Annotated in this window: 43 protein-coding genes (2 of these 43 only partly in view); 38 read left to right on the forward strand and 5 right to left on the reverse strand. The window is 41.0% G+C overall.

Features of this window, described 5'->3' with window-relative positions; translation table 11 throughout:
* The 21 genes from R2Q78_RS08445 to R2Q78_RS08545 form a co-directional block, all read left to right on the forward strand.
* Positions 1–697 carry the 3' portion of a UDP-2,3-diacylglucosamine diphosphatase gene (locus R2Q78_RS08445; protein ID WP_316791574.1) on the forward strand. Its footprint begins 155 nt before the window's first position, so the window shows 697 of its 852 coding nt (coding positions 156–852); its start codon lies off the left edge, out of view; it ends in the stop codon at positions 695–697.
* A 59-nt stretch (positions 698–756) separates the two neighbouring features.
* On the forward strand, positions 757–1743 hold the full coding sequence (locus R2Q78_RS08450) for a glycosyltransferase family protein (protein ID WP_316790764.1): 987 nt from the start codon (positions 757–759) through the stop codon (positions 1741–1743).
* A 101-nt stretch (positions 1744–1844) separates the two neighbouring features.
* Positions 1845–2753, forward strand: a complete 909-nt coding sequence (locus tag R2Q78_RS08455; RefSeq protein ID WP_316790766.1) for a DUF6427 family protein — start codon at positions 1845–1847, stop codon at positions 2751–2753.
* A 74-nt stretch (positions 2754–2827) separates the two neighbouring features.
* Positions 2828–3583, forward strand: a complete 756-nt coding sequence (locus R2Q78_RS08460) for a type III pantothenate kinase (RefSeq protein ID WP_316790767.1) — start codon at positions 2828–2830, stop codon at positions 3581–3583.
* Positions 3567–4865: a hypothetical protein gene (locus R2Q78_RS08465; protein WP_316790769.1), complete on the forward strand. Its 1299-nt coding sequence runs from the start codon at positions 3567–3569 to the stop codon at positions 4863–4865. The genes R2Q78_RS08460 and R2Q78_RS08465 overlap by 17 nt, the downstream gene beginning before the upstream one ends.
* On the forward strand, positions 4865–5434 hold the full coding sequence (lptC, locus tag R2Q78_RS08470) for an LPS export ABC transporter periplasmic protein LptC (RefSeq protein ID WP_316790771.1): 570 nt from the start codon (positions 4865–4867) through the stop codon (positions 5432–5434). Before R2Q78_RS08465 ends, lptC begins: the two co-directional genes overlap by 1 nt.
* Before the next feature lie 123 nt (positions 5435–5557).
* Positions 5558–7654 (forward strand): peptidylprolyl isomerase, encoded by a 2097-nt coding sequence (locus R2Q78_RS08475; protein ID WP_316790773.1) that lies wholly within the window; start codon positions 5558–5560, stop codon positions 7652–7654.
* Positions 7655–7741: 87 nt separating this feature from the next.
* Positions 7742–8257, forward strand: coding sequence for a DUF2480 family protein (locus R2Q78_RS08480; RefSeq protein WP_316790775.1), 516 nt, complete (start codon positions 7742–7744; stop codon positions 8255–8257).
* A gap of 30 nt (positions 8258–8287) precedes the next feature.
* Positions 8288–9067, forward strand: a complete 780-nt coding sequence (locus R2Q78_RS08485; protein ID WP_316790777.1) for a DUF3108 domain-containing protein — start codon at positions 8288–8290, stop codon at positions 9065–9067.
* On the forward strand, positions 9067–9636 hold the full coding sequence (locus R2Q78_RS08490; protein WP_316790779.1) for a DUF3109 family protein: 570 nt from the start codon (positions 9067–9069) through the stop codon (positions 9634–9636). The genes R2Q78_RS08485 and R2Q78_RS08490 overlap by 1 nt, the downstream gene beginning before the upstream one ends.
* Before the next feature lie 65 nt (positions 9637–9701).
* Positions 9702–10562 carry a glucose-1-phosphate thymidylyltransferase RfbA gene (gene rfbA / locus R2Q78_RS08495; RefSeq protein ID WP_316790781.1) on the forward strand — a complete coding sequence of 287 codons (861 nt, stop codon included), beginning with the start codon at positions 9702–9704 and terminating at the stop codon, positions 10560–10562.
* Positions 10563–10686: 124 nt separating this feature from the next.
* Positions 10687–13047, forward strand: coding sequence for a PDZ domain-containing protein (locus R2Q78_RS08500; RefSeq protein WP_316790783.1), 2361 nt, complete (start codon positions 10687–10689; stop codon positions 13045–13047).
* A gap of 21 nt (positions 13048–13068) precedes the next feature.
* Positions 13069–15207: an alpha-L-fucosidase gene (locus R2Q78_RS08505; protein ID WP_316790785.1), complete on the forward strand. Its 2139-nt coding sequence runs from the start codon at positions 13069–13071 to the stop codon at positions 15205–15207.
* Complete coding sequence (locus R2Q78_RS08510; RefSeq protein WP_316790787.1) at positions 15185–15472, forward strand: hypothetical protein; 288 nt, start codon at positions 15185–15187, stop codon at positions 15470–15472. The genes R2Q78_RS08505 and R2Q78_RS08510 overlap by 23 nt, the downstream gene beginning before the upstream one ends.
* Before the next feature lie 121 nt (positions 15473–15593).
* Complete coding sequence (gene fucP, locus R2Q78_RS08515) at positions 15594–16847, forward strand: L-fucose:H+ symporter permease (protein WP_316790789.1); 1254 nt, start codon at positions 15594–15596, stop codon at positions 16845–16847.
* A gap of 1 nt (position 16848) precedes the next feature.
* On the forward strand, positions 16849–17193 hold the full coding sequence (locus tag R2Q78_RS08520; RefSeq protein ID WP_316790791.1) for an L-rhamnose mutarotase: 345 nt from the start codon (positions 16849–16851) through the stop codon (positions 17191–17193).
* Positions 17183–18841 carry an altronate dehydratase family protein gene (locus R2Q78_RS08525; protein WP_316790793.1) on the forward strand — a complete coding sequence of 553 codons (1659 nt, stop codon included), beginning with the start codon at positions 17183–17185 and terminating at the stop codon, positions 18839–18841. The genes R2Q78_RS08520 and R2Q78_RS08525 overlap by 11 nt, the downstream gene beginning before the upstream one ends.
* A gap of 14 nt (positions 18842–18855) precedes the next feature.
* On the forward strand, positions 18856–19620 hold the full coding sequence (locus tag R2Q78_RS08530) for an SDR family oxidoreductase (RefSeq protein WP_316790794.1): 765 nt from the start codon (positions 18856–18858) through the stop codon (positions 19618–19620).
* A gap of 30 nt (positions 19621–19650) precedes the next feature.
* Positions 19651–20508 (forward strand): fumarylacetoacetate hydrolase family protein, encoded by an 858-nt coding sequence (locus R2Q78_RS08535; RefSeq protein ID WP_316790796.1) that lies wholly within the window; start codon positions 19651–19653, stop codon positions 20506–20508.
* Entirely contained in the window at positions 20495–21331 is an 837-nt protein-coding gene (locus R2Q78_RS08540; protein ID WP_316790799.1) for an amidohydrolase family protein, read from the forward strand. The genes R2Q78_RS08535 and R2Q78_RS08540 overlap by 14 nt, the downstream gene beginning before the upstream one ends.
* 6 nt (positions 21332–21337) lie before the next feature.
* The gene (locus tag R2Q78_RS08545) at positions 21338–22126 is read left to right on the forward strand and encodes an SDR family oxidoreductase (protein ID WP_316790801.1); all 789 of its coding nucleotides are present in this window, start codon (positions 21338–21340) and stop codon (positions 22124–22126) included.
* Positions 22127–22512: 386 nt separating this feature from the next.
* On the opposite strand, the gene R2Q78_RS08550 is transcribed toward R2Q78_RS08545, so the two are convergent.
* Positions 22513–22938, reverse strand: coding sequence for a lipocalin family protein (locus R2Q78_RS08550; RefSeq protein ID WP_316790803.1), 426 nt, complete (start codon positions 22936–22938; stop codon positions 22513–22515).
* Between the two features lie 88 nt (positions 22939–23026).
* Positions 23027–24802 (reverse strand): aminopeptidase P family protein, encoded by a 1776-nt coding sequence (locus R2Q78_RS08555; protein WP_316790806.1) that lies wholly within the window; start codon positions 24800–24802, stop codon positions 23027–23029.
* 144 nt (positions 24803–24946) lie between these two features.
* On the opposite strand from R2Q78_RS08555, the gene R2Q78_RS08560 reads away from it, so the two are divergent.
* Entirely contained in the window at positions 24947–27211 is a 2265-nt protein-coding gene (locus R2Q78_RS08560; protein WP_316790808.1) for a glycosyl hydrolase family 95 catalytic domain-containing protein, read from the forward strand.
* Positions 27212–27236: 25 nt separating this feature from the next.
* Here R2Q78_RS08560 and R2Q78_RS08565 read toward each other — a convergent pair whose 3' ends face one another.
* The 3 genes from R2Q78_RS08565 to R2Q78_RS08575 form a co-directional block, all read right to left on the reverse strand.
* A complete protein-coding gene (locus tag R2Q78_RS08565; protein WP_316790810.1) occupies positions 27237–28130 on the reverse strand; it encodes a type IX secretion system membrane protein PorP/SprF in 894 nt (297 codons plus the stop codon).
* Between the two features lie 22 nt (positions 28131–28152).
* Complete coding sequence (locus R2Q78_RS08570) at positions 28153–37557, reverse strand: MBG domain-containing protein (protein ID WP_316790812.1); 9405 nt, start codon at positions 37555–37557, stop codon at positions 28153–28155.
* A 501-nt stretch (positions 37558–38058) separates the two neighbouring features.
* On the reverse strand, positions 38059–38727 hold the full coding sequence (locus tag R2Q78_RS08575) for a helix-turn-helix transcriptional regulator (RefSeq protein WP_316790814.1): 669 nt from the start codon (positions 38725–38727) through the stop codon (positions 38059–38061).
* Positions 38728–39347: 620 nt separating this feature from the next.
* On the opposite strand from R2Q78_RS08575, the gene R2Q78_RS08580 reads away from it, so the two are divergent.
* From R2Q78_RS08580 to R2Q78_RS08655, 16 genes are all read left to right on the forward strand, one after another.
* A complete protein-coding gene (locus R2Q78_RS08580; RefSeq protein WP_316790816.1) occupies positions 39348–40046 on the forward strand; it encodes a hypothetical protein in 699 nt (232 codons plus the stop codon).
* A gap of 54 nt (positions 40047–40100) precedes the next feature.
* The gene (gmd, locus tag R2Q78_RS08585) at positions 40101–41237 is read left to right on the forward strand and encodes a GDP-mannose 4,6-dehydratase (RefSeq protein WP_316790818.1); all 1137 of its coding nucleotides are present in this window, start codon (positions 40101–40103) and stop codon (positions 41235–41237) included.
* Between the two features lie 29 nt (positions 41238–41266).
* Entirely contained in the window at positions 41267–43774 is a 2508-nt protein-coding gene (locus R2Q78_RS08590) for an SLBB domain-containing protein (RefSeq protein WP_316790820.1), read from the forward strand.
* Positions 43775–43792: 18 nt separating this feature from the next.
* A complete protein-coding gene (locus R2Q78_RS08595) occupies positions 43793–44878 on the forward strand; it encodes a lipopolysaccharide biosynthesis protein (RefSeq protein WP_316790822.1) in 1086 nt (361 codons plus the stop codon).
* Between the two features lie 5 nt (positions 44879–44883).
* The gene (locus R2Q78_RS08600; protein WP_316790824.1) at positions 44884–46350 is read left to right on the forward strand and encodes a lipopolysaccharide biosynthesis protein; all 1467 of its coding nucleotides are present in this window, start codon (positions 44884–44886) and stop codon (positions 46348–46350) included.
* Positions 46340–47599, forward strand: coding sequence for an O-antigen ligase family protein (locus tag R2Q78_RS08605; protein ID WP_316790826.1), 1260 nt, complete (start codon positions 46340–46342; stop codon positions 47597–47599). Before R2Q78_RS08600 ends, R2Q78_RS08605 begins: the two co-directional genes overlap by 11 nt.
* Before the next feature lie 4 nt (positions 47600–47603).
* Positions 47604–48416 (forward strand): glycosyltransferase family 2 protein, encoded by an 813-nt coding sequence (locus tag R2Q78_RS08610; RefSeq protein WP_316790828.1) that lies wholly within the window; start codon positions 47604–47606, stop codon positions 48414–48416.
* A gap of 14 nt (positions 48417–48430) precedes the next feature.
* Positions 48431–49366: an AAC(3) family N-acetyltransferase gene (locus R2Q78_RS08615; RefSeq protein WP_316790830.1), complete on the forward strand. Its 936-nt coding sequence runs from the start codon at positions 48431–48433 to the stop codon at positions 49364–49366.
* A gap of 3 nt (positions 49367–49369) precedes the next feature.
* Positions 49370–50482 carry a hypothetical protein gene (locus R2Q78_RS08620; protein WP_316790832.1) on the forward strand — a complete coding sequence of 371 codons (1113 nt, stop codon included), beginning with the start codon at positions 49370–49372 and terminating at the stop codon, positions 50480–50482.
* The gene (locus R2Q78_RS08625; protein WP_316790834.1) at positions 50479–50718 is read left to right on the forward strand and encodes an acyl carrier protein; all 240 of its coding nucleotides are present in this window, start codon (positions 50479–50481) and stop codon (positions 50716–50718) included. The genes R2Q78_RS08620 and R2Q78_RS08625 overlap by 4 nt, the downstream gene beginning before the upstream one ends.
* Before the next feature lie 25 nt (positions 50719–50743).
* Positions 50744–51748: a ketoacyl-ACP synthase III gene (locus R2Q78_RS08630; RefSeq protein ID WP_316790836.1), complete on the forward strand. Its 1005-nt coding sequence runs from the start codon at positions 50744–50746 to the stop codon at positions 51746–51748.
* 75 nt (positions 51749–51823) lie between these two features.
* On the forward strand, positions 51824–52972 hold the full coding sequence (locus R2Q78_RS08635) for a glycosyltransferase family 4 protein (protein WP_316790837.1): 1149 nt from the start codon (positions 51824–51826) through the stop codon (positions 52970–52972).
* Between the two features lie 72 nt (positions 52973–53044).
* A complete protein-coding gene (locus tag R2Q78_RS08640) occupies positions 53045–54634 on the forward strand; it encodes a gliding motility protein RemB (protein WP_316790840.1) in 1590 nt (529 codons plus the stop codon).
* 52 nt (positions 54635–54686) lie between these two features.
* Positions 54687–56351: a capsule assembly Wzi family protein gene (locus R2Q78_RS08645; protein ID WP_316790842.1), complete on the forward strand. Its 1665-nt coding sequence runs from the start codon at positions 54687–54689 to the stop codon at positions 56349–56351.
* A 26-nt stretch (positions 56352–56377) separates the two neighbouring features.
* The gene (locus R2Q78_RS08650) at positions 56378–57412 is read left to right on the forward strand and encodes a polysaccharide biosynthesis protein (RefSeq protein ID WP_316790843.1); all 1035 of its coding nucleotides are present in this window, start codon (positions 56378–56380) and stop codon (positions 57410–57412) included.
* 1 nt (position 57413) lies between these two features.
* Positions 57414–57671, forward strand: partial view of a WxcM-like domain-containing protein gene (locus R2Q78_RS08655; protein ID WP_316790845.1) — the 5' portion only. It continues 168 nt past the right edge of the window; 258 of the gene's 426 nt are visible here — the first part of the coding sequence; its start codon is at positions 57414–57416; its stop codon lies off the right edge, out of view.

Below are 57671 nucleotides of genomic sequence, written 5' to 3' on the forward strand. Positions count from 1 at the left end.
ACGGTATTGGCCGGAAACCCACATGAAGGTGGTTCGCAAGCTCATGAAATTTGTGGTGGAAGGTGTGCCGGTCTATTACCTTACTGGTAACCATGACGAACTGCTCAGAAAATTTGCAGACATGCACATGGGAGCATTTCACCTGCAGAATAAACTTATTCTGGAAATTGACGGCAAAAAAGCCTGGTTTTTTCATGGAGATGTGTTCGATGTAACGATGCAGCATTCAAAATGGCTGGCGAAACTGGGCGCTGTAGGATACGATACGCTGATCTTGATCAACAGTTTAGCAAATTGGCTTTTAACCGCTATCGGGCGGGAGAAAATGAGTTTTTCAAAGCGGATCAAAGCGAAGTTCAAAGACGCCGTAAAGTTTATCAATAAATTTGAGGATACGGCTGCAGAACTTGCCGTGGAAAAGGGATATGGCTATGTAATATGTGGACACATCCATCAGCCGGAAATGCGGACGATAACCACAGAAGAAGGGTCGGTCGTTTATTTAAATAGTGGCGATTGGGTGGAAAACTTAACGGCACTGGAATACTATGACCAGTCATGGAAAATATTCAAATACGATCAGAAAGACTTTGAGAAAGATGAGGTAGAAGAAGGAATTTTATCTGATAGTGAAGACCTTCACAGCAAGCTTGATATCAATACGCTGCTACAAAAGATCAAATTAGAAATGCTTTAGCACATAAATCTGTATGAGCTTCCAAGTTATTTAATGAAAATTACAGATATTCGGTGCGGATGAAGATACTATATGCCATTCAAGGTACGGGAAACGGTCACATTAGCCGGGCAAGGGAAATTGTACCCTTGTTGCAACAACACGGTGAGGTTGATCTGCTGATCAGTGGTACCCAGGCTGATGTGAAGCTGACCCAGGAAGTCAAATACCAGTTACATGGTTTTAGCTTTATTTTTGGGAAAAAGGGCGGAGTGAACCATTACGAAACATGGAAGACGATGAACCTGCCGCGTTTTGTAAAGGACATGAGGAGTATACCACTGAGGGAGTATAACCTCATATTGAATGATTTTGAACCAGTAACCGCTTGGGCCTGCAAAAGACAACGGATAGAAAGTGTGGGGCTTAGTCATCAGGCGTCATTTCAATCAGCTAAAGTCCCGAAGCCAAGGAGCATTGACTGGGCGCAATTGGTGATGAAATATTATGCTCCGGCGAGTCATTATGTTGGCTTTCATTTCGACAGGTACGACGATTTCATATATACTCCCGTGATTCGTGCGGAAATCAGGAAGATGATTGTTTCCAATCTGGGGCATTATACTGTTTACCTTCCGGCAATTGACGATAAATTTCTGGTGCCTGTATTGAAACAGATTCCCCACATCAGATGGGAAGTATTTTCAAAACACACAAAAGAAGCTTATAAAGACAGCAATGTGGCAGTTTATCCGGTCAACAATGAGTTGTTTAATAAAAGTCTGGCGTCTTGTGAAGGGTTATTTACAGGCGGAGGCTTCGAGGGGCCTGCAGAGGCACTACATATGGGCAAGAAACTGTTGGTAGCACCCATGAAATTTCAATATGAGCAGCAATGCAATGCTTTTGCATTGAAACAATTTGGCTTGCCGGTGATATGGGGCAGCAATAAAAACTGGTTGCCAATTATCAAAGAATGGGTGGCGAAGCCTCAGGAACATCAGTTTTTCTTTCCCGATGAAACAGCAGCCGTAATTGATAAAGTTGTAAGGCAGTTTGCCAGATAATTTCCTTTACTTTGCCTTTGTATACAGGCATGATTAATCAATTTAGAAATTTAAACCCTATAAACCTGCTGATCCTATTCGCATATACTTTTTTTATGCGTATGGCTATATTTGCGGATCTCCCTTCCGTATTACAGTTTGAGTTTTTAGAGCCGTATACTAAGTTTTTCATTCAGATTCCTATTCAAAATACATTTTCACCTGCCGGTAATGTTTTCTTTGCAGGAGTGATCATTTACATCCAGGCCATTTTGTTCAACAGGGTCGTAAATAATCATGGATTGCTGAGTAAGCCAGGGTATTTGCCGGCGCTGCTATACATTACTTCGGCAAGTTTGTTCATGCCATTTTTGATCCTGAGCCCTACACTGATCTGTAATTTTTTACTGATCTGGATGATGGATAAGTTTTTGAAAATAGGTAAGTCGCCAAATGCAATCATGATCATGTTTGACATCGGGATGATCATTGCCGTCGGTACACTGATTTATTTTCCATTCATCGTAATGCTGGCCATGCTGTGGTTTACATTGCTCCTGTACCGGTCTTTTGAGTGGAGAGAATGGGTTTCCGGACTGGTTGGTTTTCTGATCATCTTCTTTTTTGTAGGTGTTTATTATTACTGGAATGATAATCTTTCCATGTTTTATAAGATATGGCTGCCACTGGCAAATAAATTTCCTTCAGTTTTTAAAATTAATTACAATGACTACCTGGTTCTGGTGCCTGTTTTTGTCATGATTGTGCTGGCTACGTTACAGCTGAGGGAGAATTTCTTCAGAAGCTTTATCAGCACCAGAAAAGCATTTCAGATGCTATTTTTTATGTTCATCATCAGCATTGTCAGTTTTTATACCAAGCCCGACTTCAGGCTCTATCATTTCTTGTTGTGTGTTCCTCCGGGTTCGGTACTTTTATCCTATTACTTTTCAAATGCTAAAAAGCGTTGGTTTTACGAAAGCTTATTCCTGATATTGGTTTTTGCCATACAGTACTTTTTGTTTGTTTAACTTTTTTTAACAATTTGAAAGCTCGAAACTTGCTAAAGATTAATAGCTTTGTGGGATGAAGTTGAGAATCGCTAATGCATAATCTTGTTCTGGATATTGGCAATACTAATGGTAAACTTGCTGTTTTCAATAACAGGGAGTTGATTCATTACCAAAGTTTAAGACAAATCACGACATCTGCACTGGCCAACTTAATTGAACAATATAATGTAAGCAACTCTACCATTTCGAGTGTAGCTGATGAATTTTCGGAAATAATTGATGTCCTAAAAAAGCGAACGAATTATGTAGAATTCTCAACTGTATTTAATCCAGGGATCAAGAATTACTATAAGACATTATCTACTTTGGGATTAGACAGATGGGCTAAAGTTGTTGCAGCTCACCATTATTATCCTAAGTTAAACTGTTTTATAATTGACGCGGGAACATGTATCACTTATGATTTGCTAACCGAAGAAAGTGAGTATTTCGGGGGCAGTATTAGTTTGGGTGTCCATATGCGTTTTAAGGCATTGAATCATTATACAGGGCGTTTGCCTTTGGTGAAATGGGATAAAGAAGATGGGGAAATACCTGATGGAACTGATACTGAGTCGGCCATAAAAAACGGGGTGTTACAGGGAGTAATTAACGAGATTGAAGGGTTTATAGCCAATCAGAATAAAAGAAATAAGGCCATTAGGGTATTAATAACGGGTGGTGACGCTGCTTTTTTGCTAGTGCAATTAAAAAAGAGCATCTTTGCGCCTCAAATTATACACGATCCTTATTTGGTATTAAAAGGATTAAACGAAGTCATTGCATTTGAATATGTACAAAAAGATTAATTATATAGCAGCAGTATTAATATTGCTAACGACTATTTCTGTTAAAGCACAGGTTACCACGCAGTCACCTTACTCAAAATATGGTCTTGGAAATGTGAGAGGATCGTTACTTCCTCAGTTCAGAGCCATGGGGGGGATTTCCACTGGTGTTTATAAACCGAGTATTTATAGCAATATAAACATCCAAAATCCGGCTTCTTATACTGGAATTACGATGACTACGCTAGACATGGGCATGTCAGCAGGTTTTACCGAAGTAAAGAAAAATGGAATCGGTGAAACCAGTTTCAACTCGACTTTAAGTCATGTTGCGATGGCATTTCCTTTAAAATCAGGTAAATCTGCGCTCAGTATAGGTATATTGCCGTATACTGAACTTGGCTATGAATTCTCTTCTATTGAGAAATATAGCGCTACTGACACGAACACTTATAATGCGTTGTATTCAGGAGAAGGCGGTCTAACAAAAGCCTATTTCGGTATTGGTCAGCAGTTTGGTGATCATTTTCGAATAGGGGCCAATGTGGAATATCTTTTTGGAAATCTTCAGGAAAACAGGTCAATAGAACTTCAGGCTTCACCATCGATCAATAACAGGAGACAAAATAAAAACAGCATAGGCGGTATTGGATTTTCTTACGGGTTACAGTATGATATTCCGCTGAGCAGCAAAAGCAGGATTACCCTGGGATACTCAGGATCTTCTCCTTCAAAAATCAATTCTACCAAAACTTTTGTTGTGACACAATATTTCAGAGATGCAGTGGGTGAGGAACAAGCAGCATTTGATACGGTACTGGTTAATGAAAACAGCGCTGCAAAATTGAAACTCCCTTTAATTCATAATTTCGGATTTTCGATCCAGAAAGACAATAAATGGATGTTTGGCGCTGATTACAGAATGGGGCAATGGTCTAAATTAAATATTGACAACACCAACCAGGGGTTACAGGATAGCTGGGGTTTTTCAGCTGGTGCGCAAATCACTCCTGATATTGGTTCTATCGGCAGTTACTTTAAACGCGTTGATTATCGTTTTGGTTTTCAGTACGATAAAACCTATATCCAGTTGAACGAGCAGGATGTGAAACAAATGGCCGTTACGCTTGGTTTTGGATTCCCTTTGGCTCCAAACAGGTACTCTTTTTATAAGATGAACTTTACCACTGAGCTCGGAAGAAGAGGAAAGTCGACCAATGGATTGATTCAGGAAAGCTATATTAATTTTCACTTAGGATTTACTTTAAACGACCGTTGGTTTACACGATTTAAATTCGATTAATGAATTCCCGTGGTATAATATATTGCAGTGTTATACTTTGCCTGATCCAGCTTTGCTTAAGCTCCTGTGCTGAAGATGATCTGAAAAAAGCCGCGCGTTTGTCTAAAAAAGTTGCCCTGAATGTCGACCGGACGATCAAGGTGGATGTCATTTATAGTGATTCTGCGAAGGTAAAGGCACAGGGATTTGCTCCGGTGCTGGATAAGGTAACACCTGCAAATGGTGCTGTTTACCAGGAAATGCCAAAAGGCGTAAAGATCAATTTCATTGATGAGCAGATGAAAATCAAGGGTTCAATTACCTCTGATTATGCCATTATGAGAGACACAGAGAAGACCGCTACTTTCAGGCGCAATGTAATTGTGGTAAACGAAAAACTGACCTTCAATACAGAAGAACTGGTTTGGGACCAGAATAAAAAGATGTTCTTTTCCCCCAGTGGTGTGATTACGAAGGCCGATGGTACGGTACTGAATGCAGTTAATTTTAGTGCTACGGAAGACTTCAGTCTGATCAACTGGTCTAATGGAAATGGTGAGACCTATATTCCGGAAGGTTTCGGCAACTAGGATGTCTGAGCACCGTTATTTCCTTAATTTTTAAATACTTATTCAAATACAATTTAATATTTTCTTTTTTTAGCAAAAGTTGTATCTTGCGCCCTCTTAAAAAAAATTATAAATAAGAATATTATGGGATTAATGACATTTTTGCGGAATCGCGCAGGCTATATCCTGGTTGGGGCCATCGGTTTTGCAATTGTTGCATTTTTAGTTGGTGACGCAATTCAGGCAGGTAAGCCTTTTTGGGCGGCATCTCAAAAGGTTGTAGGTTCAATTGACGGGCAAGATATCAACATAGACGAGTTTAGCGGTAAAGTTGAGCAGAGTCTAGCTCAATACAAACAACAATATGGCGGTGCTGGCAATTCGCAGATGCAGGCTATGGCAGTTGATAATGTATGGCAAGGCGAAATTGCCAATGTTCTGCTTGGAAAAGAGTATAACCGTTTAGGTTTAACTGTTTCTTCTGACGAACTGAATGACCTGATCCAGGGAAGTAACCCAAGTCCGCTTATCGTGCAGTACTTTGGTAACCCTCAGACAGGAGAAGTTGATCGTGCACAGGTAATCAGAACTTTTAAAGACGGATATAAAGATCCAAGAGTAGCACCTCAGTTGAAATCTCTTGAAGTTGAAATTGAGAAACAGGCATTGCAGCAAAAATATGCTAAACTGGTTAACAATTCAGTTTACGTAACTACACTTGAGGCTAATGATGAATACATCAACCGTAATAAACTGGCTAATTTCAAATATGTAACACTTCCATATTCATCAATTCAGGATGCGAGTGTTAAGCCTACTGAATCAGATTATTCGGATTACTATAATGCAAATAAAAAACGTTTCGAGAATCCTACCGAGACACGTACGTTTGAATATGTTTCTTTTAGCGTAAATCCTACTGCAGCAGATTCTGCAGCTGTTAAAGCCCAGGTTGAAAAGCTGGCGGCAGATTTCAGAACTTCGGCAAACGATTCTTTATTTGCAGCGAACAACTCTGATGTTAAAGTACCTTATACTTACATCACTAAAGGCAAACTTGATCCTGCTGTTGACTCAGTAGTGTTTAATTTACCTGCAGGTAGTTTTTACGGTCCTAAGTTTTCAGGAAACTCTTATAAGCTCGTAAAAGTGATCAATACCCGCTTTTCTCCTGATTCAGTTAAGGCAAGTCATATCTTAATCGACCCAAGTAAATTGGGCGGTGTTGATAAAGCTAAAAAACTGGCTGATTCATTGAAAGGTCTGATCGAGAAAGGCGCAAGTTTTGCAACGCTGGCTCAGCAGTATAGTGTTGACGGATCTAAAGATAAAGGTGGTGAACTGGGAACTTTCACAAGAGGGCAAATGGTTGCTGAATTTGAAAACGCAGCATTTGACGGAAGCGTTGGAGACCTGAAAGTAGTTCAATCTCAATTTGGGGTTCACCTGATCAAAATAGAAAAACAAATAGGTTCTTCTAAAGTAGCCAAACTGGCTTATATTGAGAAAAACCTAAGCTCAAGTAATAAAACTAAAGATGCTGCTTATAAAAAAGCAAGCAGCTTCCTTAATGAAGCAAAATCAGGTAACTTCTCTGAGCTGGCTCAGAAAAAAGGTTATACTGTAGGTGTTGCTGATAAGATCACTCCAACTCAGGGCTTTGCTCCAGGCTTGGATAATCCACGTCAGTTGATCCGCGATGCTTATTCAGCAGATAAAGGTGATATTCTTGATGAGGTTTATTCAATGGACAACGGTTTTGTTGTTGCCCGTGTGACTGACATCAAGCCTGAAGGTACATTGCCTCTTGAAGCAGTTAAGAAAGACATCGAACCAATGGTTAGGACTGCTGTTAAAGCAAAAATGCTTAAAGAGAAATTGGATAACGCTTTAAAAGGTGCTGCATCGATTGATCAGGTAGCTCAAAAAGTAGGTCAGGTAGCAGCTCCTGTTACCAACATGGTATTTGCCAATCCGATCATTCCTGGTTTAGCTCAGGAAAACAAACTGGTAGGTTCTGTATTCGGTTCACAGCCGGGTAAGCTTTCTAAAGCTGTAGATGGAGAAAGCGGAGTATTTGCTTTTGTAATAGATGGATTTACTAATCCGGCTCCATTGGCAAACACTTACAAGCAAAAAGAAGCAATGATGCAAGTATCTGGTCAGCGTTCTTTAGGATCAGCTTTCCAGGCATTAAAAGATAAAAGCAAGATAAAAGACAATAGGGTGAAATTCTATTAATCTTATTTTACGTAATTTTGTAACCGGAAGTAATTGTTGCTTCCGGTTTTTTTATTTTTAGGAACCCATAGTTTTCAGTATAGCATCATGGACATTCAGGAGAATTTTGTTAATAAAGTAGCAGCTAGTGGTTTGATCACGCTTAACCTCGAAGAATATCTTCATCAGGGAGAGAGGTTGGTGTACGACATCAAGGATAATCTTTTTCATGGGCTAATGCTAAGGGAAAAGGATTTCAGGGAGTTCATCAAGACGCATGACTGGTCGGCCTATGCGGATAAAAATGTGGCTATTACCTGTACCGCTGATGCAATTGTGCCTACATGGGCTTATATGTTGCTGGCAAACAAGATGAAACCTTTTGCCAATGAAATCGTATTTGGCAGTCTGGAAACATTGGAAACCGTGCTATTCACAAAAGCACTGTCTAAAATAGACCTTAAGACATTTGAAAACGAGCGGGTAGTGGTAAAAGGCTGCGCTGATATCGAACTTCCTGTTTCTGCCTACGTTGAAATTACAAGTTTACTTACACCTGTTGTTAAAAGCATTATGTATGGAGAGCCTTGCTCTACAGTTCCCATTTATAAGCGTAAGGATTAATTTTGGATTGTTTTTTGTTTTAGCTTAGGTATGAGAAAGTTGTTTTTGTTTTTTGTTGCTGCATTCCTAAGTTATAAAGGTGTTGCCCAGGAGTTACCTTTCGTAAAAGATCCGGTATTTCAAGCTGGAGAAGTGTTGACCTACAAGTTGAAATATGGCTTTATCACGGCAGCTGAAGGCACACTGAAAGTGCTGGAATCTGACCTTAAATTTGATGGCAGTCCGACTTATCGCTTGAGTGTTGACGGACAGACCTCAGGTACCTTTGATGTATTTTATAAAATAAGGGATCATTACGATTCCTATATAGATAAGAAAGATTTAAAGCCTTATTTCTATCAGGAAAACATCAGAGAAGGAAGTTACAGGAGACAGGATAAAGCAAGGTTTAGTCAGGATGAGCAAAAGGTAGTTGCTACAAAGGGAACTTTTAAAACGCCGACAAAGCAAACATTTGACCTGGTATCTTCCTATTATTTTGCAAGAAGCCTGGATATTTCAAAAATGAAAGCCGGTGATTTTGTAAAGCTGAATTACTTTTTAGGAGATGAGATTAGCCAGCTGGAAATTCAGTTTGTAGGCAGGGAAACGATTAAAACTAAGCTGGGTGCAATAAAGTGTTTGAAATTTAGCCCTTCTATAAAGCCAGGAAGGATTTTCCGTAAGGATAGTAAATTATACTTATGGGTTACTGATGATGGTAATAGAGTACCTGTAAAGGCTCAGGTGGAAATATTGGTGGGCTCTGTGATAATGGAAATTAAATCAGCCGATGGACTTAAACATCCTTTGGCCATAGTAAATAAGTAATGATAGAAGTACAAAATACTTTGGTGCATGAAGACCTGATCAGGGAAAATTTCGTGTGCAATCTGAATAAATGCAAGGGGATATGTTGCGTGGAAGGCGATGCAGGTGCTCCCCTCGATGTTGCCGAGACAGCAATTTTAGCGGAGATTTATCCAAAAATACAACACCTGTTAGAGCCTAAAGGCATTGCCGCAATTGAACAGTATGGTACTTCTGTAGTAGATGCAGACGGCGATCTGACTACACCTTGTGTAGACGGACATAAAGAATGTGCCTATGTTACTTTTGAAAATGGCATTACGAAATGCGGAATAGAGAAAGGCTATGAGCAGGGGCTTGTAGATTGGCAAAAGCCCATTTCCTGTCATCTGTACCCTATCAGGGTTACGCAGTATCCGGAATTTGAAGTGTTGAATTATGATCGCTGGCATATTTGTAGCGATGCCTGTTCTTTTGGCCGTGAATTAAAAGTTCCGGTATATCAATTTCTGAAAGGACCACTGATCAGAAAATATGGGGCAGAATGGTTTAAAGAACTAGAAGAAAACGTATCTTCAAGTCAGGATTAAGATTTCTGAGCTTAAAGCACAATAAATCTGTAAATGACATTTTAAATAAATTAACCATATAACTCTTGAAAGGAATAATTTTAGCAGGTGGAAGTGGCACAAGGTTGCATCCTTTGACCCTGGTGATGAGCAAGCAAATGATGCCGGTTTATGATAAGCCGATGATCTATTATCCCTTGTCGACGCTGATGCTTGCCGGAATCCGGGAGATACTGATTATTTCTACACCTCATGATTTACCAAACTTTGAAAAGTTGTTGGGTGATGGGAGCAGATTAGGCTGTAAGTTTTCTTATGCAGTACAGGAACAGCCAAATGGCCTTGCCCAGGCATTTGTTATAGGTGCTGATTTTATTGGCGATGACAAGGTCGCATTAGTGCTTGGCGATAACATTTTCTACGGTGATGGAATGTCCAGGTTATTGCAATCGAGTGCCGATCCGGATGGTGGGGTAGTCTTTGCATATCGCGTTTCCGATCCCGAAAGATATGGAGTTGTAGAGTTTAACGACGAGAATCAGGCAGTATCTATTGAAGAGAAGCCCCTTCATCCAAAGTCTGATTATGCAGTTCCAGGTCTTTATTTCTATGACAATTCAGTGGTAGAGATCGCTAAGAACATCAAGCCTTCAGCACGGGGTGAATATGAAATTACTGATGTAAACAAAGTATACCTGGAACAAGGTAAATTGAAAGTAGGTGTATTGAGCAGGGGTACCGCCTGGCTGGATACAGGTACTTTTGCATCGTTGATGCAGGCCGGTCAGTTTGTCCACGTTATCGAAGAACGCCAGGGCTTAAAAATCGGATGTATAGAAGAGGTAGCCTACAGAATGGGCTTTATCGATAAAGAACAGCTGAAGTCCGTTGCCGAACCATTGGTTAAAAGTGGCTATGGTGCTTATCTGCTAAAAATACTCAAGTAACTTACATTCAGATCATTTGTAAGAGATCAGTTATTTAACTGCCAAAATTGCTTATTGTTTTGGCAATTGAAGTAAATTTTGCTTGGTCTAATTTGCTTTCTTTGAATATACCAAATCCAGACCAATGAAAACACTATTCTCCTTCATTTTAGCTGTTTTGCTGTTTCAAGCCAGTGATGGCATTGCTCACGATATTTATGTTTCCGTTAAGGGAAATGATCGTGCAAAAGGAAGTAAGAGCCTTCCATATGCCAGCATAAAAAGAGCACAGCAGGAGGCCCGTAAAATGAAAGGGAAAGTTACGGTGTACTTGCTTGAAGGAACTTATTACTTGTCTGAAACCATAGTTTTTACCCCAGCTGATTCAAGGAAAGCAGGAGAAGAACTGGTATTTAAAGCCTATCCCGGAAATAAGGTAATCATTAGCGGTGCTGTTACCTTAAAATTAAACTGGGAGTCTTATAAGGGTGCTATTGTGATGGCTAGTGTCAATAAGGATATTCCCTTTGATCAGCTTTATGTAGATCATCAACAGCAAAGAATGGCGAGGTATCCTAATTACAACCCTTCCATCAGATTTTATGGTGGCTTTGCTGCTGATGCGCTGAGTCCTGAACGAATCTCTAAATGGAAAAATCCGGCAGGAGGATTTATTCATGCTTTACATAAAGCAGAGTGGGGTGGGTATCATTATGAAATAAAAGGCAAAGACGAAGCAGGTAAATTGAGACTCGAAGGAGGCTTTCAAAATAACCGGCAGATGGGGATGCACGATAAGTATCGATTTGTAGAAAATATTTTTGAAGAGCTGGACACCGCAGGCGAATGGTTTTTTGATAAAGCTGAAAAGAAAATCTATTATTACCCCACCCAAGCCAAAGCAGCCCTGGAAAAGGCCAGCATAGAAGTGCCACAGCTGAAGCATCTTTTTGAATTTAAGGGATCTGCAGTCAGTCCGGTAAAAAACATCAGTATTGAAGGATTTGAACTGGCGCACACGGTCAGGACTTTTATGGAGACTAAAGAGCCTTTATTACGAAGTGACTGGACGATTTACCGTGGGGGTGCTGTTTTTATGGAAGGTACTGAGCGCTGTCAGGTCAGATCTTGTTATTTCAATACAGTAGGAGGCAATGCCATATTTTTAAGTAATTATAATAAAAACAGCACCATTTCAGGTTGCCATATCGCCTACGCAGGAGCCAGTGGTGTTTGTTTTGTTGGAGATCCAAATGCGGTACGTTCAGGAAGTTTTGAGTACAATAAGTTCGTGCCTCTGGAGCAAATAGATACCGTAAGAGGACCGAAGACAAACAATTATCCTCAGAATTGCAAGGTTGAGAATACGCTGATGTATGGACTGGGACAGGTAGAAAAGCAGGTTGCCGGTGTGCAGATTTCTATGTCTATGGACATTACTGTCAGCCACAATACAATTTATGACGTGCCAAGGGCGGGTATCAATATCAGTGAAGGTACATGGGGCGGACATGTGATCGCATACAATGACGTTTTCAATACCGTTTTAGAGACTGGCGACCATGGTGCTTTTAACTCCTGGGGAAGAGACCGTTACTGGCATCCTAAGGTATCGGTAATGAATGAAATTGCTAAGAACCACCCATCACTGATCACAGCTGATGTCATCAAAACCATTACCATTCACGACAATCGTTTTCATTGTAACCATGGCTGGGATATAGATCTTGATGATGGATCCAGCAACTACCATATTTATAACAATGTTTGCCTGAATGGTGGATTAAAACTCCGTGAAGGATTTTACAGGACTGTTGAAAATAACATCATCCTTAACAATTCCTTCCATCCGCATGTCTGGTTTGCAAATAGCGGAGATGTTTTTAAGCACAATATCGTCATGCGCAATTATTACCCAATTGGGATCAATCACTGGGGTAAGGAAATCGATTATAACTTATTCCCGGATAGTGCAGCATTAAAGAAAGCACGGCTTGCAGGCACAGACCAGCATTCTGACTATGGCGATGCGATGTTTATAAATCCTCAAGTTGGAGATTACCGTGTAAAGCCAGGTTCAAAAGCTTTGGCTGTAGGTTTCAGGAATTTCCCTACAAATCAATTTGGGGTAAGCAGTCCGCAGCTTGCTAAAATTGCGAAGAAAGCCCCGCTGCCTTTGTTGGCCAGACCAGTTCAGGTTAGTAAGGATCAGATCGTGCAATGGCTTGGCGTCCGCATCAAGAACCTTGAAACACTTGGTGAACGCTCGGCGACTGGAATGTCTTCTGAGAAAGGGGTACTTGTGCTGAGTGTAGATGCAAATAGTCCATGGGCAGGTATATTGAAACCTAACGATGTGATACTGGCTTTCAGGCAAAAAGAAGTAAATAAAATGACTGACCTGCTTGATGAACAAGACCGGGTTAAATCCAATCAAAGCATTGAACTTAGTATATTTAGAAATCAGAATACTCAAAAGGTAAAACTGGATAAACCAATAAAATAACCGGAACTAGGGTTTTAAACCATGAAACAGAAACAAACTATTTTATTCGCCTTATTGATTTTTGCGAATCTCTTCGCTTTTGCACAACATGATCCAAAGGCACTTAAGGATTGGCAGGCACAGAAGTACTCCATGTTTATTCATTATGGGATATATTCCGTATTGGGAGGCGTCTGGGAAGGCAAGCCGGTATCAAAAGGCTTAAGTGAACAAATACAGGCTCATGCGGGAATTTATAGTGATACTTATGCTAACGTTGCTAAAAGGTTTAACCCCGAAAAATGGAATGCTGATTCTATCGTGTCTCTCGCTAAAAAGGCAGGCATGAGGTCCATAGTGATCACTTCAAAACACCATGATGGTTTTTGTATGTTTAAGACCAGCACTACCGATTTCAATGTGGTAGACGCTACACCTTTCAAGAGGGATGTGCTGAAGGAATTGTCTGAGGCCTGTAAGCGTGGCGGACTACGTTTTGGCTTGTATTTTTCCTTGATTGACTGGCATTTTCCTCAGGCCTCTCCAATCTCAAGTCACAATTCAGACCTCATCACTCCTGAGCATGTGGAGTATAATAAGAGACAGATTACAGAACTTTTGAGTAACTACGGACCTGTTTCTGAGCTTTGGTTTGATATGGGTTCACAGCGTGAGAAGGATAGCCGTGAACTCAGAGACCTGGTGCATAAATTACAACCTGACTGTATGATCGGAAGCCGGATTGGAAATGACATGGGTGATTTCAATGTGATGGGCGATAATCAGGAGCCAGACTATGCAATCGGAGTGCCATGGCAGTCTCCTGCATCCTTCTTTGATGAAACCTGGGGTTACCGTTCATGGCAGGAAAGGGGCAGTGAAGAAGAAAAGCAAAAAGAGAAACTGACCAGTTTGATTCGTGTGGTTAGCCGTGGCGGAAATTACCTGTTGAACATTGGCCCTAAAGGCGACGGTTCTGTCGTGCCTTTTGAAAGGGATATTCTACTCAATATTGGCAAGTGGCTGGAGAAGAATAAGGAGGCAATCTACGGAACGGATGCCGACCCTTTTCACATTTCATTTAAATGGGGCAGCCTGACCAGCAGGCCGAATAAAATTTACTTACACCTGCTTTCATCGCCAGAGAATGGTACAATTACTTTACCCGGTCTTACCGGAAAGATAAAAGGCGCAAGTGTCTTAGGCGAAAATAAAAAAGTTAAGTATACTCAAAATGCAGCAGGTGTAACCATTACGGTTCGCGCAGACCTGGATATTGCTAAAGAATTTAAAGTGATCGCTATAGAGTTTACAAATGGCTATAAAGTGCCCCCTGCGAATATTATCGTGAAAAACGCTGGCATTTTAACGCTCAACAGTCATAACGCTTTTAAGCATTATAGCAATTCAGGGATCGATTACAACAACCGCTATCAAAGTACTGTAAAGGAATCATGGACTTTGAGCCCGGTGGCAAGCGGGACTATAACACCTAAAGTCTATTTTACAGAGAACGAAAAGGGCAAAGAGATTGATTTGGAAATCAATGGTAAAGTCAGTACCGTGGCATTGAGCGGAAATGAAACCGATAAGCTGGACAATACACCGTCATCTATTATTTGGGGTCTGCTTTATAAATCGGGCAGTTACTATTCAGGCCCGGGTGGAGTACATGGGAATCTAAAAGATATCGATGTGAGTAAACCATGGCCGGCCAATAGGGGCAAAGTTTGGGAAGCAATGTCTGGATGGAAGAATAACTTAACTTATGAAGTTAGTGCCGAAAAAGAAACTGCGACTTACCTGCTTCAGGAGATTACTTCAGAAAAGGACCAGTCTTATCTGGTAGGAATTACCAGTGGAGATGCGGTAACAGTAGCTTTGAATGGGCAGATACTGGATGAGCACAATAATCCCCTCAAGGAAAAGCTGATGAAGGATGTCATCCTTCTTCCGTTGAAAAAGGGTAAAAACCAACTGGTCATTAAATTTTACAATGGTTTTCAGAAAAGTACTACTGTAGGGATTGCCAATGATATAGCGCAGGTCATCTATCACAAAACACTACCATCTTTGCAAGTAGAAAAAGGGAAATATTATCCGGTTAGCTGGAAATTGCACAATCCACGGTCAGCACACACTACTTTAGGCTTGCCGAATGTCCGGCTGGAGTTTAAGTAATTTTGGTGCTTTAATTTTTCAGGAAATAATAGCAGTCTCCTCACAGGCTGCGCCAGCTAAGCTCCCTGTGGTCGCAAACCTGACAATGCCTGTTCCGAGCAGCTATTATTTCCTGAAAGCAGGATGCAAAGTAATGTTTCCTTATGCTACTTTTGATTTCTGCTGTGAACATCCAAGCTGCCTCCCTGCTATACGCCCTGTTTCCTCTAAAGTCAGTGTCTCAGAACAGGCATTGTCAGGTTGCCCAGCCCTTCGCTGGGCCTAGCTGGCGCAGCCTGTGAAGAGATCACTTACTTTATCTGCCAAAATAGTTTAATGAATGGATAAAATGATTAAATAAATAACGTCGGAAACCACGTTATTTGAATAACCAAATAAATAAACCGATGACAAAAAACAAATACTTATTTCCGTTCATTATGATCACCTCGCTATTTTTTATGTGGGGCTTTGTTCATAACCTGGATCCAATTCTTATTCCACATTTAAAAAGATCTTTCAGCTTGAGTACTTTAGAGGCTTCCTTAGTCGATTTTTCAGTATTCATTGCTTATTTCGTTATGGCCCTTCCTGCGGGTTTTATCATGAAAAAGTACGGCTACAAGTCAGGTATCATAATAGGCCTTTGTTTGTTTGCAATAGGATCGTTTTTATTTATTCCCGCAGCAAATACTCAAGCCTATCCATTTTTTTTAGGAGCACTTTTTATTATTGCCTGCGGATTAACTATTCTTGAAACTGCAGCTAATCCTTATGCTTCACTTTTAGGCCCTAAAGAAACGGCACCTTTCAGACTTAATTTGTCACAATCCTTTAATGGTCTGGCAGCTATGCTCGCCCCGGTAATCGGATCACGGATCATTATGATTAAGGGCGTATCGGATGAAGAGTTAAGTACCATGAGTGCATCTGCTCAGCAAATAACCCTCGCTTCGGAAGCGTCATCCGTTAAAACTCCATATTTGGTACTTGGAGCGATAATTCTCCTGATTACCATTGTTTTTTTATTCATCAAACTGCCGGAAATTAAAGAAACTGAAGTCGATGGAGATGAGAAGCGAGGGATATTACATGCCTTAACACACAAACATTTGCGTTGGGCTGTTGTCGCTCAGTTCTTTTATGTAGGGGCACAAGTTTGTGTATTAAGTCTCTTTGTTTTATATGCAGCCAAGGCAGTGGGATTTGACCAGCAACAAGCGGGAGAATATGCGGGCTATGGGATGGGACTTGCATTTTTGATTGGAAGGATAGTAGGTACCTCATTAATGAAATTCATCAAAGCAGAATTGCTTCTTGTTATTTATTCCGTGATCTGTGTAATCCTTTGCGCTTTTGCTATGGTAACTGTGGGTACGCTTGCTTTGATTTCGGTTACAGGGGTGGCCTTTTTTATGTCCATCATGTTCCCGACTATATTTTCGCTAGGTATCAAGGATCTTGGAAATGATACAAAATATGGCAGCAGTCTGATTATCATGTCGATAGTTGGGGGTGCATTATTGCCTTTGGTTATGGGATATATCAGTGATATCAGCAGCATACAGATCGGGTATATTGTGCCGCTGGTTTGCTTTCTTGTAGTGCTGGCTTTTGGTTGGACCGGACACAAAGTTGTTAAAGAAGTTAAAAATATATAATATGAACAGGTACTGCTTAACTTTGGATCTGGTAGATGATCCGGAGTTGATTAAACAATATGAAGAAATGCATCAGGAAGTATGGCCTGAGATCAAAAGCAGCATCACTACTGCGGGAATTGACGCGATGGAAATTTACCGTTATGGTAACCGTTTGTTCATGATCATGGAGGTAAATGCTACCTTCAGTTTTGAGAAAAAAGGTGCTATGGATGCTGCAAATGAGAAAGTGCAGGAATGGGAAGCATTGATGTGGAAATACCAGCAGGCTGTTCCGGGTGCAAAGCCCGGTGAAAAATGGGTGCTGATGGATAAAATATTTGAATTGAATAAAAATGTCGGATAATACGAATAAAAAGTTTTTACAAATCCACCCGGATGACAATGTGCTGGTTGCTTTGCAGGACCTGAAAAAGGGCGAAGTGATCGTGTGGAACAATGATGTCATCACACTGCAGGATGAGGTAAATGCCAAGCATAAGTTTTTCATTAATGAAATGCAGGTGGCTGATGAAGTTTTAATGTATGGAGTGCTGGTAGGAAAGGCAACTACTTTTATTCCTAAAGGTGGTTTAATGACTACGGAAAATGTACACCATGCCTCCCAGGATTATGCTTACCGCGATGTAAATTACCAGTGGCATGTGCCTGATGTATCTGCATTTCAAAACAGGACATTCAATGGCTACCATCGTGATAACGGAGAAGTGGGTACAGCCAATTACTGGTTGTTTATTCCTACAGTTTTCTGCGAAAACAGGAATCTGGATGTGATTAAGGAAGCACTGTATAACTCTCTGGGATACAATGTGACCGACAAGTATAAGCAGTTTGCTAAAGATTTATTGAATGCCTATCAGGATGGACAGGCTATAGATTCCTTTCAGGTAGACAGTCTGTCTCCACTCAATCCTGTCAACAACAGGGTGTTTAAAAACGTAGACGGCATTAAATTTTTAAATCATCAGGGAGGATGTGGTGGTACCAGACAGGATTCTGCTGTACTGAGCAATCTGTTGGCTGCATATGCAGACCATCCTAATGTGGGTGGTATTACCATTTTAAGTTTAGGTTGCCAGCACCTTCAGGCCAATGATTTTCTGAGCGACATTAAGAAAAGGAATCCGTCATTCAATAAAAAGGTACTTATTTTTGAACAGCAGCAGAGTCAAAGTGAAGACCAAATGATTAAAGATGCCATTCTTAAGACTTTCGTCGGGCTGACAGAAATTAATGAAATGGAAAGGTCTCCAGCTCCCCTCAGTAAATTATGTGTCGGCGTCAAGTGTGGCGGCAGCGATGGCTTTAGCGGTATTTCTGCTAATCCGGCAGTCGGATATACTTCTGACCTATTGGTAGCATTGGGCGCAAAAGTCCTTCTGGCTGAGTTTCCTGAACTTTGCGGAGCGGAGCAGAATATGGTAGACCGTTGTGTGAATAAGCCAATTGCTGAAAAGTTCATCTCTTTAATGCGTACTTACGATGCTCAGGCACATGCGGTCGGTTCAGGTTTTCACATGAACCCTTCTCCCGGAAATATCAAAGATGGACTCATCACTGATGCCATCAAAAGTACAGGAGCAGCAAAGAAAGCAGGAACATCTCCGGTGGTCGATGTGCTTGATTATACAGAACCTGCCACTAAACCAGGCCTGAGTCTGGTTTGTACTCCCGGTAATGATGTAGAGGCCACAACAGGAAAAGCCGCAAGTGGCGCTACCCTGATCCTGTTTACAACAGGTCTGGGAACGCCAACAGGTAATCCGGTTTGTCCTGTGATCAAAGTAGCGACGAACACTGCACTGGCTACGAGGATGAATGACATTATAGATATTGATACCGGTGCCATTATCCGTGGGGAAAAGACCATCGAGGAAATGGGAACCGAGATTCTGGAATATTGTATTAAAGCTGCAAGTGGTGAAATTACACCAAAAGCCGTATTATTGAACCAGGATGATTTTATCCCATGGAAAAGGGGAGTTTCATTATAAATAGACAAATTAATATGTTCAGTTTAAAAGGAAAAACAGCAGTTATTACAGGTGGCGGAAGCGGGATCGGAAGAGCGATTGCCACGCTATTCGCAAAACAAGGTGCATTTGTAAACATCATTGAGGTAAATCTTGAAGCCTCATCGGGCACGCTCCACGAAATCAATAAGTTCGAGGGGGAAGCGGTTACTTACAAATGTGATGTGACCAGCCAGGAAGAAGTAGTTGATATTTTCAATAAGATAGGGGAAATAGACATCCTCGTAAATAATGCCGGTATTGCTCACATTGGCAAGGCCGACAACACCAGTGAAGAAGATTTTACCAAAGTTTTCAATGTCAATGTGAAAGGCGCCTACAATTGTATGTACGCAGCCCTTCCTTTAATGAAGAAAAAAGGTGGCGGTGTGATCCTCAACATGGCATCTATAGCCGCTTTGGTGGGCATCACAGATCGTTTCGCCTATTCCATGAGTAAAGGGGCCATTTATGCAATGACCCTTTCTGTAGCACGGGATTACATGTCTGAAGGCATCCGCTGCAACAGCATTTCCCCTGCAAGGGTTCATACTCCTTTTGTCGATGGCTTCATCAGTAAGAATTATGCTGGCCAGGAGACCGAAGTATTTGATAAGCTTTCTAAAAGTCAGCCTATCGGAAGAATGGGTAAACCCGAAGAAGTTGCCTCACTGGCATTATACCTGTGCTCAGATGAGTCTGGTTTTGTAACAGGTAATGACTATCCTATAGACGGAGGATTTATTAAATTGAACAACTAACTATTAGCATAAAGAAATAAAAATTAAACGATGAAATTAATCAGATGGGGAGCAGCCGATCAGGAAAAGACCGGCGTAATTATAGATGATGTTTGGTATGATACTTCAGCCCTTGGCGGAGATTATAACGAGCAGTTCTTTAAGGACAATGGATTGGAAAGACTGGAGCAATTTGTAGCTGCAAATAAAGATTCGTTGGTAAAAGTACCTGAAGGGAGCCGCTTAGGTTCTCCTGTTGCACGTCCTTCAAAAATTGTTTGTATCGGGTTAAACTATGCGGACCATGCTAAAGAGACGAATGCGCCGCTACCTCCGGAACCGGTGATATTCATGAAGTCTACTACTGCAATGGTAGGTCCGTTTGATGATGTTGTCATTCCTAAAAACTCTGTAAAGACAGACTGGGAAGTAGAGCTTGCCATTGTGATCGGCAAAAAAGCTACTTATGTAGAAGAGGCTGATGCGCTTGATTATATTGCAGGTTACGTACTGCACAATGATGTTTCAGAGCGTGAGTTCCAGATCGAAAGAAACGGGACCTGGGACAAGGGTAAAGGTTGTGATACTTTTGCTCCGCTGGGTCCGTTTATGGCTACACGTGATGAAATTAAAGATGTAGACAACCTTCGTTTATGGCTTACAGTAAACGGTCAGAAAATGCAGGATGGCAATACAGCTAACTTCATATTCAATGTGCCTTTTGTAGTTTCTTATGTAAGCCAGTTTATGACACTCCTTCCGGGGGACGTTATTTCTACGGGTACTCCAGCCGGTGTCGGACTAGGGTTTAAACCTCCGGTTTACCTGAAGCACGGAGATGTGATTGAACTTGGAATTGATGGCTTGGGTACTCAAAAACAACAGGTGAAAAACTATGTTAAGGATTGATTCCCATCAGCATTTTTGGAAATTCAATAAGGTAAGAGACAGCTGGATTACCGAGGATATGGAGGTGCTGCGGGACGATTTTCTGCCTAAGCACCTGGAACCCATATTGGAACATTTTAAGTTCGACGGATGTGTGGTCGTCCAGTCGGATCAGTCTCCGGCTGAGAATAAATTTCAGCTTCAGAATGCCAAAACAAATCCTTTTATCAAAGGAGTTGTCGGCTGGGTTGATCTTCAGGCAGACGATATTGAGGCGCAACTGGAAGATCTGAGTGTGCATGAGCGCTTAAAGGGTTTCAGGCATATCTTACAGGGAGAGGAAGACCGTGCTTTAATGCTTAAGCCTGCTTTTGTAAATGGCATCAGCAAATTGAAAGATTTCGGTTTTACTTATGATCTGCTGATATTTCCTGATCAGATGAAGTATGCGGCAGAGCTGGTGGCTAAGTTTCCGGACCAGCTTTTTGTGCTGGACCACATTGCCAAGCCGGAGATTAAGAGCAAGAAGATAGCCGATTGGCAAAAAGATATAGAAATGCTTGCCGGATTTGAGAATGTGTATTGTAAGGTATCTGGAATCGTGACAGAGGCCGACTGGAATCACTGGAAAGCGGAAGATTTTACGCCATATCTCGATGTGGTTTTTAATGCCTTTGGAGCCAACAAGGTGATGTATGGCTCAGACTGGCCGGTTAGTCTCCTCGCAGCAATATACGGACAGCTTATAGACCTGATGGAAGGATACGTTTCAACGAAGCTTTCAGTGCATCAGCAAGAACTGTTCTGGGGCGGTAATGCAACTAAATTTTACAATTTAAAATAGCAATCAATGGATCTGCAATTAAAAGATAAAGTGATCATCGTAACTGGTGGCGCAAAGGGAATCGGAGAAGGAATCGTCAGGGTACTGGCTAAAGAAGGTGCAATTCCGGTGATCGTTGGACGCAATGCGGCCGACAATGAAAAACTGGCAGATAGCATTAGGACTGAAGGAGGGAAGGTGTTTAGCCTTACAGCTGAACTGACCAATCCGGCAGATAATGAAAATGCAGTAAAGCAGGTACTGGCACAATTTGGCCGTATCGATGGATTGGTAAATAATGCCGGTGTGAATGATGGCGTTGGTCTGGTTAGTGGCAATTATGAGAAATTTGTGGCGAGCCTTCATAAAAATGTGGTTCATTACTACCTGATGGCGCACCATGCGTTGCCGGCATTGATTGAATCTAAAGGATCGATTGTAAACATCGGTTCCAAGGTAGCAGATACCGGTCAGGGCGGAACTTCTGCTTATGCTGCGTCTAATGGCGCTCGTAATGCGCTGACCCGTGAATGGGCGGTAGAGTTACTGCCACATGGTATTCGTGTAAATTCAGTGATCGTAGCGGAATGCTATACACCATTGTACGAGACCTGGATCAAGACCTTGCCTAATCCTGAAGAGAAACTGGCTTCCATCACATCAAAAATTCCTTTGGGACAAAGAATGACGACTGCGGAGGAAATTGCCAATGCTGCGGTGTTTTTGCTATCGGAGGTGTCGAGTCATACCACCGGACAAATGGTGTATGTTGATGGGGGTTATACGCATCTGGACAGGTCTATCAGTCCGCTTTAGAAGAAAGTTCATGGTTCTGGAATGTAATTCTGGAATAAGGTCCTGAATATATTCTGCAATAGAATTCTTGAATAATAAAAAAGGGTCAGTGTTTTTAGAACATTGACCCTTTTTTGATTTTGTCATCCCGAGTTTCGAGGGATCTAGTAGTTATATTAGTTAAGATTGACGGTATCCGGCTATTTAGAAAAATTAAGCATCCTCTTCGAAAGCTGCATCTGCTGAAGCTTCGCATCACCAGCGCTAATGCTTTCTCTGAGCAGCTGAATTTTTACTAAACGCCTTATTTATAGCGATCGTCATCCCAGGACTTGATCCGGGATTCCGCACCTGCAAAGCTGTCTTTCTAGTATGATGAGGGTGAAGTGGTCTCGAAAAATGTTGAATTATTTCTTTTTCAATTTAAATTCAACAACCTCTCTGTATGTTTTACCATTTTCAAAATCAACATCACTTTCATATTCAAGATGTAAGTCGGTCTTGCTCAAAGATTTGATGTCAAACTTCAATTTTTGGTCACCCCCCTGTGAGGTTATCTCCAGTGTTGATTCTGTTGCGGTCCAGTTAGTTTCCTGAGTATCCCCTTCTATTTTAACGGTGGCTTTTCCATCTGTTCTGAATTCCCATGGCAGATTGAGACCAGACTTTTGTTCTCTTTCTATTTCCTTTCCGTCTTCATAATAAACATATGCCATTGATTCCAATGACCATTTGCCGTTTAGTCTATCCGAATTGCGCTCGGCTTTATCTTTTTTACATGCAAATAGTGTTGCCACAACGGCAAAGAGAGCGATTAAAGTAATTTTTTTCATTTTTGTTAAGTACGTTAAATATTGATTGGCACCATGCCAGACTTGCAGCCTGGATACAAAAACTGAGCCAATGCATTCAATTATAAAATTATATTGCCTTTGTTTCCGTTTCTAAAAATGCACGCTCAACTTCATTCAAAAACGGACTTAACTTTTCAAATACCAGGGCATTGTAATCATTTAACCATTTCACTTGCGATGCTTCCAATAAATCCTTCTTCACGATTTTAGTGCTGATCGGTGCTATGGTCAGGCATTCAAATGCATAAAACTCGTTGAATTCATTGCTCACATCCTTAACCGTATTTACCAGGTTCTCAATTCTGATCCCGTGCTTGCCCGGACGGTATACGCCAGGTTCTACGGAGGTGATCATCCCAAGCTCAACGGCTACAGGAGTTGCTGTCGGATTAAAAGTTTGAGGTCCTTCGTGTACATTTAAAAAATATCCTACACCGTGACCGGTACCATGGCCGTAATTGATTGCATAATCCCACAATGGTTTACGTGTGATGGCGTCAATCTGATAACCGCATGTTCCTTTCGGAAAACGCACCTTGCAGCCGTCAATCATGCCCTTTAATACCAATGTATAATCTGTACTTTCCTCTTCCGTATTGTTGCCCATCGGGATGGTACGGGTGATGTCAGTTGTGCCGTAGAAATACTGGCCTCCCGAATCTACAAGGAATAAACCTTCGGACTTCACTTCTGAATTACTTTCTTCCGAAGCACCATAATGAGGCAGTGCCCCGTGAGGCCCGTAAGCACTGATGGTATTGAAGCTGTCGCCAACGAAGCCATCCTGTTCAGCTCTGAAACTGCGTAATACCGCAGCGGCAGACAATTCAGTAATGGTGGTTTTGCCGATGTTTTCTGATAACCATTTCAGGAAACGGGTAATCGCCACGCCATCCTTAAGCATGGCAGTACGTGTATTTGCCAGCTCGGTTTCATTCTTAACGGCCTTCAAAACTGTCGAAGGATTGGTCTCCTTGATGATTCTTACCGAAGCAGGGATCAATTTTGCATAAGCAAAGCAATTGCGTTTAGGATCTATCAGTATGCTTTTGTTTTCAGGGATCTGTTGCAGGGCAGTTTCTATTTCCTCATAAGCAAATACGGTTACGCCGCTTTTTAACAAGAGTTCTTTGTCTTCATTGCTCAGCTTGTCAGGGTTGACAAACAGTTTGGCCTCGTCCTGACTGATCAGGGCAAAACTCAGTACTACCGGGTTATAACTTACATCCTTACCACGGATGTTAAATAGCCAGGCCATATCGTCCAGGGAAGAAACCAGATGGTAGTCTGCACCTTGTTTTTGCAGCATGGCCCTTACCGCAGTCAGCTTGCCGCTTACGGGCTGACCAATGTGTTCATCTGCGATTAAAAATGCTTTTTCGGCAGGTAACTGAGGCCTGTTTTCCCAGATCGGGCTCAGGTAATCTTTGCTGGTTAGGTTGATGCCTTTTGTAGAAAACTGCTGACTGATCAGGTCACCCAGAAGCAGGGACAGCAATTTCTCATTGCTCGCTACAGTAGCGCCCTTATCCAGTTTTTCTACCAGCCACTGGATGTACTCAGGGGCATGTTGCACTTTTTGCTTTACCAGTTCAAAACCGCTGTTTTCCAACTGTTCTGCCGCCTGTTCGAAATAACGGAAATCAGTCCACAAACCTGCAAAATCATGTGTAATGACCAGCGTACCTGCAGAGCCGCTAAAGCCCGAAGTAAAAGGGATACATTTATAATGGTTTGGCAGGTATTCGCTGATGTGTGGATCAGCAGAAGGAATGATGTAAGCCGCTACATTATCGGCCTTCATTTGTTTACGTATTTCGCTCAGTTTTTCCTGGTAAGTCATATTTAACTATTTTATTGCTATACTATTATGGGCAAAGCTATGCAATCATTTTACCTTTTCGTCATAATGTTCAGGGATTTTGGTAAATGTCATGTAAAATCAAAAAAAGTGTTTAGTTTTAGTTAATAAGTTATTCCAATGCGTATGAAATATAGCTCTACTTTTCTATTGCTGTTGTTATTTGCAGGAAATGTAAATGCACAGGTTAAAAAAAGCACGGTTGACTGGCCTTCTTTTATGGGAAGACAGACTTTAAAGTGGGATTCTATCAGTACCGACTATTATACAGGGATTATTTTGGGGAATGGATTGTTGGGAACGAACATCTACAAGGAAAACGATCATGCTGTCCGCTTTGACATTGGCCGCAGTGATGTGACAGACCAGCGGGAGCATAGTAGCGAGCTCATGACCGAACCATTGATTTCCCGCGCCAGACTTCCGATCGGGAAACTGCTGTTGAAAACATCGGGGACAATTACCGGAGCAAAGATGGAGCTGAGCATTTACAACGGGAAAGCCAGCGGGGTAGTTTATACGACTAAAGGCAGTATAGAATTTGAGGCCTATGTCCACGCCAATAAAAATATCATCTATATTTCTGCTAAAGGAAATAAACAGGAACTCGTACTCGGCTGGGAGTTTGTACCTGAGAAAAGCAGGACACCAAGAATGGCTCAGAACAATGCCGGCAACCCCTCAGAATATATAGAGAACCCGCCTTTTAAAGTCAGTAAGGAGCAAGGCTTCTCCGTTTGCAGTCAGCCTTTATTGAACAATGGAGGTTACGCGACAGTCTGGAGTATTAAGAAAGCATTACGTACCGAAGTAATGGTTTCGGTCGGCTACGATGCAAAGGGAAATCAGGATGAGGTCAAAGAAGCTACCAACGCGCTGAAGAGTTTCAATACCGCTAAGCTCAGTGCCGAATTCGCGGCGCATGCCAATTGGTGGCACCAGTTTTACCAGCAGAGTTTTGTCTCCCTTCCGGATCAGCGCATGGAATCTTTTTACTGGATCCAGCTCTATAAACTTGCTTCGGCTACCAGAACCGGCAAACCGATGATCGACCTGATGGGTCCCTGGTTTACCAGCAAGACCCCTTGGCCGGCCGTATGGTGGAACCTCAATACACAGCTTACTTACTCGCCGGTCTTTACTTCAAATCACCTCGAGCTTGCAAAGCCATTGTTTCAGGCACTCAATCAGAATACCCCAAACCTGATCAATAACGTTCCTGCCGAATGGAGGAAAGATGCCGCCGCCATTGGCCGGATCAGCGGTTATGATCTGGTAGCGCCAGTTGCTGAGGCCATGCAGGAAAACGGGCAATTCGAACTGGGCAACCTGACCTGGACACTATTTTACTATCATCAATATTATACCTATTCGGGCGATAGCCAGGAGCTGAAAGCATTCATCTACCCTTTGCTGAAACGTTCTGTAAACCACCTCATCTACCACCTCAAAAAAGACGATAAAGGTATTTATCACTTGCCGGTTTCATTCTCTCCTGAGTACAAATCTGCGGCAGATGCCAACTACGCACTTTCCAGCCTGAACTGGGGGCTGCAGACCCTCATTCAACTGGATGCCGATGAAAACCTGAACGACCCGGATAAAAGTAAATGGGAGGAGATCTTGCAAAACATTGTGCCATATCCTGTAGATGATACCGGCCTGATGATAGGCAAGGATGTGTCCTTGACCAGCTCACACCGCCATTACTCACATATGCTCATGGTATATCCCTATCGTGTGCTCAACTGGGATCAGTCTGAAAACAGGGAACTTATAGAAAAGTCCATGAACCACTGGCTTTCTCTGAAAGGGGCGTTGCAGGGCTATACTTTTACCGGCGCAGCGGCTATCAATGCCATGATGGGCAGAGGAGACCAGTCTTACGACCTTTTAAATCAGCTGTTCGATAAATACATCCAGCCCAATACGCTTTATCGCGAGTCGGGATCTGTAATAGAAACACCCTTGGCCGCCGCTACTTCCATCCAGGAAATGCTGTTGCAAAGCTGGGGAGGAAAGATCAGGGTATTCCCGGCAATTCCTTCTAAATGGCAGGATGTAAGTTTTGATAAACTTCGCGCAGAAGGTGCATTCCTGGTATCAGCCAAAAGGATACAGGGAAAAACGGTATTCATTAAGATATTCAGCACCAAAGGCGGAAAATGCAAGATAGAGACAGATATGCAGGTAAGCCGTGTAAGTTCCGATAAAACAGATTCACCGGCGCTGATGATGTCAGAAGTAGAAGGGAAAACAAATGTGGTGATCAACACCGTAGCGGGAGAAACGATGTGGTTGTCCGGAACAGAAACCAGCCTTGACGGTATAGGCCCGGTAAAGCCGACGTTATTTGAGCAATGGAGCTGGGGACTGAATAAGAAACGCTGATTCAATCCCCGGCCATGCCGATATTTTATTTATTGGTCAGGTTCAGTCTGAGGTTCAGTTCAAAACTTCCATTGGTATAAGCACTCAGAGCTGATGTCTGAGTAGTATATGTTCCGCTGATCAGGTATTTCTTTTTGTAGTCCATACCCAAGCCGAAGGTTGCATTTTCAGTACTGTGGTACATGGCTACCATAAAAGCCTGCTGGTTGGCGATTTGTAGCCTTGCACCCGCATCCCAGATGTTGTCAAATCCTTTAACTCCGCGAAACGCGACAAGTGGTTCTACATCGATCCCTTCTGCACCTTCACTCACGTTGATGCTGTAGCTGACTGCAGTGTAGAAAGTCGCCACATCGGCCAGCTTGATCACATCCTTCTTAAGGAAACTCTTAAGGTTGGGTACCGAAGCCTGGATGTTCAGACTTCCTGAAGTATACGCGATTCCAAAATCTCCGTCCAGGTAAGTCTTGCGGTCGTTATACTGACCTACCAGCACATCGTTTGGATTTCCGTAAATGTCAGCGTTCTCCAGCCTCTGGTTCATGAACCCAAAAGATACACCGAAATGAAGTTGCTGCGATTCAGAGTTCAGAGGCAGGTGATAGGCGTAACTGCCCACTACTCTGGTCTGGCGCTGCAAGCCTGCGCTTTCATTATTTACAGACAGCCCTATACCTACTTTGTTAAACCCATAATCAGCAGTGATGTTCTGCGTCAGGGGCGATCCCGGAACGTTGTTCCAAAGCTTACGGTAAGCGCCATTTATTTTCAGGCCCTGACCAGCCCCTGCAAAAGCGGGGTTGATCAGGTATCTGTTGGTATAATATTGTGAACTTAAAGGGTTCAGCTGAGCCTGTACAGTCTTGCTGCCGATTACGAAAATGGCGGGCAACAGCAATGCTTTATATATTGTTTTCATATTCATTTGTTCTGCTAAGTTATTATTGTTCTCTCACAATGGTAATAAAGCCTTTAAACACGCGTCTGTCTTTACCAAAGTCAATGATGTAGTAATAAGTTCCTTCCTCAAGAGGAGAACCGTTCAGCATACCATCCCAGCTGTTGTCATATCCTTTTTTGCTGTACAGTAAACGGCCGGCCTTGTCAAAGATCCTAACCTGATTATTCGGGTAAAAATCAATGTTGTCAATCACCCATTTATCATTCACACCATCACCATTCGGTGTCAGGATGTTTGTAGCCTTAATTTTCAGAAGATCGTCCAGTACAGTAATGGTAAAGGTCTGTGTATCCTTACATCCGCTGGCGTTGGTTGCCGTTACTGTATAGGTGGTCGTTTCCTTTGGCCTCACAGTCAGTACCGCAGTGTTGTTTCCTTTTACAATGCTGCTGTGTGTTGCCCATTCATAGCTAACTCCACCGGTTGCGGTCAGTTCCACTGTTTCGCCTTTACTTACCTCATTGCCTTTATCACTGCTGATGGCCACCACAGGAAGCGCATTTACAGTGATCACAAAGGTCCTGCTGTAAGTATCCACGCCACCATTTGCAGTGCCTCCGTCATCCTTAACCGTTACAGTTACAGTCGCAGTACCCACAGCTCCCGTTTTTACCCTGTAGCTGATGGTTCCGGTATTTCCTGATCCAGTTACACCAAATGAGCTGAACAGATTTGCATTGTTATTGCTTACGCTAAGTACAGTGGTCTGGTTTGCGTCAGGACCGGCGGTAATGCCTGTCAGGGCCACAGACTGCGCTGATGTGGTGTAACAGATGGTCTGATTGTCAATAGCCGCCAGCGTAGGGATTTCATTCACGTCACTGATGCTGATGCTCAGTTCACGCTCTGTCCACAGGTTGTATTGTGTAGTAGATCTTACCCTGACTTTATAAACCGGTTTGTTTTCAAAATTCAGGCTTGCCGTGGTATTGATCCTGTTTCCTGAAATACTGAATAAAGCATTGTCTGTATCGCCTGTTCCGCTTACCAAAGTATAAGTGAATGTAGCAGTCGGGTCATCTGAAGTACTGTTCAGTGTACCTGCGTTTGTCGCCGCTGCGCTGTTCTCATAAAGCGTAACAGCTGCCAGGGTAACGCTTGTTGGTGCTCCTGCTTTTACTTTCAATATACCATCTACATAGCTGATGCTATAGTTTGCTGCCGCAGCACCGCTTGCTTTAATCGGGTAATCTCCAGCCACACTGCTCAGAACAGCGGTAGTGCTGATTGCTGACTGCGTTGTAAGAACTGTTGAAGTTTCAGCGTTTACAAAGCCTGTGTAACTTACCGTTAATGTTGGGTTTGCAGTGCCTTCAAAGCGTTCTTTATTGTCCGCTGTGATGGTCAGTGCTTTCGCGTCTACAGTCAATGCACCGTCAACATAGGAAATGTTATAGTTAGCTAAGCCAGTTCCCGTCGCTGCCGAAGCGATGATCGGGTAAGTAGAACCGGCTACAGTTGCGGTAACTACAGAACCTGTACTGGTCAATGTTACACTTGTTACCGTGTTTCCATTGATCAATCCAGCGCTTGTAAATTCAGTATCTGCAAAGGTTACAGCATCACCATAAGTCTTGCTGCGGTTGTTTGCGGTGATTGTTAATGCTTTTGCATCTACAGTCAGTGCACCGTCAACATAAGAAATGTTGTAGTTTGCTAAACCAGTTCCCGTTGCTGCCGAAGCTACGATCGGATAAGTAGAACCCGCTACAGTTGCCGTAGCTGCAGAACCTGTACTGTTTAAAGTAACACCGGTTACCGTGTTTCCGTTGATCAATCCTGCTGAAGTAAATTCAGTACCAGCAAATGTTACTGCGTCACCATAAGTTTTGCTGCGGTTATTTGCTGTGATTGTTAATACTTTCGCATCTACGGTCAATGCACCATCAACATAAGAGATAGTATAATTGCCCAGTCCTGTACCAGTCGCTGCCGAAGCTACGATCGGATAAGTAGAACCTGCTACCGTTGCCGTAGCTGCAGAACCTGTACTGGTCAAGGTAACACCAGTTACAGTATTTCCATTGATCAACCCAGCGCTTGTAAATTCAGTGCCAGCGAAAGTGACTGCATCACCATAAGTTTTGCTGCGGTTGTCCGCTGTGATGGTCAATGCTTTTGCGTCTACGGTCAATGCACCGTCAACATAGGAAATGTTGTAGTTTGATAAACCAGTTCCCGTCGCTGCCGAAGCTACGATCGGATAAGTAGAACCAGCAACCGTTGCTGTGGCTACCGAACCTGTACTGGTCAAAGTAATACCTGTTACGGTGTTTCCATTAATTAATCCTGCGCTTGTAAACTCAGTACCTGCAAATGTTACTACATCACCATAAGTCTTGCTGCGGTTGTTTGCTGTGATTGTTAATGCTTTCGCACCTACGGTCAATGCACCGTCAACATAAGAGATAGCATAATTGCCCAGTCCTGTACCAGTCGCTGCCGAAGCGATGATCGGATAAGTAGAACCCGCAACAGTTGCGTTGGCTACAGAACCTGTACTGGTCAGCGTAACACCTGTTACAGTATTTCCATTGATCAACCCAGCGCTTGTAAATTCAGTGCCAGCAAATGTTACTGCATCACCATAAGTCTTACTACGGTTGTTTGCAGTGATTGTTAATATTTTCGCATCTACAGTCAGTGCACCGTCAACATAAGAGATAGTATAATTGCCCAGTCCTGTACCAGTCGCTGCCGAAGCGATGATCGGGTAAGTAGAACCGGCAACAGTCGCCGTAACAACAGAACCTGTACTGTTTAAAGTAACACCAGTTACAGTGTTGCCATTAATCAATCCCGCTGCTGTAAATTCAGTGCCTGCAAAGGTTACTGCGTTACCATAAGTTTTGCTGCGGTTATTTGCTGTGATTGTTAATACTTTCGCATCTACGGTCAATGCACCGTCAACATAAGAGATAGTATAATTGCCCAGTCCTGTACCAGTCGCTGCTGAAGCTACGATCGGATAAGTAGAACCCGCTACAGTTGCGGTAACAACAGAACCTGTACTGGTCAAAGTAACACCAGTTACAGTGTTTCCATTGATCAGGCCTGCTGCTGTAAACTCAGTACCGGCAAATGTTACTGCGTCACCATAAGTTTTGCTGCGGTTATTTGCTGTGATTGTTAATACTTTCGCATCTACGGTCAATGCACCGTCAACATAAGAGATAGTATAATTGCCCAGTCCTGTACCAGTCGCTGCCGAAGCGATGATTGGGTAAGTAGAACCGGCTACAGTTGCAGTAACTACAGAACCTGTACTGGCCAAAGTAATACCAGTTACAGTGTTTCCATTGATCAATCCTGCTGAAGTAAACTCAGTACCTGAAAAGGTTACTACAGCACCGTAAGTTTTGCTGCGGTTGTTTGCAGTGATGGTCAATGCTTTCGCATCTACAGTCAATGCACCGTCAACATAAGAGATATTGTAGTTCGCTAAACCAGTTCCTGTCGCTGCCGAAGCTACGATCGGGTAAGTCGAGCCCGCAACAGTTGCGGTAACTACCGAACCTGTACTGGTCAATGTTACACCAGTTACAGTGTTTCCATTAATTAATCCTGCTGCTGTAAATTCAGTACCAGCGAAAGTCACCGCGTCACCATAAGTTTTGCTGCGGTTACCAGCAGTAATGATAAGAGGTAATTTATTAATTGTTAAAACCTGCTGAGCCTGGGGTGCAGCATTATATGCTGTATTGCCGCTTTGATTGGCATAAATGGTTACAATACCTGCACTTAAGATATGAACCTTGCCATTTACGATTGTTGCAACGCCAGGATCACCCGAAGTATATGTTACACCCAATCCGCTGGAAGCTGTTGCCGCCAAATCAATATCCGCATCACCATATTGCGCTGTACCAGTTGCTGCCAGCGTAATACCTTGAGAAAGCTTGCCGACAACAGTTAATGCATACGATCTGCCAATGGCAAATGGAGCTCCAGCCCCTGTTGAGGAATCTACTGCAGTAACTGTAAAGTTGAAAGTGCCGTTTGTCGTTGGTGTTCCACTTATTACACCTGTACTTGCATTCAGACTCAAGCCAGCTGGTAAAGCCCCCGCTGTTATGGCATAGGTATAAGGTGCTGTTCCTCCACTAGCCGGATTTAAAGCCTGGCTATAAGCTACTTCAACATTTGCGTTTGCGAGAGTAGTTGCAGGCAATGAAAGTGATGGTGCTGCGATTGTAATTGAATAAGCTGCGGAACCAGAATATGGGCCACTACCACCCGCGGCATCAGTTGCCCTTATGGTAAAATTAAATGTTCCTGCTGACGTAGGTATTCCGGAGAGCACACCACCAGTACTCAATGAGATACCGGTTGGCAAAGCTCCTGCAGTTATTGTGTAGCTATAAGGTGCAGTTCCTCCTGAAGCGGTAAGGGTTTGGCTGTAGGCCGTTCCGATGGCAAAGCCAGGTAAAATGGTTGGCGCTACAGCAATTGTAGGTGCTCCAACTAATAGTGAGTAGGCCCTTGAACCTGAATATGGTCCCAGGCCAGTCGAAGCATCGGTGGCAGTAACCGTAAAATTAAACAAACCTGTCATCGTCGGTGTACCGCTTAGTGTTCCGGCAGCGCTCAGCGTAAGACCCGCAGGCAACACTCCGGCAGTGATGGCATAACTATAAGGTGCAGTTCCGCCAGATGTAGTAATCGTTTGGCTATAAGCCAGGCCTGAGGATGTGCCTGGCAGGGTGGCCGGACTAACAGTAAGCGTTGGTGCGCCAACCACAAGTGCATAAACCCTTGCGCCTGTATGAGGTGCCCCTGTGCCTGTAGAACTTCCGGTAGCGGTAATGGTAAAATTAAAAGTTCCTGCAGCAGTAGGAGTGCCGGTTAAAGCGCCAGTTGTTGTATTGAGAGACAAACCAGCAGGCATGGCACCGGCAGTTAGTGCAAATGTATATGGTGCAGTACTGCCACTTCCGGTAAAGGTTTGTGCATAAGCTGTACCTACTGTAGCACCAGGTATAGTTGCGGGATTAACTACTATTGTTGGTACCCCGATAGTTAAGGTGTAGGAAATCGTATTGTTAGCTCCAATATCATCTGTGCTTCTTACTGTAAAAGTGAAAGACCCTGCTGAAGATGGCGTTCCGCTTAATACCCCTGCACTGCTAAATGATATGCCGACAGGTAAAGAACCGGATATAATGGAATAGCTATAAGGTGCAATTCCACCTGTTGTGGCCAGCGACTGGCTATAGGCTGCACCAAATGAAGGATTGGGCAGCGTAGTCGGACTGATCACCAGTGCCGGAGCAGATACACTAAAGGTGTAAGCTTTGGATGCCATAACACCATTGTCATCGGTAGAGCTCACGGAGATTGAAAAATTTCCATCCGATCTGGGAATACCAGACAAAACACCGGCCGAACTTAAAGAAATTCCGATAGGCAAGGCGCCCGACGACAAGCCATAAGTATAAGGTGCGGTTCCGCCTGTAGAACTTAGTGTCTGGCTGTAGGCCGTGGCATAAGCCATGTCAGGTAAGGTCGCAGGGCTAACGGCAATGACAGGCGCCCCGATAGTTAATGAGAAGCCCCTCGGCGCTGATGAATAAGGGCCTGATCCGGTTGATGCATCTGTAGCGGCAATCGCAAAATTGAAAGTTCCGGTGGCTGTAGGCGTACCACTTAAAGTTCCGGCACTACTTAATGATATACCGGAAGGTAATGCTCCGGCGGTTAGGGCATAGGTATACGGCGCAGTTCCTCCGCTGGCCGCATTCAAAGTTTTACTATAAGCTGTACCAACGTTTCCATTTGCGAGGCTAGTGGCAGGGAATGAAATTGTTGGTGCAGCAGAAGCTGTAGTTACAGTAATTACTGAACCATAACTAGTTCCGGTAGTGTTGGTCGCAAACGAACGGACCTTATATGCAGTACTGCTTGATAAGCCTGCAACAGCTCCAGAGAATGTACCATCGCCGGTACCGATATTGGTTTTACCGTCAAGTATGGTCGGTGTAGCATTCGTAGAAGAATAGACAAGTCCGCGTGCAGTAATGGCACCGCCACCATTGCTGGTTACGTCACCGCCACCGGTAAACCCTGAGCTGGTGATGGTAGATGCCGTACCTGTAGTCACTGTAGGTGCAAAATAATTGTAGATCTTTCCGGTTGCAGCTGCCGTGCTGTAATCCTTAAGTTCATAATTTTCCTGGTTAGTACTTGCCAGGATATCAGCATCAATCTTATAATAGCCGATCAATCCTGTGCTATTATTAGCTACAGGGGTCGAACGGTTGTTGGCAATCTCTGTAAGTGTTCTGGCTGTATTCCAAACCCTAACTTCATCAATTTCTCCCTGGAAAAGTTCAGTACTGCCGGTTTGCGACTGAGCCAACTTAAAGGTCAGCCCTGTAGATGCGGTGCGCATTGTGCTGCCAGTTACGCCAATTGAAGCTCCGTTAACGAATATTTCTGTATTCGAACCAGTCATCACAAATGCGATATGGTACCACTGGTTTTTCACGAAGGTAAAATTCTTCGAGAGGTAAACGGTGCTGTTCCAAAAACCGATAGAACCCAAATCGCGGTTGATGTGGAAACTCCAGCGTGTAGTACTGGTGCTGCGCATAGCGGCTATACAAGGGTTGATGGCATCATGCACACCTGCCGTCCATCCTGGTTTTACCCACATCTCAACTGTACCCGTAGTAAAGTCGAGCGCGGATCTTGCAGGCACTTCAGCATATTGGTTGGTACCATTAAATGCGAGTCCGTCGGCGGGAAGCGTTGCTACTATAGTATTAATTGTAATTGTTGCAGAAATTCCTCCTGCGCCTGCATTCCCAGCCCGATCAGTATACGATCCGGCAGTTGTAGAAGCATTGCCACTACCCGAAAAGTTGGTGACTGGCGTAAAAGTAGCTATATAAACCAGAGGATTTCCAGTTGCGCTGAGGTTGTTTAATGTGCCGTTGGAAACGTTAAGACCTGCCATAGTAAAACCATTTGGTTCCTCACTAAAAGTAAAGGTTATGGTTGCCGTCTGCCCGGCAGTCAAGGATGAGGGGCTGCTGGCGATGAAAACGGTTGGTACTGTGTTGTCAAGCACATAAGGCGAGATAAGTGGTGCGCTGCTGCCTGTGCTATTGGTTACACGTACTTGTAAGGTGTTACTGGAGGCTAGCGTTACGCCTGCTAAGCTCCAGGTATTGTTCCCTGTAGATGAAGCGGCATTGGTGTAATTATTCCCGTTGTCCAGGGAAACTTCCACACGTTCACCTGCTACTAAGTTGGCGCTTAATGTACCTGAAATGGTTTGCGCCGCAATGTTGGTAACAAGGTCAGTTGATGAAACTCCGGTGTCTCCAGAAAATGCAACAGTACTTACAGTTGTTGTTGGAATGGCTGGATTAACGGTTACGGCTACAGAGATTGGACTGCCCGGACAACCGTTAAGTGTTGGTGTTACGGTATAATTTACCACGCCATTACCTGTCAATGTCTGCGCAATGCTTGTTCCTGAACCTGCGGTTACTCCGCTAACTGTTCCGCTCGCAGTAGCAGTCCAGGTAAAAGTGGCACCTGTAGGAATAGAGGTCAAAGCTATATTTGTCGATTGTCCGCTGGTAATTGTCCGCGAAGCCGGTGTTGCAAAAGCTGTTGGGTTTGGATTTACGGTAATGGCTACTGTTATAGGGCTGCCGGCTATTCCATTTAATGTTGGCGTCACTGTATAATTGGTAGTTCCGTTGCCACTTAAGGTCTGGGTAATGCTTGTTCCAGTGCTGGCAGAAGTACCGTTAACTGTACCGCTCGTAGTGGCTGCAGTCCATGCAAATGAGGCTCCTATAGGAATAGAAGTCAAGGCAATATTCGTTGCGCTGCCGCTGCAAATCGTTGCTGAAGCCGGTGTTGCAGTAGCTATCGGAACCATACCAACTTTCACGCCTGTTAAGGCGCCCACACTATTCAGTGTTAGGGTAGCATCGGTGTTATCAGAAGTGCCTTTAATTGTTCCGCTATTTAGCTGAATAGCTGAACCTGCCTGGATTCCATCAATATCCAGGTTTCCCGATTGAACCGTATAACGAAATACTAAGGCAGTAGATCCGGAACCACTTACATAATTTGCATACAAGGTCTGGCTGCCAACTGTCAATGAGATTCTCGGTGTTCCGGTGACTGTGACACTACGGGAGAAGTTAGCTGTAAAGTCTAAATTTTGTGTTGTCACATATGTCGCATTTGCAGGAACCGATACGCTACTCACTATTGGTGCAGGTAGCGTTACTACAGCTGGCCCTACATTGATATTATTTACACCAATCCAAAATGGAACCCCTGTTTTTGAGTAAATCCTGACTTCATCAACGTTATTAAAGAGGGATGCGGTTAAAGGGCTGGTTTGATTGGCGATTACTGCTGCTCCCGTAGAAGGAAGGGCAAGTTCGACAGTTCCCTGTAATGTACCTCCGTCATAAGCGGCTATGATGACGGGACTTATACCGCCCCAGTCTATAATGTTAAAAGATTTTAATGCAAAATTGCTTGCCTGTGAAGAGCTTTTAATAATTAATGCTTCAAAGCCATTATTTTGAATAGCAGTAGAGAACGGCGTAACTCCAGTAAAACCATTTATTGAACCAAACCAGGCAGCATCATGCCATTCCATATTTGGTCCGGAAAGTATAGCGCCAGTTGTCTTATTACCACCAAATATTTCAAGGTCCAGGTCAGAGATCGCGGTTGATCCTCCTGTGCCATCAGTTGCTTTTGTATTTAAACCTGTACCATTTGTAAAAGTGAGGGTTGGTGACGTCGATAAAGCAACTCCTGTAACTGCTTGAAAGTTAAAGTTATCAATCGCGAAATAATCATAGTTATTACTGAGTTGAATTTCAAGCTGATCAATTTCAATGTTGGTGTTATTCGACCCTCCTTCGGTGGCAAAATTAATATTTATAAAGCCATTTCCAGGAAGACCAAAGCCTAAGTGAGCCCCGGTCGTATTTTTAACCACGGTGAACTGCGTGGCTCCACCAAGCTTCCCTCTAAAGGTCACGAAACCGGCACTTCCATTAGTGGTAACACCTGGACTTTGCGCGGCATCGCCTGTGAAATAGATCCATAAGTTATTGAGTTTAAAAGTACCACTTGTTACAGTCATAGTTCCCGTTTGTCCATAACTGTTGCCGTTTGCAGGTATTGGGTCGGTTGCATGAATAAATTTATTTGAGAGATTATACCCAAGACCAGCGAACTGAACTACGGAGAAACCATACGGCGAACTTAGGTTAAATGTTTTGCCTCCACTCGTAAAGCTTTGTACACTTGTCGTGGCAGTTTCAAATGTTTCGAGCGTTTGCCCAGTAGCAGAAAATAAGGAGAACAGGAAAAGCAAAATAAGTAGTGCTTTTTTCATAATGAGAAATAATTAATTTAGATATGATGGATTATTTAGTCAGTTGGCGTTGTGCAGGCACACTTAGATTTTAGAATTGTTGCATAAAGAAAGTTTAGGGATCGGAATTGGCACTTTTCATATGAAACAGGATTGAGCGTTAAATAATTGGCTATTATGTTAATATTTTTAGATTTTTAACAAAATGATGGCTTAAAATTAAAATATTTTAAATAACTAAGCAAGAAATGTTTCATTATTGTTGCAATAATTTACATGAAAATTCGTTTGCGCAGGAATTATACGTCTGTGCGTCATACGGCTGATGAGTAAATTCTTCAATAGTAGTTATTGAGCATCATGAGTGTCTATTGACTTTAGCATTCAAGAACACTTCGTGGTTTATTTCAGGAACCCACATCTGCAAAGTGACTTTTCTATTCCGGGATCCCGGATCAAGTCCGGGATGACGCTTGCTTTAATCAAACCAAACTGTCATTGGTGCGACTAAGCGGTAGCTGATCAGATCAGGTCAAAAGCCCGCGCATACTGGCATACCTCGTAATACGAATTGGTATTCAGCTTTTGCCTGATGTTTTTGCGGTGCGTCTCCACTGTATTTTGTGAAATGAACAGCTCTTCAGCGGTTTCTGCAGAACTCTTTCCCAGCGCCATTAAGCGGAGTATTTCCCGCTCTCTTGGGCTCAGCTTGGCATAGATGTGAAAGTTCTTACGGAGAAAGTTGTTTTCCTCCAGCAAGCGGGACGCCTTCGTGGTCATGTGGTGCATCGCATCTATTGGAAAAGACATAGATATGGCGAGCAAAGGCAGCTCTTCCTCATCACGGAGCAGGATTTTGACACTGCTCATGTGCCAGGTCCAGTCGGTATTATTGTCACGCCTTACCTGTTGAAAAAATGTGAGTATTTCATCGTCATTGTTTCTTTGCAGGAGTTCCAAGATTTTGGGTACATAATCCTTTGCATCTTCAGGATTAAAGAAGCGGTTGTGGTATTCGTCGGAGGTCTTTCCAATGATGTCTGAGGCTGAAACATTTAATCCCTTTAGTCCGCGTTCAGACATCCATACAATGGACCAATCCCTGAGGTTGTGAATGGTTACTACTCCGGGAAGTTTGTCGGCATTAGCCGCAATGTCCGAAATGGCCTGATCAATACTAATACGAGACATATTTAATTTAGATAACCCATGGATAACCAAAAGTAAATAAAAATACCCAAAAGTGGGTATTGATGCTATTACATGTATAGAGTTCCTTTGCAGCGGATAATTCGACCAACAATATTTTTAGGGAAAAAATTCATGCCTCTGATCATCGGGCATTGAATTTTATATAGATGATTAAAAAATAAAATTTAGGTTAGAAAAGGATAGGGCAGTGGATGCTGGCTATCCTTTCCTTGTTTTTAAGGTCAGGCATCCAATCATGATTTGCTAAGATTTTGGTAGGATTTTTGTAGGGCGGGGGTAACAAAATGATGTTGTCATTTATCTATATCAAATATTTCCGTATTGATTAGATATATGTTATATTAACGCAAACCAAACATACCACAAATGAGTTATCAAGATTATAAGTGTAGAAAGTGCAGTACCGATTTTCATTATCAGGTACCCAGGGGCTTTATTTTAAAAAATTTACTCGGTTTTTTACCCTTAAGGATTTACTGGTGTCCCAAATGTACAGCGAACAGATATGTATGGATTGGAACAAAAAAGAAAAATTAATCAATTAATATAATATATTTGAATGGGGAACGCGCTCAATAATCTATATCTAAATTTTACGAATGAAAAGATTTTTACTGTGCGTCATTTTGTCCATTTCTTCAATTGCGGCTATTGCCCAGATGAGTGGAAATTATAATTATAGTATAGGAATAAGGGGCTATTCCCTTGTTCAGATGCCAAAATTGTTGGATGAACCCAATTCCAGTTATTTCAACAGCGCACCATTTAGCGGTGTCATGGTTAAATTCAATGATAACCAAATCGCTTACAGACTGAACGGAAGTTTTTATAACAGGTCTAAGAAATTTTACAATAACTGTATGACTTGCGAGGAAGCAAATGGTAAGCTTATGGATTATTCATTTAAGATCGGCTTTGAAAAGAATTTTAATTATGCCCACGTTCAACCCTATTTTGCATTAGACATCGGCTATCGTTACAATAGGTTTAGCGGGGATATTGAGAATAGAAACGACCTGAAAGCAGTAGCTAATGCTGCTGCTGCTGAAACTTTAAAGCTGGAGACTACAAAATCAGGCTTCGTGGCATCACCGGTGGTTGGTGTAAAAATTAATCCGATTGAGCAACTGTCGGTATTTGCAGAAGCGAACATCGAATTTTTCTATTCCTATGAACGACAGGAAAGAACGGCATATGATGTAAACAACACGAAATCCTTAAATAAATACAACAAATCTGAATTTTTATTGAACCCGGTCTCTGTAGGGATACAGATTCATTTGGGTAGTAATAAGTAGCAAAATCAAATATTTGTGTATGTTTGTACGCACAAATAAAAAAATAATAGTTGAATGAAAGTAGCCTTGATTACAGGTGTTACAGGACAGGATGGAGCCTATTTAGCAGAGTTTTTGTTAAAAAAGGGATATTTCGTCCATGGATTAAAGAGAAGATCATCTTTATTTAATACAGATCGTATAGATCACCTGTATCACGATCAGCATGAACAGGGAATGAATTTCAAACTTCATTATGGAGACCTGACGGATTCTACCAACCTGATCCGCATCATTCAGGAAACACAACCCGACGAAATTTACAATCTTGCAGCGATGAGCCACGTGCATGTTAGCTTTGAAATGCCTGAATATACTGCCAATGCAGATGGCATTGGTACCTTAAGACTTTTGGAAGCCATCAGGATTCTGGGTTTAGAAAAGAAAACCAAGATTTATCAGGCTTCTACTTCTGAACTGTACGGACTGGTGCAGGCTGTTCCGCAGAGCGAAACAACACCTTTTTATCCGAGATCGCCATATGCTGTTGCAAAAATGTATGCTTATTGGATTACTGTCAACTACAGGGAAGCATATGATATGTATGCGTGCAATGGCATCTTATTTAACCATGAGAGTCCGCTACGTGGAGAAACTTTCGTAACACGTAAGATTACCAGGGCGGCGGCTAAAATCGCTTTAGGCTTGCAAAATTGCTTGTACCTGGGCAATCTGTCGGCACAGCGCGACTGGGGTCATGCCAAGGATTACATTGAGGCCATGTGGCTGATCTTACAACAAGAAAAAGCTGAAGATTATGTGATCGCGACAGGAATTACTACTACAGTGAGGGAATTTGTGAGGATGAGCTTTGCAGAGCTGGGCATAGAAATTGAGTTCAGCGGAAAGGATCAGTATGAGAGAGGTGTGATCATTGACGTAGATCCTGCTATGGTAGCTGAACTCGGGTTAAATGACGAGTATCTGAAGCCGGGAACGGTTGTCGTTCAGGTAGATGAGAAATACTTCAGGCCTACTGAAGTTGACTTATTGTTAGGAGACCCTACCAAAGCCAATACCAAACTGGGATGGAAGCCTAAATATGACCTGCAGGCATTAGTTACAGAAATGATCCAGTCCGATTTACATTTAATGAAAAAAGATGAATACTTAAAAGGGGGCGGATATACGACCCTGAATTACTTTGAATAACGATCTCTCAACATTGTTCCTATCAACCTATGAAATTTAAACACACATTTGCAGTACTATTTTTTGTTCTTGCAATATTTATCACCGGATCTGCTGTCGCCCAGACGAATTACGCTGATGTAAAAGTAGATGATCTTAGTGATGCACAGATCAGGCAATTGATCCAGCGCGCCGAATCAATCGGCTATAACGATGCTCAATTGGAGCAGATGGCTGCGGCTCAGGGCATGAAGGCTACTGAAATTCAGAAGCTGCGTGCAAGAGTTGAAAAAATCCGTAAAGAAACTGGTACTTCGTCTAAAGAAAATACTGGAAAAAATACGCAGTCAGGGGATGATCAAAACAGATCAAGAAGCTTTGAAAGAGATACCGCTAGCAAAACAGGTAATCAACAAAGAGATAACAATCCTGCACAATCTATTTTTGAAGGATTGAAGCCTAAAATATTTGGTGAAGAATTGTTTAAAGGCGGAGGTGTGACTTTTGAGCCTAACCTGCGTATGGCAACTCCAAAAAGCTATGTAATCGGTCCAGATGATGAATTGCTAATTGACCTTAGTGGTGATAATGAGGCAAATTACAAGTTGAAAGTAAGTCCGGATGGAATGATTCGTTTGCAATATGTTGGAAATATCGCGGTTGGTGGTCTTTCTATAGAACAGGCAACAGCGAAGATCAAAGCAAATTTGGCCGGTACTTACCCAAGTCTTAGAAGTGGGCGAACAAGTGTTGCGGTGAACCTTGGCAATATCAGAAGCATCAAAGTAACTGTTGTAGGAGAAGTGGCCAAACCAGGTTCTTATACTGTACCTTCATTGTATACTGTATTCAATTTATTGTATCAGTCTGGAGGTCCGAACAAAAACGGCTCGTTCCGTAAAATCCAGGTGGTTAGAAATAATAGAGTGATTACGACAATCGACGTGTATGATTTTTTGTTGAACGGAATTCAAAAGAACAACATTCGCTTACAGGATCAGGATGTGATCAATGTACCTGTATATGAAAAGCGTGTTGAAATGTCGGGCGAAGTAAAACGTCCAGCGTTCTTTGAGGTGGTAAAAGGAGAAAGTTTGGCAGATGTCATCAGGTTTGCCGGAGGATTTTCAAATCAGGCTTATACAGCCCAGATTAAAGTATTGCAAAACACAAACAGGGAGCGTAAGATCACCGATATTATCGAAGAAAGTTACAGTATGCATGCACCGCTCAATGGCGATAAATATGTAGTGGAAACCATTTTGGATCGTTTCCAAAACAAAGTTCAAATCGCAGGCGCGGTATTCAGACCGGGAGATTATGAGCTGGATGACAATTTAACCTTAGTAGGATTGATTAACAAAGCTGATGGATTAAAAGAAGATGCTTTTCTAAACAGGGGATATATTTCCAGGTTGAATGCGGACAATAGTCTCTCTCTGTTGTCATTTGACGTTTCAAAAGTCCTTTCAGGAGCGGAAGGTGATATAAAACTTCAGCGAGAGGATAAAGTGACCATTTCTTCAATCTTTGATTTGAGAGAAGAATATAAAGTTACCATTCAGGGTGAAGTGAGGCAGCCGGGTACTTTTAATTATGCGGACAACATGGATCTCGAGGCCTTAATACAAATTGCAGGCGGATTTAATGAAGGCGCTACACCGAATAGAATAGAGATCTCCAGAAGAATACAGAATAGTGACGTCAAATCTGCCTCGGCGAGTACAGCTGAAGTATTTACAGTTAATATTGATAGGGATTTAAAGATCCATGATTCAAATTTTGTGTTGAAACCATTTGATATTGTGTCTATCAGGAGCTCATCGGGCTATCAAGTGCAGAAGCAGATTAAGATTGAAGGAGAGGTACTATATCCTGCAACTTATACGATTACTAAGAAAAATGAGAAAATTTCTGATGTCATCAGTAGAGCTGGTGGACTTACACCACTGGCATATGCCGAAGGAGCTTCGTTGAAGCGCCCGGGGGCGGAGAAAGTCAATCCAAAAGATAAGAATGCGATCAATAACCAGGAAGAAGAAGACAAAAAATACTTGAATTTGAAGCGTGCACAGGAAGCTGGAGCAAAAGACACACTACAAAAAGAAGTAGAATTGAAGTTGATACAGTCTGATTTGGTAGGTATTGATTTGGAACAAATTTTGAAGAAACCAGGATCCAGGTATGATTTGATTGTGGAGGATGGAGATGTGATCCGTATACCAAGGCAATTGCAAACGGTAAAGGTGACGGGAGAGGTTTTGAATCCAAATAGTATTGTTTACTCTTCAGGAAAAAGTTTTAAGCAGTATATCAATGGAGCTGGTGGGTTTACAGCGAGTGCATTAAAAGGAGGAGCATACATTAGATATGCAAATGGTTCAGTTGAAGCAGCGAGTAAATTTCTTTTTTTTAATAATTATCCGAGGGTAAAACCGGGCGCAGAGATTTTGGTGCCTAAAAAGGCAGAGAGAGAGAAGTTAACCGCACAGGGATGGATAGGTATTGGAACAGCCATCGCTTCGATGGCGGCTATTGTGGTCAGTTTGTTAAGATAATCTGTAATGACTACAAATATGAAAAAAGAGGATTTGGTTGGTAGCAACCAAGATAGAGAGGAAATCACACTTAGAGAATTGGTTTCAAGGATTAAAATCTGGTGGCGATACATTTTATCTAAATGGCTGATTATATTTTTTTCTGCATTTGTTGGGATGCTTTTTGGGGTGGCATATGCCTTTTTAAATAAAACAATTTATGTTGCTGAGACAACTTTTGTTTTAGAAGATGATCAGGGAAAAAGTGTTGGATCTTTGGCTGGATTAGCTTCAATTGCTGGATTTGACTTGGGCGGCGGTGGTGGTGGTATATTTCAGGGTGATAATATATTAGAATTATACAAGTCTAGAACCATGATTGAAAAAACTCTGTTAACCGAAGTTGATTTGAATGGTAAGAGACGGACACTAATTGATCATTACATATCCTTTAATAAGCTTAGAGAAGATTGGGATAATACCCCTGATTTGAACAAAATTAATTTTAATTTATCGCGTAGCAATAGCAACAATGCTAGTCTCAAAAGGGTGCAAGACAGTATAATTGGGTCTATTGTAAAGGATATTAATAAATCCAATTTGACTGTCGCTAAACCCGATAAAAAATTGAACATTATAAAAGTTGAGGTTAAGGCTTATGATGAGTTCTTTGCAAAAGCATTCAATCAAGAAATCGTCAAGAACGTGAATGATTTTTATGTTCAAACAAAGACTAAAAAATCGATACAAAACGTAGCTATCTTACAACGCAAGGCTGATTCCGTTAGGAATGTTATGGATGGTGCAATTTATCGGGCCGTTGCTGTTACCGATGCAACGCCAAACCTAAATCCAACAAGGCAAATTCAGCGTGTTGCACCTGCTCAGCGATCGCAATTTTCTGCTGAAACTAATAAAGCAATTTTAGAGGAGTTAGTGAAAAATTTGGAACTTGCTAAGATATCCTTATTGAAGGAAACACCGTTAATTCAAGTGATAGACGAGCCAATTTTACCTTTATTTAAATCAAAGCTATCAATTGTAAAAAGTGCTATCTTTAGTGCCGTTTTATTTTTGTTCATGTGCATTTTGATATTAGTGCTAATTAAAATAGTAGAAGATTAACTACTATGTCGGAATACATTAAACAAAGCGGGAGTCACCTTGATAAAATTAAAGGTGATGCTATTAAATATTTGCCAGTTAAGATACTGCCTGCATTTTCCGGACTTTTGACTATTTATATTCTTACAAGAATTTTAGCTCCTTTCAAATACGCAGAGTATACATTTATTTTTGCCGCAGGGCTGCTATTCTTACAACTCGTTGGTGCTTGGATAAATAGCACTGTTCTCTACTTTTATCCTGATTTTGAAAAAAATAACGAACTGGATAAGTTAAAGGCTAATATCATTTCTTTACAGTTGCTGCTTTTAGTAATTGGTTGCCTTGGTTTAGGACTGACTTGCTATTTTGGTAATATAGATTGGCAATTAATTGTAGTATCCACCTTATTGATGTGTAGCCAGGTCATGGTTAATGTTTTATATAGCCTATTACAAGCAGAAAGACAAATTGCTATACAAATTCAGTCCACAATATTACAAAGCGTTATTCAGATCATAGGTATCGGGTACTGTTTTCTGTTTTGTCCACATAATCTACTGGTAATTTTCTTTGTTCTGTTTTCGAGTTATTTTTTTGCTTTGGTATTTGTAGTTTATAAAACAAAAATATTTAATATAGCAGGGTTACTTTTTACATTCGATATTGTACTTGCAAAAAGAAATCTACTCTATGGTTTGCCGATATGTTTATGGGTTTTTTCCACGCAATTTTATTCTATAGGAGATAGGTTAATTCTAAAGTATTTTAACATTACTTCTTCTGTTGGGAGTTATGCGTCATTCAGGGATCTATCGGTGGGGTTATCTGGGTTTTTGACTATGCCCCTATTGTTAGCTTCACATCCAATAATTATGGGTATGTGGAAGAATAATGTTGACAAGAAAGTTATAGAGAAATTATTAGGTCATAATATTCGAATTCTAATTATTTTTATTGCAATCACTGGCATTGTGATTTTTATTTCCGGTGAGTGGGTCATGAGTAAGTTTCTGTCAGCTGAATATTTTCTGCCGCGATCATTGATGATAGTAATTGTGGTTTCTATATTTATTGCTGCTATATCCATGTACGTTCAAAAAGCGTTGGAAGTAACAAATAAAACATTCTTGATGTGTAAGATCACGTTAAGCCTGGCATTGCTAAGTCTCGTTATCAATATTATCGTGATACCCAGGTATGGTATTTTTGGAGCGATTAGTGTAAATTTTCTTTCTCAAGGAATGTACTTATTGATTGTGTACTTTTTCTCTCGAAATATACTCCAGCCTGTTGTTGGTTTTAAGTTCATCTTTCACATCTTAGTTGTAATTGCCGTTGTCTTGTTAGGCAATTTCTTTTTTTCTTTCTTACTTGAGGAGTATTATAATGACGCTTTGAAATTTGCCTATACGTGCATTTCAACTATGTTTATTTTAGTGTCTTTTAAAGATGTGAGGCAAATTTTTGTAAAAGAGAATAATGAAAGGTGACGCAATTAAATTTTCTGTGAATAAAGGTTTGTTATTTGCCTGTTCAATGATGCTAACTTTGCCAATAGACATATTACAAGTTGCGGATGGTCAATCTGGATTCCCACTTTCTTTGATAGTAGTTGTTTTTGCGCCATTTTGTTTTATTAAACGTGTCGGTCAGGATGCAATTTATATTTACCTGACAATCGTTTGTAGTTTAATTAGCATAGTTGGAATTTCCTTTATTTATCAGAAATTCGAATTAAGGCCCTATCTTTCCTTTATATATTTTACACTACCAACTTTAGGATATTTCGTCGCAATGACGTTAGTTAAAGATATTGACGGTTTTAACTTTTATTTAAAATGGAGTGTCAACTTTGCTGTTATTTTAGCCTTTTCATTGATCTATACAATTTTTATAAAAGGTGGGGGAATCGTGAGATTGGAGGGCAATCTCCAAGGTAGTTTTTTTGGTTTAAACTTGAGTGGGGCTTATGGGGTACATACTTTGGGAGCACACTATTTTATATTGATGTTTTTGATTTTTTATTACATTACCAGTGATAATAAAATAAATATTCTCATGAGGGTTATTTATGTATTATCATTGTTGTTATATATTCTAATTATTTTGTTATCTCTTTCAAGAGAATTGTTATTGGGGCTTTTTATTTTTTTCTTATGGTATTCTCTTTATAGATTTAAATTATTTAAAACACTTGCGATTGTCTTTTTCATTATTTTATTAACTTATTTTTTCGGGCGGGAAATAATTGATGGATTATTATTGGTTTGGGAAACTAAGCTGTCGGCTACGTCCGGGGCTTCTAATTTAAACGATTTAAGCAGCGGTAGATTAGATTTGCAGGAACTGGCTGTTAGGCAGATAGTAAAAAATCCAATATTTGCTACGGGCTTCAATGGCTATATATTAGATTACACGTCCTACAAAGATTACGATAATTTAGATGGCTGGTCGACCCATATTTATTATTTAACATGTATTTGGAAGATGGGTGTATTGGCTTTTGTTTTTTATGCGGTGTTTTGGTGGAATACATTAAGAAAAATCTTAAATAGTCATATTCCAATAGAACACTACAATCACAAACTCCTATTGATATTTGTGATTTGTTTGTTATTCATAAATTTGTTTTGGGATGCATTCTTAGCTCCTAATATAATGGCATGGTTCTCGTTTTTTTGTGGGGGACTAATAAAATCGAGAAATGGAAAACTAGTGAATTTTAATAACCAAGAATAGAAAAATGAGAATCGCATTCATCTGTGTTAATTACAATAATTCTAAAATTACTGCTCAATATATTGAAAGTGTATTGGCGATTAGGAATGAATATGATGTCAAAATTGTTGTCGTAGATAACGCGTCATATGCACATGAAATTATGGAATTAGACGCTATTAAATATCCGGAGCTTACAGTAATCAAAAGTGATGAAAATTTAGGTTATTTTAAAGGGTTGAATCTTGGAATCAATTCTCTAGAAGTTAATGACTTTGATTTTCTGGTTATAGGGAATAACGATTTGACGTTTGACCCGGCTTTTTTGGACAATCTAATTAAGATTGAATTTTCTAAAGACGTGTTGGTTCTGGCACCAAATATAATTAGAATAGATGGAGTACATCAAAACCCACATATTGTTCATAAATTTTCTGGTTTTCAGAGACTATACAGAAAGCTTTATTATTCTAATTATATGTTGGCTTGGATACTACAAAATGCCTATGGCTTATTTAAATCTAAAATTGTTCCAGAAGATCGTGCAGGACATGATGAAGCACAGGAAATTGTTATGGGATACGGTGCATGTTACGTTTTAACCAGACATTTTTTCCAGCATTTTAGAGATCTTAACGCCCCAATCTTTTTGATGGGTGAAGAGGGTATCCTGGCAGACCAGGTGCTTAGTGTTAATGGAGTTACATTATATCATCCAGACATAAAGGTAAATCATCACGATCATGCGTCAATTGGAAAAGTTTCCATACGTAAGCTTTATAAATTTTCAAGGGATTCTTATAAACACTATATTAAGAATTTAAAATATGTTCAATAACACAACACATAACAATGGCTAATTCAGGATTAAATAAGATTTTAGCACTTTCACCATATATTGAATTGTTAGTTCGCAGATTCTATCGCGATAATGTGGCTCTTTTTTCGAAGTTTGTAAAAAAAGGAGCAGTGAAGTCTGAGTTAAAGGACTTTAATAAAATTATCTCTTCGCTTAAGGATTTAGGTATAAATAATGGAAGCTTTGTAGTTATGCACTCTTCCTACGAAGCAATACAAGGCACCGGAAAGACCCCGAAAAAAATTCTTGAAGAATTTTTAAATTTGGTTGGTGAAAGTGGCACTTTAGCTATGAATTCTGCTAGGAGATATCCGGAAGAAGCGAGCTATAATGACTATTTAACTGCTGATTATACAAATGTCACAGTCACTTACGATGTACACAAATCGAGAGTCTGGACGGGAGCTTTACCATTTTTTATGCTGAAGCACCCTAATGCGCATATAAGCCGGTTTCCTATCAATCCTATGGTAGCAATCGGTAAACACGCAAAGAACATGATGGAACACAACCTGGATGAAGATTTGGGAACAGCTTGTGGTAAATCCTCTTCGTGGAATTATTGTGTCGAGAATGATGCAATAATAGTTGGAATAGGAATAGATTTAACGCATAGTCTAACAATGATTCATGTAGCTGAAGACGTAATGGATGAAAAGTGGCCTGTAAAAAATTGGTATCGGGAAAGAAAATTCAAGATTATAGATGCTGAATATGAGGAATTGAAAACCGTAAGGGAACGGAGACCTAGATGGGGAGCGTTGCACTTTGCGGAAAGAACCCTTTGTAAAGATCTTATTTTGGCAGGGATTTTGACTTCTATTGAAGTGGATGGCGTATTGGTTGAGACAATTCGGGCAAAAGAGCTGATCTGCTTCTTAAACTCCAGAAACGTTAACGGCTATCCATATTATTTTGTAAAAAACTAGTCAATGGAACTTGTCTATCATTCTAAATTAACCGATTCAATTCCGCTTTGTTTTATTAAAGGCAATAAGTTGTTGTTTTCAAGGAGTAATAATATTTTTTTATTAGATACTTTAACTGGACAAAAGCGACATATTACTCAGCTTCCCGCTTCGCCATGGTTGAGAATGGCAAACGCGAGTAAATTGATTTCGAGAGTTCTTAGACTAGGTGTCAGATACGCAATACCGCTTCCAAATGATAAGGTATTAGTTGTTTTTAATTTAAAATTTTATGAAGTAGATTTAAAAACAGGTGCTTTCAAGGAGACGTTTACATTGCCAAGAGGCAATCGCCCACTAGATATCTCGCATATTAGTTCTATAAGCGGATTTGAGGACCGCATTTGTTTTGGAGAGTATTTTTATAATCCTGAAAAGACGCCTGTTCATATTTACAGCAAAAGGCTGGAAGATCCAGAGTGGGAAATTTCCTACACATTCAAAGAAGGGGAGATTGACCATGTTCATGCCATTGTTCCTGATCCTTATAGAAACTGTGTATGGATATTGACGGGAGATTTCGATGGAGGATCCGCAATTTGGATGGCAAAAGATAATTTCAGGGAAGTGCGCCCAGTCTTAAGAGGAAAGCAAATTTATCGCGCTTGTGTTGCATTCCCTGTAAAAGAGGGCCTAATATATGCCACAGATAGTCAATTCGAAATTAATTCCATTAGATTGCTCAAAGCCATTAACAATACTGAATGGACTTCTGATTTTCTATATGAGATCAATGGCCCTGCAATCTATGGATGTAAGGTTGATGAAACACTATTCTTTTCGACTTCTGTAGAAGGTAATAGTATCCCTAAGGGTAAAATATTGCGATATTTGGATCGGGAACCAGGCCCTGGCGTGAAAGATAATTATTCATACATTGTTGGCGGTAATATGTCAAGTGGATTTACTGACTTATCTAGCAATGAAAAAGATCGATATCCATTGATGATATTCCAATTTGGAGCAATTACCTTTCCGTCTGGTAGAAATGAGACAAATATGCTTGTAACCTATAACAGAAGTTTAAAAAGAAATGGATTCGATACAGAAATTTTCACTATAAAATTACAGCTATGATAAATAAAGAGGAATTTTTAGAAGCTTTGCGCCTTCAATTTGATGAAAGTGATGCAGCAATTCTTACATTTGAAAGCAAATTCAGCGAGTTAGATACTTGGGACTCTTTAACCAGATTCTCAATCATATCACTATTGGAAGATGACTATGGTTTTGAGTTTTCTGTGGAAAATTTCAAAACAATTGATACACCAAATGATTTATTTACCCATTTAATCGCCAGTTCAACTAACTAATAACAACATTCCTAAGATTGTAATTTTGAGATCAAAAATAGCAGCTATATCGTCTTATTTGCCTTCAGGCGTATTAACAAATGAAATTATTAATAGTCAGTTTCCAGAGTGGAGTGCCGACAAAATTTCAAGTAAGACTGGGATTTATGAACGTCGGATCTCAGGCAGTGAAGAAACTGTAAGTAACATGGCAATCGAAGCAGCCGAGCGCCTTTTTGAAACCCATAAGTTCCCTAAGGAAGAAATTGATTTTGTATTGCTTTGCACTCAAAGTCCCGATTATTTCTTGCCCACGACGGCGTGTATTGTTCAAAATTGTCTGGGACTTTCTACCAACTGCGGAGCTTTGGATTTTAATCTGGGGTGCTCGGGTTATGTTTATGGCTTAGCACTTGCTAACGGACTTATAGTCGCAGGGAGTGCCAGATCTGTATTGTTGATTACGTCTGAAACCTACACCAAGTATATTCATGATCAGGACAAATCAAACAGAACCATATTTGGGGATGCTGCTGCTGCTACTTTGATTACTGCAAGTGATAATGTAGACGGTGTTGGCAAATTCGTATTCGGCACCGACGGTGCTGGATCAGAGAATTTAATCGTTAAAAATGGCGGATCTAAGCACGTGGACAAATTAGGCGAGGACATTTTTGAAGATGGGGATTTCATTAGGAATGATAATAACCTTTTCATGAACGGGCAAGAGATATTTCAATTTACAACCCGTTCAGTCCCAATTTTAATTCAGGATGTTCTGAAGGAAAATAACCTCCATATAGATGACATAGATTTATTTGTATTTCATCAGGCCAACAAATTCATGCTGGATTACATCCGTAGAAAAATTAAGATTCCAGAGGAAAAGTTTTTTGTTTTTTTTGAGAATATTGGAAATACCGTGTCCTCCACAATTCCCATTGCTATGGAACATGCCATTAAAACTAATGTTATAAAAAAGGGCATGAAAGTTTTGTTGGCTGGTTTTGGTGTTGGGTATTCCTATGCTGCTACAGTAATTGATTTTTAAGAGGTTATGAAGTTGCTTTTTCTCACAAATTTAAAAATTGATAACATTACAGACCGTGGTTTATACCAGGATTTAATGAGAAAGTTTGCTAAGGAAGGTCATGAAGTTTATGTGGTCTGTCCTTTAGAAAGACGTTTCAATCTTAATACCACGCTGTTGAAACTGGGAGATGTAACAATTTTACAAATCAGGACCTTGAATCTTCAAAAGGCTAATCGGTTAGAAAAAGGTTTCGGTATGTTATTGTTGGAATGGCAGTTTCTACGGGGAGTTAAAAAATATTTTAAAGACGTTAAATTCGATTTAGTTCTGTATTCAACGCCTCCAATAACGTTTACAAAGATTGTTAACTTTATTAAGGGCAGAGATAACGCAGTTAGCTATTTGCTTTTAAAAGATATTTTTCCGCAAAATGCCGTTGATTTGGATATGTTAAACCCTAAGGGGTTATTGTATGATTATTTCAAGAAGAAGGAGAAGCAGTTATATCTTGCTTCAGATTTTATTGGATGTATGTCTCCTGCGAATGTAAGTTATTTACTAGCGCACAATCCTTATATAGATAAGAGTGTAGTTGAAGTAAACCCAAATAGTATAGAACCGATTGTACAGAAGCTTCCTTATGACAACCAGATTGAGATAAGAGAAAAGTATAATATCCCAGCTGATGCAATCGTATTTCTATATGGCGGTAATCTGGGGAGACCTCAAGGGCTTGCTTTTTTAAAAGAGGTAATGACATCATTTTGTAATGATAAATTGATATTTTTTCTGATAATTGGATCTGGAACTGAGTATAAATACGTCGAGACTTGGTTTAAAAGATATAGCCCCTCTAATGCCTTATTAATTGAAGGGCTGCCGAAGAATGATTACGATAATTTATTGTTTTGCTCAGACGTGGGACTTATATTCCTTGACAAACATTTTACCATTCCAAATTTTCCGTCAAGATTGTTGTCTTATATGGAATGTAGCATGCCCGTTTTAGCTGCGACAGATGTACATACGGATCTTGGATCTATTATGCAAGAGAATGGGTTTGGATTCTGGTGTGAGAATGGTGATTTGGATGCTTTTTGTACTTATGTGAGTCGTCTAGCTGCTGACGAGACTCTCAGGTTCGAAATGGGTAATAAAGGGCACGCTTTTATGCTTGCAAACTATTTAGTGCAAGAATCGTACATGAAAATAATGAACAGAATGACATTGATTAAAAATTAATCCTAAGTGATAAAATTAAATAAATTCGGTTTTTCTATGACTCGGAGCTTTGACATAAAATGGCTGGCTATTATGATTATAGTTGTTTGTGCGGAAGAAACTCTGGCACAAACACCCAATAGGTTGATTCCATTTTCTCATCAATACTATCAGAAACTTAATACTTCAGTATACGATACCGCAAATAAATTCCACAGTTCTATTAAAGGCTATTATTCAGATGACAGTATTTTATCGCAGAGATATAGCTATTTGATGAACCAAGGTGTAGACACAATTAACAAACGGAGTTGGGTTAAAAGGAAGTTATTCGAAGAACATTTGGTAAATATAACTCATGATGATTATACTGCTTTTATTGATTTTTTGCCTGATTTACAGATTGGCAGGGACTGGAAAAATGGTAATAATACGACCCTGAACACTCGTGGTCTGCAGACAGGGATTAATGTCGGTGATAAATTTTCAATTTACGCAAATTTGTTTGAGAATCAAGGTAAGTTCCCAGGCTACATAACCCAATTTATTGATTCTAATCAGGTAGTCCCTGGGCAGTCTGGAGGGAAGTTCGATAATACAACAAAAGACTGGAATTATACCAGTGTACTCTTGTCCTACACTCCAAGCAGATTTTTAAATTTTACGTTGGGATACGACAAGAATTTTATTGGTGATGGTTACAGATCAATGCTGCTCTCAGATGTGGCCTCAAATTATTCGTTTCTTAGGGTACGCGCTACGCTTGGTAGTGTCCAGTATCAAACAATATTTGGATATATGTTTGATCCCGGCGCACCCCGTCTTACACTCGATAGGCGTTTGGGATACCGAGGAAAGTGGGCTGCCATTCATTATCTGGATTGGAATATCAATAAGCGATTGTCGCTTGGATTTTTTCAGGCGGTAACATGGGCCGACGCCGAGCCGGAAGGTAAGAGAGGATTTGATTTCAATTATGTACACCCATTTGCCTTTTTACGATCTATAGAAAGTGCCAACACACTTAGTTCACCTGATAAGATGCGGCTCGGGTTAAATCTGAAATATGAAGTACTGGCTAATACCGCATTTTATGGACAGTTTATGTTTGACGAATTTGTTGCCAGAGAATTTTTCAAAGGTAACGGCTTCTGGACGAACAAATTGGCCGCGCAGTTGGGTGTTAGGGGATCCAATTTAGCGAACATTCCTAACTTGAATTGCCTTGTAGAATTTAATATGGCGAGACCTTATACCTATGCGCATTTTGATAGGGTGTCGAATTATGCACATTATAACCAACCTCTTGCACACCCTTACGGCGCAAATTTTAGAGAATTTTTGTCTATAGTAAATTATAGTTATAAGCGCTTTGACTTTCAGGGTAACGTATCTTATGCGCGATATGGTGTAGATCCAAATGGTTTGAATTATGGGAAGGATATATTCAAGAGCTATTTTTCACATGTTTCTGAGTATGGAAATTACATAGGCCAGGGTATCGGAACGGATCTCTATTTCGCAGAGGGGAAGATCGCTTTCTTGATGAACGCTAAATACAATCTCCGTTTTGAACTAGGAGGTGTTTTGAGAAAGGAAACGAGCGCAATAGCGACGACAAGTACAGCATGGCTCACAATAGGACTTAGAAGCAGTTTTAGAAATTTATATAATGACTTTTAACTGCTTTTCTGTACCTTGCCTAAATTTATCAACACTTAAGCGAGCTATAAATATGAAACTACCTTTTCTATTGCTTCTTTTGGTTTTTTCCTCGCCAATTTTTGGTCAGACTCTTCCCGTGGGGATATTGCCAGATTTAGAAGATGCTTACAGAAGGCAATTTCTGTTGGGCAAGGATTCTTCGAATAGTTCTTTTATGATTAGGCCCTTAACAAATAACAATTACAGGTTTTTTGAGGATAACAACTCGTCCTTATCAGAATTTAGAAAGCTTCTATGGCGTAACGAACAAATAAAATCAAGTATATATCTGCTTCCTGCGGTATTTACACAACAATATAATTCTCATCATCCATATGGCATCAACGATGCTGGGATGATACCAGCAAAAGGTTATCAGCTTATGGCCTCTGCTGGGGTTTATGCGCGAATCGGTCCTTTAAGTATTCAGCTACGTCCAGAGTTTGTGCATGCATATAATGAATACTTTATGCAAACATTTGAAGCCAACAACGAAGCCAAGCTTAAAACACTTTTAGAGTCCTATCATAGTACCATTGATGCTCCTGAACGCTTTGGAACAGGGAGATATAATGAACTAAGCTGGGGACAAAGCAGTGTTAGGCTTAATTTTGATCCGGTCTCTATAGGTGTTTCTAATGAAAACCTATGGTGGGGACCTGGTGTGCGTAATTCGTTGTTGATGAGTAATAATGCCCCTGGATTCAAACACATAACGTTAAACACAACAAGACCAATAAAGACATGGTTAGGCTCGTTTGAAAGTCAGATTATTGCGGGCAAACTTGAGGGCTCTGGATTAAAGTCTACCCCAGGTCAAAAATTAAAGAGTAGTGACTGGAGATACTTATCGGGAATAGTTTTTAGCTATCAGCCAAAATGGGTTCCAGGGTTATTCCTCGGGTTCGACAGGACTTTTACTACTTACAGTAAGATTATGGGGAATAGTTTCAGCGATTACTTCCCATTGTTCTCAGCGTTGGGGAAAAAATCATTTGAAAATGATGACCTGACAGACAATGTAGAAAACAGTTTTCAAAGAGATCAGATTTTTTCACTATTTGCGAAGTGGGTAATGCCTGAGTCAATGTCGGAGATATATTTCCAGTTTGGACGTGAAGATCATTCCTGGAATCTGAGGGATGTTTTTGTAGAGCCAGAACATTCACGGGCGTATATTGTTGGCTTCAATAAGCTATTGCCTTACAAATCTAAAGCCGATGAGTTCATACAGGTTGGGATTGAATTAAGTCAACTCGAACCTTCAGGCGCAAAAAGTGTGCGCAACCAGGGAACCTGGTATTCACATGGAGAGGTTGTACATGGATACACGAATAAGGGTCAAATTATTGGTGCGGGAATTGGTCCAGATAACATGCAGTCTATCAACGTTTCATGGGTGAAGAAATTCAAAGCAATCGGACTATTAGTTGAGCGACGCGTGCATAATAATGCTTTGTATTACAGGGCTTTTGGTGGTACTTCTGAACCTCGAAGACATTGGGCGGATTTGGGGCTTGGCGGGAAATTCAATTGGGACACTAGGCATTTTTTAATTAATTCCCAACTAGTCTATACACATTCCTTCAATTACCAGTATAGGATAGACAATATCGATCCTGGTTACTTCTGGAATTATGATAAGCAGGATGCAAACAACCTGCATGTAAAAATAGGCATCATGTATAAATGGTAAATTGACTTCTTAAAGAATATTAATATATGTTTAAAGATAAAACCCTCCTAATTACTGGAGGTACAGGTTCGTTTGGAAATGCAGTACTCAACCGCTTTCTAGAAACCGATATAAAAGAAATTCGAATTTTTTCAAGAGACGAAAAAAAGCAGGATGACATGCGTAACGAACTGAAAAATGACAAGCTCAAGTTTTATATAGGAGATGTCAGAGATTACAGCAGTATCAATAAAGCAATGTATGGAGTGGACTACGTGTTTCATGCGGCGGCTTTGAAGCAAGTGCCATCCTGCGAGTTCTTCCCTCTTGAGGCAACGAAAACAAATGTTTTTGGCACACAGAATACAATCGACGCTGCGGTTGCAAATCAAGTAAAAAAAGTAATTTGTCTAAGTACCGATAAGGCAGCGTATCCTATAAATGCAATGGGTATATCGAAGGCATTAATGGAAAAAGTTGCCATTGCTGCGTCGCGTAATATTCAGGGTGACACTACTGTATGTTTAACACGTTATGGGAATGTGATGGCTTCTAGAGGTTCCGTGATCCCCTTGTTCCTTAAACAAATTAAAGAAAATAAACCCATTACTGTGACAGATCCTAACATGACCCGATTTTTAATGTCATTAGAAGATGCTGTGGATCTTGTATTGTTTGCTTTTGAACACGCCAATCCAGGAGATTTGTTTGTGAATAAAGCGCCGGCGGGTACAATTGGAGATTTAGCAGAAGCATTAAAGCAATTGTGTAAAGCAGATAATGAGGTTAAGATCATAGGAACCCGACATGGTGAAAAGCTGTATGAAACATTATGTACCAGGGAGGAAATGGTTAAAGCTGAAGACATGGGGGAATTTTATCGCATACCAGCTGATAATCGTGATTTAAATTATGCTCAGTATTTTTCGGTAGGGGAAGTTGATATATCGAAAATTGAAGATTACCATTCTCACAATACGGAGCAACAAGGAGTTGAAGGCATGAAGAAATTGCTTTCCAATCTGCCATTAATAAAAAAGGAGGTTTTTGGAGATTTAAATTCAGTTCAATACCCAGAATAGTATGACTTTGAACCCAGCATTGATTCCGGGCGGTCAGCATACCGACAGCCGAGGTACACTCACCTTTCTTAATGATTTCGATATGTCTGAAGTTAAAAGATTCTACATGATTCAAAATAGGGATACCGCGGTTATAAGAGCTTGGCGAGCGCACAAAATTGAGCAAAGATGGTTTTATGCCATCAATGGAGAGTTTTTGATTCGTGCAGTCAAAATTGACAACTTTGATGCCCCCGATAATGATCTTCCAATTGAAGAA

Origin of the sequence: Pedobacter frigoris (assembly GCF_032678645.1) — a bacterium.
Taxonomy (GTDB): domain Bacteria; phylum Bacteroidota; class Bacteroidia; order Sphingobacteriales; family Sphingobacteriaceae; genus Pedobacter; species Pedobacter frigoris_A.

Bases quoted from the DNA above. Each gene is read 5' to 3' on its own strand.
- R2Q78_RS08450 (WP_316790764.1), top strand. From the start codon at position 757: ATGAAGATACTATATGCCATTCAAGGTACGGGAAACGGTCACATTAGC.
- R2Q78_RS08455 (WP_316790766.1), top strand. From the start codon at position 1,845: ATGGCTATATTTGCGGATCTCCCTTCCGTATTACAGTTTGAGTTTTTA.
- R2Q78_RS08460 (WP_316790767.1), top strand. From the start codon at position 2,828: ATGCATAATCTTGTTCTGGATATTGGCAATACTAATGGTAAACTTGCT.
- R2Q78_RS08465 (WP_316790769.1), top strand. From the start codon at position 3,567: ATGTACAAAAAGATTAATTATATAGCAGCAGTATTAATATTGCTAACG.
- lptC (WP_316790771.1), top strand. From the start codon at position 4,865: ATGAATTCCCGTGGTATAATATATTGCAGTGTTATACTTTGCCTGATC.
- R2Q78_RS08475 (WP_316790773.1), top strand. From the start codon at position 5,558: ATGGGATTAATGACATTTTTGCGGAATCGCGCAGGCTATATCCTGGTT.
- R2Q78_RS08480 (WP_316790775.1), top strand. From the start codon at position 7,742: ATGGACATTCAGGAGAATTTTGTTAATAAAGTAGCAGCTAGTGGTTTG.
- R2Q78_RS08485 (WP_316790777.1), top strand. From the start codon at position 8,288: ATGAGAAAGTTGTTTTTGTTTTTTGTTGCTGCATTCCTAAGTTATAAA.
- R2Q78_RS08490 (WP_316790779.1), top strand. From the start codon at position 9,067: ATGATAGAAGTACAAAATACTTTGGTGCATGAAGACCTGATCAGGGAA.
- R2Q78_RS08500 (WP_316790783.1), top strand. From the start codon at position 10,687: ATGAAAACACTATTCTCCTTCATTTTAGCTGTTTTGCTGTTTCAAGCC.
- R2Q78_RS08505 (WP_316790785.1), top strand. From the start codon at position 13,069: ATGAAACAGAAACAAACTATTTTATTCGCCTTATTGATTTTTGCGAAT.
- R2Q78_RS08510 (WP_316790787.1), top strand. From the start codon at position 15,185: ATGTCCGGCTGGAGTTTAAGTAATTTTGGTGCTTTAATTTTTCAGGAA.
- fucP (WP_316790789.1), top strand. From the start codon at position 15,594: ATGACAAAAAACAAATACTTATTTCCGTTCATTATGATCACCTCGCTA.
- R2Q78_RS08520 (WP_316790791.1), top strand. From the start codon at position 16,849: ATGAACAGGTACTGCTTAACTTTGGATCTGGTAGATGATCCGGAGTTG.
- R2Q78_RS08525 (WP_316790793.1), top strand. From the start codon at position 17,183: ATGTCGGATAATACGAATAAAAAGTTTTTACAAATCCACCCGGATGAC.
- R2Q78_RS08530 (WP_316790794.1), top strand. From the start codon at position 18,856: ATGTTCAGTTTAAAAGGAAAAACAGCAGTTATTACAGGTGGCGGAAGC.
- R2Q78_RS08535 (WP_316790796.1), top strand. From the start codon at position 19,651: ATGAAATTAATCAGATGGGGAGCAGCCGATCAGGAAAAGACCGGCGTA.
- R2Q78_RS08540 (WP_316790799.1), top strand. From the start codon at position 20,495: ATGTTAAGGATTGATTCCCATCAGCATTTTTGGAAATTCAATAAGGTA.
- R2Q78_RS08545 (WP_316790801.1), top strand. From the start codon at position 21,338: ATGGATCTGCAATTAAAAGATAAAGTGATCATCGTAACTGGTGGCGCA.
- R2Q78_RS08550 (WP_316790803.1), bottom strand. From the start codon at position 22,938: ATGAAAAAAATTACTTTAATCGCTCTCTTTGCCGTTGTGGCAACACTA.
- R2Q78_RS08555 (WP_316790806.1), bottom strand. From the start codon at position 24,802: ATGACTTACCAGGAAAAACTGAGCGAAATACGTAAACAAATGAAGGCC.
- R2Q78_RS08560 (WP_316790808.1), top strand. From the start codon at position 24,947: ATGAAATATAGCTCTACTTTTCTATTGCTGTTGTTATTTGCAGGAAAT.
- R2Q78_RS08565 (WP_316790810.1), bottom strand. From the start codon at position 28,130: ATGAAAACAATATATAAAGCATTGCTGTTGCCCGCCATTTTCGTAATC.
- R2Q78_RS08570 (WP_316790812.1), bottom strand. From the start codon at position 37,557: ATGAAAAAAGCACTACTTATTTTGCTTTTCCTGTTCTCCTTATTTTCT.
- R2Q78_RS08575 (WP_316790814.1), bottom strand. From the start codon at position 38,727: ATGTCTCGTATTAGTATTGATCAGGCCATTTCGGACATTGCGGCTAAT.
- R2Q78_RS08580 (WP_316790816.1), top strand. From the start codon at position 39,348: ATGAAAAGATTTTTACTGTGCGTCATTTTGTCCATTTCTTCAATTGCG.
- gmd (WP_316790818.1), top strand. From the start codon at position 40,101: ATGAAAGTAGCCTTGATTACAGGTGTTACAGGACAGGATGGAGCCTAT.
- R2Q78_RS08590 (WP_316790820.1), top strand. From the start codon at position 41,267: ATGAAATTTAAACACACATTTGCAGTACTATTTTTTGTTCTTGCAATA.
- R2Q78_RS08595 (WP_316790822.1), top strand. From the start codon at position 43,793: ATGAAAAAAGAGGATTTGGTTGGTAGCAACCAAGATAGAGAGGAAATC.
- R2Q78_RS08600 (WP_316790824.1), top strand. From the start codon at position 44,884: ATGTCGGAATACATTAAACAAAGCGGGAGTCACCTTGATAAAATTAAA.
- R2Q78_RS08605 (WP_316790826.1), top strand. From the start codon at position 46,340: ATGAAAGGTGACGCAATTAAATTTTCTGTGAATAAAGGTTTGTTATTT.
- R2Q78_RS08610 (WP_316790828.1), top strand. From the start codon at position 47,604: ATGAGAATCGCATTCATCTGTGTTAATTACAATAATTCTAAAATTACT.
- R2Q78_RS08615 (WP_316790830.1), top strand. From the start codon at position 48,431: ATGGCTAATTCAGGATTAAATAAGATTTTAGCACTTTCACCATATATT.
- R2Q78_RS08620 (WP_316790832.1), top strand. From the start codon at position 49,370: ATGGAACTTGTCTATCATTCTAAATTAACCGATTCAATTCCGCTTTGT.
- R2Q78_RS08625 (WP_316790834.1), top strand. From the start codon at position 50,479: ATGATAAATAAAGAGGAATTTTTAGAAGCTTTGCGCCTTCAATTTGAT.
- R2Q78_RS08635 (WP_316790837.1), top strand. From the start codon at position 51,824: ATGAGAAAGTTTGCTAAGGAAGGTCATGAAGTTTATGTGGTCTGTCCT.
- R2Q78_RS08640 (WP_316790840.1), top strand. From the start codon at position 53,045: ATGATTATAGTTGTTTGTGCGGAAGAAACTCTGGCACAAACACCCAAT.
- R2Q78_RS08645 (WP_316790842.1), top strand. From the start codon at position 54,687: ATGAAACTACCTTTTCTATTGCTTCTTTTGGTTTTTTCCTCGCCAATT.
- R2Q78_RS08650 (WP_316790843.1), top strand. From the start codon at position 56,378: ATGTTTAAAGATAAAACCCTCCTAATTACTGGAGGTACAGGTTCGTTT.